The following is a 57671-nucleotide window of genomic DNA, read 5'->3' on the forward strand; positions in this document are numbered from 1 at the left end:
GATGCCCCAACCCTGAATGCGGATAGTTTCAGCTTGAACGAAGACTTGAGCTTAACTAAGTTGGTGACTGACAGCGACCAATTACTGGCGAATGACAGTGATGTCGATGGTGATACTTTAACGGTCAATACAACGCCGTTAACTAATGTCAGTCATGGTAGCTTAGCGCTCAATAGTGATGGCTCGTTCAGTTATACCCCCAATAGTAACTTCAATGGCGTTGACAGCTTCACCTATCAAGTCAGTGATGGCAATGGCGCAACAGCACAAGCTAATGTGGCATTAACCATTAATGCAACCAATGATGCGCCTATTGCAGCACCCGATAGCTATAGCATTATGGGCAACTTAATGTTCAGCAAAATGATTACTGATAATGATCATTTACTTAGCAATGATAGCGATCTCGATGGTGATACTTTAACGGTAAATACAACGCCGCTAACTAATGTCAGTCATGGTAGCTTAGTTCTTAATAGTGATGGCTCGTTCAGTTATACCCCGAATAATAACTTCAATGGCGTTGACAGCTTTACCTATCAAGTCAGTGATGGTAACGGTGCTACAGCACAAGCCGTTGTTACACTGACTATCAATTCGACGAACAACGCACCTGTTGCAGTCAATGATAGCTATAGTTTTGCCGAAGATTTCACGTGGATAAGACGTGTTACTGACGGCGATCAATTATTAAGTAATGATAGCGATGCTGATGGTGACACGTTGACGGTTAATACAACGCCGATAACTAATGTCAGCAATGGTAGCTTAACCCTTAATAGTGACGGAGCTTTTACCTATATCCCTAACAGTAACTATTTTGGCAATGACAGTTTTACTTATCAAATAAGTGATGGCAATGGTGGCACAGCACAAGCAACGGTAACTTTAATTGTTCATGCAATGAATGACCTTCCTGTTGCTGTTGCTGATAGCTATACCTTTGATGAAGATATTACCTTAACGAAGCTTCTTAGTGACGGAGATAGTTTACTCAGTAATGATAATGATGTCGATGGCGATACCTTGAGCGTCAACACTTCCCCCATAGCTGGTGTCAGTAATGGTAATTTAACGTTAAATGCTGATGGCTCGTTCACTTATATCCCTAACAGTGATTTTAACGGCACAGACAGTTTCAGCTATCAAGTTAGTGATGGTCAGGGGGGCTCAGCACAAGCGACGGTATCACTAACTATTCAGGCTGTGAATGATGCACCAGTTGCCAGCGATCAAATATTTAGTGTTGATGAGAACAAAACTCATGGTGATGTTATTGGCACTATAGTCGCTAGTGATAAAGAAGCTAATGCACTGCAATATTCACTGACTTCGGGTGATACTGGCTTATTTGATATCAATTTAGCGACAGGGGTTTTGACCATAAGAGGTAATAACCCGCTAGATTATGAAACAGATACCCAACATATTGTTACAGTAACTATTACTGATGATGGCTCGCCAAACACAGCATCAACAGATATTAATGTAACCATTAATATTAATGATATCTCAGAGTCAGGTACTGTAAATGAGCTAGCAAGTTTTGGCCGTCCAATAATTGGCTCATTAGAACTAACCGGTATTAAAACTCAAGCGCAATTAACTGACTCTGCCACTCATGGTGGCAAAGTTTACTTTATTGGTAGTGTCGATAATATTGATAAAGATGTTTATATGGTGGCATACAACAGAGATGGTACGTTAGATACCACCTTTGGTAATGGCGGTAGCAAAAGTTATGATTTTGGTGATAACGAATATGGTAAGGCCATTATTAATAAGGCCGGTAACTACTATCTTGCTTTTACTCGTGATGATGGCACCAATACTGAGATTTGTTTTATAAAAGTAGATAGTGATGCTGACTTAGTCAGTAGCTTCGGACGTGACGGTTTGGCTTGTACCAATGAAAAGTCACATTTATCAGTCAATGCTATGGTAAATAACGGTAATGATATTATCGCTGTCGGCAAAGTTCATGGTACTGACGATGACTTATTAGTGCTGCAAATAGATAGCAACGGTGACTTTATTGATCATACGCCTGGCGATGTTACGGACTCTCCTCATCTTATTCATGATATCAGTGGCTCAGGCTTAGATGATGAAGGAATTGCATTATACAAATCAAATAATGATGATTTCCTGATCGCCGGAAATGTTGTTACTGTTAATGGCGATAAAGATATTTTTGCTTGGCTAATCGATGAACATGGTGCAGGGGTTGTAACATTTAACACAGGTAATGCACAATTTTATGATGTTAATGGCACTGATGATCTTATTTATGCAGTTGCGGGTAAAGAAGATGTAGGATTTACTGCGCACTTGGCTGGCTCTACGGTATTAGCCAGTGGAGCTAAAGAAGCATTGATCATCGCTATTGATGACACCGGTATGCTTGCAAACCATTTCGGTGTTAATGGAATTGCCACTTATGATGTTGATGGTGACTCAGGAGGCGGTGACGGGTTTGCTGAGTTTAGTAGTATTGCGCTTGCTGGTGCTGAACTTTACTTGAGCGGCACTGTGTATGAAGGGGAAAGTAAACCATTTACTACACGTGTTATAGCGGCCGATGGCACAGTTGATAGCTCAAGCTACGGTGATATTAACGGTTATCAAAAAATAAATTATGCTGGAGATAATGCCTTTGCAGGCTCTATGACGTTAGATGATGATAACGTTATTTGGTTACCTGGTTATGTAGAATCAGGTAGTGATAGCAAGATGATGATTAATGCCGTCGATGATGCGGGGCGTTTATGTAATCTTGGTTGTATAAACGACTTTTCCAACAGTAAAGTCGTGTTGACTCACTCGAGTGTTGCCTCTGATGATACGGTTGCCGAGGTGATAAAAATACAACAAGGGCTTCAAAAAGATAAGTTTTTAGTGGTTTCAACTGCTGATAATGGCAGTGAGCAACATATAGTGATTACGAGGCTAACTGAAGCGGGTTTGCTTGATAGCAGTTTTGATAATGACGGACATAAACAACTCAAAATAGGTACTAGCGCTGAAGTTAAAGGCATTTTTGAACTACTTGATGGTAAGTTTATTGTTTATGGTAGTGTAACCGAAAGCACAGGTGACAATGGTTTTATTGCTCGTATTGATCATAATGGTTTATTTGACACCAGTTTCGCGAGCGATGGCATTTATACAACATCTGCCATTAACGCAATAGATATTCATTTTAATCAAGTTAAAGTTGATAGTTTAAATAGGCTAGTGGCGGTTGGGAATCTCGAAAACGGTAGTACAAATGCTTTTGTTATGCGTTTAAACTCGGCAGGCGTTTTAGATAGCAGCTTTAATAACTCAACGACGCCTGGCTACATTCTTGGCGCTAATACCGATGATTATTTAGCGGTACTCATTGATGGTAGCGATAACATTTATGCTGGTGGAAATAGAGATATTGGCGATAAAGACATGTTATTAGTGAAATATTTAGCTACAGGCGGCTTAGATTTAACCCTGAAAGGAACAGGTGAGTTGACGGTAGATGTTAATTCAGGTGTCGATGATAGTATAGAGTTTGTTGGCTTTGATAGTAATAATGCTCTCTATTTAGTTGGCAATAACTTAGCTGCAACAGAAAAAGTTGTTGTGATTAAAACATCCACCACAGGGGTATTAGATACTAGCTTCTCCACTGATGGTATTGCTGACTTCTTCTTATCACCGTTAACAGATGACTCGCAAATGTTCAATGCAGCAATTGATAGTCATGACAATATTATCGTGGCTGGGTTCGGTGAAGTCCTCGGTACTAGAAAACACATGGTTGGACGGGTAAAGTCTGATGGAACTTTAGATAACTCTTTCGATAGTAACGGTTATTTCATGCCATTAACTTGTCTTGGTGCTAGTCAGTTAAGTACGATTTTATTACTAAACAACAGCTCTTACATTGTTGCTGGTCAATGCTATATCAATGGTACGTTTGGTCGTAATGTGGACATAAGCCACTTTCAGTTAAACTAACCTTTCAATAAAAAGTGACTTTATGAAAGTAGAATTTTACGGTGTCAGGGGATCTACGCCTACACCGGGTAGAAATACCGTACTATTTGGTGGTAATACCTCATGTGTGTATATCTGGTTAGATAGCGGTCATGACGTTATTTTGGATGCAGGTACAGGTATTATCGCTTTAGGTGAGCGTTTAGTAAGAAAAACAAGTGATATCAATATATTATTAACTCACAACCACTGGGATCATATTCAAGGCTTCCCATATTTTAAGCCTGTTTTTCAAGCGAAAAGAAATATAACAATTGTGCCTGGTGCGATTGAATATGCAGATAAAGACGCTATCCTCACACAAATGTCAGGCTCTAAACATCCAGTAAAGTACGAGCACTTACCTGCGGATATTCGCCTTGAAACAAATATCGAAGTAATGAAAACCTTTAAAATACCTGGGTTTACGGTGCAAACACAAAAGTTAAACCACCCAGATGGTGGTAGCGCTTACTGCTTGACAGCAGAAGGAAAAAAAATCGCATATGTTACTGATAACGAATTAAATCCCCCCAATAAAGCGACAACAACTTGGCAGCAATGGCTAGACTTTATTGCTGATGCCGATATGTTGATTCATGATGCACAGTATATTGATGCAGATTTACCACTCAAGCTAGGTTGGGGGCATAGTACCTTTTTAGAGGTAGCAAAATTGGCCAACGAAGCTAACGTAAAAAACTTATATATTATTAGTCATGACCCTGCTCGTACAGATAAAGAGTTACTCCGTGAAGAAGCAAAACTTCAGGCTAAATATGGCGATATTTTCAATGTCTACTGTGCTAGAGAAGGCACTGTTGTCGATTTAGCAAAGCCAATGAAAGCCATAAAATAGATGACAACAACGCTACGTTCGAAAAGTTTTTTTATTGGTTTAGTAATCACGATATTAGTGATCGGCTTGAATTTTATCAACTTAGAGCATGTACAAAAATTATTGCAACGGGTTGAAGGGATTTTATACGACACGCGTTTACTGGCTACGCTACCTAATAATGCACGACAATTTGATGAACAAATTATTATTGTTGATATTGATGAAAAAAGTATGCGTGAGCAAGGTAGATACCCTTGGAGTCGCAGTAAAGTCAGTGATTTAGTAAAAAAACTGATGGATGCAGGTGTTGTTGTCATTGCATTTGATGTTTTCTTTTCTGAGCCAGAAAGCAACCCAGCTATGGTTATTTTAAATAATAATCAACATCTTCATACTCAAGCACGACAGCAAATAGCTGCACTCGAAGATTCGGTAAATTTCGATCAACAATTCGCCGACACGCTCACCCAGGCAGAGGTGGTGCTAGGCTTTTTATTTGATGATAGCGCTCAAACATCAGGGCAGTTACCTAATAATGTTATTAATTGGCAAAGTTCAACTGAGTATCTATCTGACATTCCAAGCTTTGATAATGTGCTTGGCAATATTGAAACTTTACAATCAGCGGCTAGTGGCGCTGGGTTTATTAATTCTGTACCCGAAAGCGATGGCTTCATAAGGAAAGCCTCTCTGGTGCTTAACTATCAAGGGCAATTATACCCGTCTCTCGCTTTGGAGGCGGCACGTGTATACACTTTAGCGGATCGTATCTTGACTAAAAGTAAAGTCACGGCTAATACTTCGTGGTTACAAGGTTTGAGTTTCTCCAAGCACTTTATTCCCACCGATGAAAAAGGCCAAATACTGATCCCATACAAAGGTAGGAAAAAAAGTTTTCCCTATGTTTCTGCAACCGATGTTCTAAATGATCGAACTCCTCATGACGAGCTTGATGGTGCAGTGGTATTTATTGGTACATCGGCTTTAGGCTTAGCTGACTTAAGAACTACATCGGTAGGCGTACAATATCCCGGGGTTGAAATCCATGCGAATGTTTTTGAAGCACTTATTCATCCTGAAATATTACCAATTGAACTCGATATTACCGTAGCGATACTCTTTACTTTATTGCTGTTAACTGGATTTTTATTAGCTATGTTAATGGCAAAGCAAGGGCCAATGAGAATTTTAGTTATTAGCCTAGTGAGTTTTATGGTGCATATTGGTGTTAACTGGTATTGTTGGACTGTACTGAAAATTAGTTTACCTTTGTTTCAAATTTTATTACTGATAACGTTACTGACAACATATTATGGCGCCATTGGTTTTATTTCGGAAAACGCGACCCGAAAGAAAATAAAAAGTATGTTCGATCAATATGTACCTCCGGCATATATTGAAAGATTAATTCGGTCAGCAAAAGGTGTTGAGTTAACACCCGAACGCCGAAAAATGTCAGTATTATTTGCCGATATTCGAAACTTTACCACCTTATCAGAACAATTTTCCCCTGAACAATTGAGTGACTTTCTAAAAGCGTATTTAACCGAAGCAACGGCTATTATATTCGACAATAAAGGGACAATAGATAAATATGTTGGCGACATGATAATGGCACTATGGAATGCGCCCTTAGATGATGAAAACCATGCGGAGCATGCCGTGGTCAGCGCCATGAAACTTATTGCATTAACGCATGATCTCAGTAAACGCTTTGCTTTAAAAGGCTGGCCTGCAATACGGGTCGGTATAGGTATTAGTTCTGGTGATATGGTGGTTGGCGATATGGGGTCTTCTTATCGTAAAGCTTATACTGTGCTTGGCGATGCCGTTAACTTAGGCGCAAGAATAGAGTCGTTAACCAAATATTATGGCGTCGATATCTTAGTTTCTCATCATACTTACCAAGATATTTTAAAAGTTGCTATTGTTGCGCGCAAAATAGATCGAATCAAAGTTAAGGGTAAGTTAAATGCGGTTGAAATATATCAGCCGATAGGTTTCTCTCGTGATATCAACGAGCAAACTATGATTGATATACAGCTACATGAAAAAGCAATGGAAAAGTACCTCTCAGGTAGTTGGCACGATGCTCGTAATTTGTTCCAGCAGTTAAAACAGTCTACCAATTTGTCAACAACCGTTTATAGTATATATCTAGAGCGTATAAATACTCTTATCGATAAAGTCGAATTAAAACATTGGGATGGTGTTTATAGCCATGAAACAAAGTAAGTAATTATGAAAAATAATCCTTCACAGCAAGCTGCTTTTGAACATTTATTACATATCACTATTCAGTTAAGTACAGAAAAAAACACTGATTTACTGATGGAAAAAATACTGCTCGCTGCCATCGAAGTTTCATATGCTGATGCGGGCTCTATTTATTTGGTTAACACTGAACAGGAAGTGGAGTTTCGTACGGTATACAACAAGAGTCTCAATTTACATCTTGGAGGGAGTTCGGGGGCTGAAATTCCTTTTTCAAGTATCCCGTTATTTATCGATAACCAGCCAAACCAGTCCGCTATCGTCGCTTATGCTGCAAATAACGGCGAAATCATTAATATTGATGATGTATACGAGCGACCTCCGTTTGACTTTAATGCAGCGAAAACTATGGATGCGAAAACAGGCTATCGCACTAAGTCTATGCTGACATTCCCTTTAAAAAATCATACCGATGATATTATTGGCGTTATTCAGTTGATTAATGCCATGGAAGAAGGGGAAGTTGTTAGCTTTTCTAAACAGGTTGAAGAGCAAATATTACCTTTTGCGTCATTAGGTGCTATTGCCCTGACAAATAAAGCCTTGATTCTAAATATGGAGCAATTGTTTGAGTCATTTGCCAAAACAATTGCCAAGGCAATAGATGCTAAATCTTCTCATACTGGCGGTCATTGTAAACGGGTTCCTGAACTCACATTAATGATTGCTGATGCTGTAAGTGATTATAATGACGGGCCGCTTGCTTTGTTCAAGCTTTCTCCAGAAGAACGATATCAACTTAGCATTGCGGGTTGGTTACATGACTGTGGTAAAATCGCAACGCCTGATCATGTCATGGAAAAATCAAGAAAATTAGAAACAATTTTTGATAGAATTCACTACATCACTGCCAAGTTAGAAATTGCCAGTCGGGATATTGATCTGAAGTTTCAAGAACAAATCATTCAGGCATTGAAAAGTAATAAAACTATCAGAATAGAGCAGCTGGAGCGTGAAAGAACTGTTGCACATCAGCAACTGAATTTAGATAAAGCTTTTTTGCAAAAAATTAACTATGGTGGTGAGTTCTTAACCGACGAACAAGAAAGTAATATTCGAGCGATTGCTGAACGATATCAAGTGTCTATTGAGAATCAGCAACAGTCATTATTAACGGATGACGAGATCACAAACTTAAGTATCAAACGTGGTACTTTGAATAATGAAGAAAGAAAAATTATCCAAAAACATATGGATGTCACGTTAAATATCCTTGAGGCATTACCTTTTCCAAAACACTTAGCTAATGTTGCTGAATACGCTTTAGGCCATCACGAAACGATGGATGGTAAAGGCTACCCTAGAGGCCTGGTAAAAGAGCAAATGTCAGTGCCTGCTAGGCTGATGGCATTGGCTGATATTTTTGAAGCCTTATCAGCAGCTGACCGACCCTATAAAAGTGCTAAACCGGTCAGTGAGTGCTTAAGTATTATGCGTAACATGGCAAAAAATAATCATATTGACGCCGATATTTTTACTATTTTTGTCCGCTCTAAGGTTTATGAGCAGTATATTCACCGTTTTGCTGACCCTAAACAACTTGATGATTTTGATATAGAGGCGATATTAGCCTAAACAGAGTGTAGTTTGCTACTAATGCGCGTTAACAGAAAGCCACTGTCAGGTGGCTTTTTGATTTATACCCAAGCCACTTGAAAATGCAGTTTCAAGTGGTTTGGCTATATATTTTTCAGTTTAGTTTCAATAAATAAAATTCCGCACTATTTGCGTTTTTAAAATTTACGTAACTTGTTATGATAATTAACTGTTATTTTTTCATCATTACGCTATGACAATAACTTTCTTTTATTAATCATTTAGTTATTAAGCATTCTAAGGTTTTTCTTTGTTAAACAATCATTCTCATTTTGCCTTACTCGAACTTTACCTAAGCCAAGCGGATAACTTTTCTTGGGTTATTGCCACTATAGTTAATAAAGAAGGTTCAAGTTATCGCTCTCCTGGTGCGATAATGCTGATTAACAGTTTAGGTCAAACACATGGCTTGGTGAGCGGAGGTTGTTTAGAGGCTAATATCGTTTTACATGCTAAAAAGGTCTTTGATAATCAACAAGCACATTATGTTGAATATGATATGCGTGAAGACGATGGTTATGCCGCAGAGCTTGGTGTGGGTTGTAAAGGTAAAATAGGTGTCCTGCTACAATTTATCACAGCAGAGCATCAAACACTGTTAACAAGCCTTTATCAGCGCATGAAAAATGCTCAAGTGAGTTATTTGCAGCAATCATTTTCATCAGCAGAGCAGGAGTCGCTCAATCAACTCAGCTTATTTGGCCGTGATGGTGCGTTGTTATTGACGACGGATAAAAAAAATAGCCAAGATAACAGCACAGCACGAGAATACATAATAAAACAGGGTGATGACCATGTTAACTTTGTGGTGTCGACAACCGAATATTCACTGACAAAAATAGCCGCACCGATAAATTTATGGGTTTTTGGTGGCGGTTCAGATGCCGCCCCTTTAGTTACTATGGCGGCACAAATGGGCTGGCGAGTTACCGTTGTCGATCATCGTTCTAGTTACGCTCGCCAAAGTGTATTTAAGCATGCTAGTCATATTATCCGTGTTCATCCTGATGACTTTGCACAACAAGCGTTATTTCAGCAAATGGATGCAGCCGTTTTAATGACCCATAATTTGACCTTAGATGCTGCATGGCTAACTTTATTGTATAAAGCAAATGTGGCGAAATATATTGGTTTACTTGGGCCGCTTGAGCGACGGGGTAATGTTGAGGCGTTAAGTCATATCAACGATAGTGCTTGGTTATTGCGCCAGGTTAATGGCCCCGTTGGTTTAGATATTGGCGGGGAACTGCCTGAATCAATCGCCTTGTCTATTTTGGCGCAATGCCATAGTGTTCTTCATCATCGCAGTGCTTTAGCATTATCAGGAAAGTACATTAATGCTTGAGTAATTATCTCGGGCTTAATATTTTTCGACTTAGTCCTTTAGTCTAATTTAGCTTTATTATCATTGCAGTTTTCTATGATATGGTTACCTTGTTAAGGTTAACCAGTGAGCAAAAATCATTGGCACCAATTAAAAGATCATTAATCTAAATATTAGGTTAGAAAATAAAATGACATCAAATACTAAGCTCATCATCGCTGATGACCATCCACTTTTTAGGCAAGCCCTCGCGCTAATGCTTAAATCCAGTTTTGTTTGCTCTTCTTTACTTGAAGCGGAAACGATACCTGAATTAGAAGAACAGTTAGCAACTACTACTGATATTGACTTGATCTTACTTGATCTTGATATTCCTGGAGCTCAAGGTTTTAACACCTTAGGTCGAATTCGTCAGCTTTATCCAGAAATTGGTGTGGTTATTATTTCAGGTTTTGAAGAGCTTGATACTATTCGCAAAGCCATGAGTTTAGGCGCAGCCGGTTTTATTCCAAAATCGACCCCTGTGCCGGAAATGATTAAAGCGATTAATGATGTTATTCAAGGTAAATTATGGACCCCTCATGGTGACTATAATCCTGATGAACATGTATCAGAGCAGACTGACAAGCTTGCTTCATTAACCCCACAACAGCATAAAATTCTGTTAATGTTTGCTGAAGGCCTACTTAATAAGCAAATTGCTTATGAACTGGGGTTATCAGAATCAACCATAAAAAGTCATGCCAGTACTATCTTTTTAAAGCTTGGGGTTAAAAGTCGCACACAAGCAGTGATTTTATTAAATGAACGTCAGCAAGCGAACGCCTCGTTCACTTAATAGCAAATGAAGGTGGTCACCCTTAATGTATGACCTTATCTGGTCGCTATTTTAGTTTGCGATAAAAAGCTGTGCTAGGCAGCATAGCTTTTATTGCATTTGCCTGCGGTGATCATTTTGTCGCCTCGTTTACCTGTTACCTGTTACCTGTTACCTGTTACCTGCTAGCTCATAGCAGCTAACTTCCTTGAAACCAGCGTTGGGTGTGATTAATAATATAAACTAAAGACAACATCACCGGCACTTCAACCAATACACCAACAACGGTTGCGAGCGCAGCCCCTGAGTGCAAACCAAAAAGCGATATAGCCACGGCCACGGCAAGTTCAAAGAAATTAGAAGTACCGATCAAACATGCAGGTGCAGCAATGTTATGTGGCAATTTCATCCACTTAGCTGCAAAATAGGCAATAATAAAGATAGCATATGTTTGGATCATCAGAGGGATGGCAATCAAGCCAATGGTTTCAGGCTCAGATATAATAGTATTTGCTTGAAAGCCAAATAATAGTACTACGGTTGCTAACAAGCCTATAACCGACCAAGGTTTTAAGCGTGATAATAAATGCTGCAGTGATAGCTCACCGTGGCGATTATTCAGTATTTTTCGGGTTAATACACCTGCAATTAGTGGCAGTAAAACGTAGAGCAATACCGATATTAGTAGGGTTTGCCATGGAACTTGTATATCACTAACACCAAGTAAAAATGCCGAAATAGGCGCAAAGGCAAAAATCATGATCACGTCATTTACCGATACTTGCACTAAGGTATAGTTAGGATCGCCTTTCGTTAACTGTGACCAAACAAATACCATTGCTGTACAAGGTGCTACGCCCAGTAAAATCATGCCTGCAATATATTCTTGTGCTGATGAAGGATCAACTAAATCAGCAAAAATAAAATTAAAAAATAACCAGCCTAAACCGGCCATAGTAAAAGGTTTAATCAACCAATTGATCACTATGGTTAGCAACAGTCCTTGCGGGTTTTTGCCGATATTTTTTATGGCTGAGAAGTCAATTTGTACCATCATTGGATAAATCATTACCCAGATAAATACCGCGACAACAATATTGACGTGGGCAACTTCAAAACTGGCTATTGCTTGAAATGCTTCAGGTTGCCATAAACCTAATACCACACCAAACACTATGCTCAAGCCAACCCAAACTGATAAATAACGCTCGAAAATACCCATAAATAATTCCTAATATTCAATGTAAACTACCGGCGAAAACTCGCCAAATCAGGTTTTCATCTTGGTCAAAGGTAAAGCCTGAACACCGATCAGCGCAGTATATTTCTACTTCCCTGATAGTATATAATAAATATTGTATATATGTTATTTCGTATGTATAGTGTAAGTATTAAAGATCATAAGATTAAAAAGCATAGTCGTTTTTTGAAACGAGCGAAGACGTTAGAGGCTCCGCTGTACTATATGCAGCCAGTACTCAGTATATTGTTATCGCTTAAAGTTATCTGGAATGTAGTTTCTTTCGAGTTCTTTGGTGAGTAAAGAGCTCATCAGTGCTCGTAAAGATATCGGCTTAACTATTTTTCTTAGATAACCAATGTCGGCTTGTTGCGCTTGAACTAAAACGCTTTCGTCGGTTGTTGCTGTAATTAAAATAGCGGGTAAAGGGTAGTGACTTTTTGCCCGAAGATACTTGATTAACTCAATACCATTGAAGTTCGAAATATCATTATGCTCACGTTTATCTTGCAAAGGTTTGTAAGCAAGTTTGGTGGACAGTGCCTTAGTGCTAGTTTCCGTGGCTAATTGATAATCAACCAGCACAATATCAATCTCTTCTTCGTGTTTTTGATAAATCTCAATAGCTTGTTCAGCACTGATGGCACTATAAACTTTACATTTCCATGCTGACAATAAATCACTCATTCCAGACAACACCGCCGCTTCATTATCGATGCATAAAACACTAACCCCTTGTAAGGTATTGCTGGCACGTAAGGGTTTCGTTTGCTGTAACTTTGGTGCTGCAACAATCGGTACACTGACACTGAATAAGCAGCCATGGCCTGCTTTGGATTTTAAGCCCAGCTCATGGTGCAAAATTTCCGCTAAGCTCTGTGCGATATTTAAGCCTAAACCTAAGCCTTTGGGGCCAACTAATTTTGTTGATAATTGGGTGAACTGCTCAAACACTTGCTGTTGTTTGTCTTCAGGTATGCCCGGTCCGTTATCTAAAACCTGTAAACAAAGATAGTTTCCTTGACGTCGGCATCCGAGCAGTACCTTACCGTTGTTAGCATAACGAAAGGCATTACTGAGAAAGTTTTGAATAATACGTGATAGCAGTGTGAAATCACTTCTGATATATAAATTGCTAGCACAGCAATGAAAATCGATATGATAATCTTTGGTCAGTGCCGAGAACTCTGAATGGAGCATAGAAAATAGTCTTTCAACCGTAAAGGTCGACAAATCAGGGCTGATATTGCCACTTTCAATACGTGCTATTTCATTTAAATCTAATAATAAATTATTGGCAATTTCCAGCGAGTTATCAATTTGTTTGATTTGCTCTCGTTCCTGCTTTGACACTTTTGAACTTAAACTGACAGCAGAAGAAAATAAACGTGCGGCAGACAATGGCTGTAATAAATCATGACTACAAGCACGTAAATATTGGCTTTTTTTCAAATGTGCTTGTTCAGCTTTTAGTTGTGCATTGGCTAAGTCTTGGTTTGCTTTTTCAAGTTCAACGTTTGCTTGTTCTAGTTCTTTTGTTCGTGTTAACACTCGGCTTTCAAGGTCGGTGTTTTCTTCTTTCAGGTATTTTTCAGCTCGACGGTATTCAGTAATGTCGGAAAAAATCATGACAAAGCCGCCACCAGGAATTGGATTACCTTCAATATTAATAATTTTGCCGTTTGAAAGCTTTCGTTCTGATTTATGCTTGCTGCCTGCTCGAATGTATTGCAGGCGTTTTTGTACCTGTGATTCGATGTCGTGTATATAACGCTTTTGATTACTCAGGTTATATCGAATGAGTTGGCTAATCGGGCAGCCGATATAAATAAAGTCTTGTGGATAATTAAAAATATCGAGGTATTGTTTATTCCAAGCCACCAAATTTAAATTGCCATCGATAACCGAAATACCCTCGCTGGTATTTTCAATCGCGCCTTGAAGAACAGAGCGACTAAACTCAAGTTGTTGGGTTGAGTTATCTTCCACAATTTTAACGACTTGATCAAAGGCGATATCACGACCACCAATGGCAAACGAAATGACTAATTTTGCTGAGGCAGAGCCCATTACACTGGCAAGTGTGTGCTCTGCATGAAATATCAATGCTTCGTTATAGCTTTTTTGTTTTTTGTTTTTGTGTAACGCATTAAAGCTTTCAAAACACTCGGCCGCTTTATCTTGACCAATAAAGCGTGCTACTAAATATTCTAATTCTCGTATATCAATTCTTGGTTGTTTCGGTAAATGAGATTGTTGGTGATTTTCTTGTTTGTAGAAAAACTTACTTTGCATTTCTTCACGTATGCTCTGTCGGGTTAGCAAAGAAACGATCACTAATACAACGATGTTAATAAATAGCCCAAATAGCGTAATAATTGTCGTGGCGGCAAATGCTGAGTTGGCTAATGGATGATCATAAAAGCCTAATTGTGGTAATAAGTTAAATAAAATCCAAATTGAAAAGCCACTGCCGATCCCCCAAAGCACACCTTTTTGCGTAGCTCGACGCCAGTAAAAAGCGGCAATTAACGCGGGACCAATTTGGGCTATTGCTCCAAAAGCCACTTCACCTAAAGAAGACAAGGTATCTGGCGGCGACAATAACAACATGCCGTAACTTAATGTGATTACCGTGATAACTAAGGCTTTACGAATACGCAACAAGCGAGATTGAAAGTGTAAAAAGTCATGTTGCTTTTGTGGAGACAGTTTAAACATTAACGGAAATACAATTTCGTTACTTAGCATAGTACTCAGGGCAATTGTTGAGACAATAACCATAGAACTTGCTGCTGAAACGGCACCAAGAAAAGCAAATAACGATAGCCATACCTGCCCGTTGTAGGCCGGTAAAAATAAAACATAGGCGTCTGCCTCTAAAGACTGGCCATAATTTAAAGTACCAGCAAGCCCTATCGGACCCGCGAAAAAAGCGAATACCAGAATATAGGCAGGTAGCCACCAGCGCGCTAAATTACTATTTTTTTGCTCTTTAATCTCAACAAACATCACTTGAAATTGGCGTGGTAAGCATAGGCAAGCTGACATCACAATAATCAGCAAACCTAGCATGTTAATAAGGTTGCTACTTTCAAATTGTTGACTAAACGAAACATGACTTTGTGATAATCGCCAAATTTCAGCCGGTGAATCGTAGATAAAAAACGAGACAAAAATGCCCACCATTAAAAACGCAATAAGTTTCACGGCTGACTCGAACGCGATGGCGATCATCACACCCGGGTGTCGCTCAGTGACATCAATGGTTCTAATGCCAAATATAATGGTAAAACCCGCGAGAATAGTGCTGACAATTAGGCCCAATTGCCAAACCGGAAAATCTTGATTTTGTTGTAATATTTTGTAGGAGTAAACAATGGCTTTAAGCTGTAATGCGATATAAGGCAAGGTGCCAATGAGTGCGACAACCGTAACAATGAAGGCTAAACTTTGTGATTTACCAAAGCGCGAAGAAAGCAAATCTGCAATAGAGGTAATTTTTAGTTTTAAGCAGGTTTTTATAATGCGTTGAATAAAGGGCCAAGCGAAAACAAAGAGTAATATGGGGGCTAAATACACCGAAATATAGGTAAAAGAGCTGTTAGCCGCTTGTGCTGATGTGCCTAAAAAACCCCAAGATGTACAGTAAACGCCTAACGAAAGCGCATAGATAATGGCATGTTGTTTCTCAACTAATTTATGGCGGTATTTCCCGCCCAAATAGGCAATAAGAAAGAGTAAACTTATGTAGCCAATACTGACACTTACCAGCAACCAATTAGAAAACATATTACCCTTGCTACAACGCTAATTTTATTCACTTTAACCTGAATTAATCTAGGTTAAAACCGCTATTTTTCTTCATCTTAGCGTTTGCTATTTTTACTCACAAGCCAAACCTCGTAGCACTAGACTAAAGGACTAAGTGTAAGGTGCTAAGCCTTATTTCCGATTGTTGATTTTTTCGACGTGTTTAGTATGGATCGAACAAAAAATACAAGGGGATTAGCTAGATGTTTCACTCAAATTATAAAAAATTATTACTCGCATCTTCGTTTATGGCCGCAACAAGTTCCGCATTTGCTGGTTATGAAATTGACTTAACAGACAATGATAAATTAACTTTTGGTGGTTACATCAAAATTGATGCTCGCTATGTTGATGGTGATGTTGCCTATAAAGATTTTTGGATAGGTGATGGTGCTGCACTGAGTCAAGATGCATCACAGTTTAAAATTTTTGCCAATGAAACCCGCTTTAATACCAAGTACGTGCATGGTGATGTTATGGGCTTTATTGAAATGGATTTTTGGGGCGGTGGCGGAAATGAAATCGTCTCAAACTCAGCCCATCCACGTATTCGTCATGCTTTTGTGAAATACAAAGATTTAACGGTTGGTCAAACCTGGTCAACGTTTATGAACACCAGCGCTATTCCTGAGTCAGCCGATTTTGCTGGCGCAACAACCGGCTTAGTTTTTATTCGCCAAGGCCAAGTACGTTATAACGTTGGCGACTTTCAAGTATCGTTAGAAAACCCAGAAAGCTGGGGTGGTGATACCGCAAGCGATAGCGTACCAGACGTTGTTGCCCGTTATAACTTTAAAGGCGACTGGGGCAGCGTATCAGTTTCAGGTTTAGCTCGACAATTAAATACAACCTTAGGTAACAGTGAGTCAGCATTTGGTGCCTCAGTGGCTGGCCGTATTAAAACGGGTGGTAAAGATGATATACGCTTTCAATTCCACAAAGGTGAATTAGGTCGTTATGTAGGTGTTGCCGCTGTTAAAGATCTTTACGGTGAAGAAGTCGAGGATGTAACTTCAGTACTTGTTGCATATCGTCATTTTTGGACCGAAACCTTACGTTCAACGGTATTGTACGGCAAAGTTGAAGGCGATGTTTCTGATCGAGAACGCTCGCAATGGGGGGTTAACTTATTTCAAGACTTAACCAAAGACCTCGCTGTTGGTATCGAAGTGGGTAACTTCTCTATTGATGAGTTAGATAAAGACTCTAACTATGTACAAGCCACTATGCGATACATGCTGTAACTTTTTTATCCCGTTCTACTGTTTGAAGCTCACGTAACTTTCCCAATCGTTGTTACGTTTTGGGAGGGGGCTTGCCCCCTCTCTTTTTTAAAACGTGAGTCGCAATAGAATTTTATTCCCCACTTGAATTTAGGAGGTTGAGTATGACTTCGTCGATACTCAATATAGAGCAAATATCTCTCGCATTTGGCGGTGTTAAAGCCTTAACCGATGTTAGCTTTTCAGTAAAAAAAGGCTCAGTTTTTTCCATTATCGGGCCAAATGGTGCGGGCAAAACGTCAATGCTAAATTGCATTTCAGGCCGTTATCAACCGAATAGTGGCAGCATCACCTTTGATGGTAAAAATGTTACCAACTTACGACCAAATGACCGTGCCGATCTTGGTATGGGTCGTACTTTTCAAAACTTAGCTTTGTTTGGTCATATGTCGGTACTCGATAATATTATGGTTGGACGTCATCACTTATTAAAAAATAACTGGCTTACCGGGCCATTATATTGGGCGTCGGGTGCACAAAAAGAAGAACTAGAGCACCGCCGTAAAGTTGAAGAAGTTATCGACTTTTTAGAAATTTCTCATATTCGAAAATCCATTGCCGGTACCTTATCTTATGGTCTGCGTAAGCGTGTTGAGCTTGCTCGTGCCATGGCGTTAAATCCCAAGTTGATTCTTCTTGATGAGCCTATGGCCGGCATGAACTTAGAAGAGAAAGAGGACATGGCGAGATATATTCTCGATTTGAACGAAGAGTTTGGTATTACCGTGGTCATGATTGAGCATGATATGGGCGTGGTTATGGATATTTCTCATGAAGTGATGGTGCTTGATTTTGGTAAAAAGCTGATTTGTGGTTTACCTGAAGAAGTGATGGCCGACCCTTATGTGAAACGTGCTTATTTGGGGCTTGAAGAAAGTGAAGAAGTGTCAGCAGAGCAACAGACCACATTAGAGGAGGTAAGCTAATGGTTGCGCTAACTCAAACGAATAAAGATTTTGAAATGGGCGAGTTGAATACTTTCCCGAAAATTTTACAACATAACGCCGACAATTGGCCAAATGCTATTGCGATGCGCGAAAAAGAGTTTGGCATTTGGAACGAGTTCACTTGGGCTGATTATAACGACCGAGTAAAATGGTTGTCGTTAGGCTTGTTAGATATGGGCGTTAGCCAAGGCGATGCTATTGCCTTACTTGGCGATAATCGCCCAGAATGGATTTGGGGGGAAGTAGCTGCCCATGCCATGCGTTGTTATTCTATTGGTATCTATCAAGACTCGATGCACGAAGAAGTGGTGTATTTACTTGAAAGCAGCGGTGCAACCGTTGTTGTGGCAGAAAATGAGGAGCAATGTGATAAGTTACTTGAGCTTGCAGATGATATCCCACAGGTTAAATTTATTGTTTATTGTGACCCAAGAGGTATGCGCAAATATTCAGATCCTAGATTGGTTGATATTAATGCGGTTTATCAATTAGGCCAAAAGATAGAAAAAGCAAGTCCACAAGCTTATAAGCAATTAACGCAAGCAACAACCCCCGAAGATATCTCAATTTATTGTACAACTTCAGGTACCACCTCTAAGCCAAAAATTGCTTTACTCAATGGCGGTGATTTCGTTAAACACTGTAGTTCATATCTCAGAGCTGACCCACGTGCGCCAGGTGATAACTATGTATCAGTATTACCATTACCTTGGATAATGGAGCAGGTTTATGCGTTAGGCCAAGCCTTAATTGCGCGTCAAATTGTCAATTTTGTTGAAGAACAAGAAACCTTAATGTCGGATCTTCGTGAAATAGGCCCTAGCTTTGTGCTATTAGCGCCACGCGTATGGGAAGGTATTTTAGCTGACGTACAAGCGCGAATGATGGACTCAACGCCACTGAAACGTAAACTCTTTAATTATGCTATGAAGCTGGCGGAAAAAAGCCAAGCAGAAGGCAAAAAGTCATGGCTTGCTGAAGTGTTATTAATGAAAGCATTACGAGATCGCCTTGGTTTTTCATTTTTAAAGTCAGCGGCTACCGGCGGCGCGGCAATGGGCCCAGATACCTTTAAATTTTTCCAAACTATCGGTGTGCCTTTACGTCAACTTTATGGCCAAACAGAAATGTGTGGCGCGTACACCATTCATCATGAAGATGATGTTGACTACGACAGTGTTGGTGTGGCTTTTGACAGCGCTGAAATTAAAGTTATTAACACTGATGAAGCGGGCGTAGGTGAGATTATTTCTCGCACCGTTGGCATGTTTACCGGCTACTTAAATAACCAAAAAGCTTATGACGAAGATGTTATTGATGGCTGGATGCAAACCGGTGATGCCGGTTACTTTAAACCTTCAGGGCATCTAGTGGTGATTGATCGTATTAAGGATCTTGCTTGTACCAGTAATGGTGCGCAGTACTCACCGCAATACATTGAAAATAAACTTAAATTTTCATCTTTTATAGGTGAGGCGGTTATTTTAGGTAAAGACAAGCCTTACTTATCAGCGATTATATGTATCCGCTTTAGTATTGTTGCTAAGTGGGCTGAACAAAATGGTTATGCTTTTACCAACTATACCAACTTATCAACGTTGCCAGAGGTTTATGCCAAGCTTGCCGAAGAAATTTCACGGGTGAACGAGTCATTACCTGAGTCGCAAAAAATTCATAAATTCTTATTGCTTTATAAAGAGTTAGACGCCGACGATGGCGAACTAACGCGAACACGTAAAGTACGTCGTGGTGTTATTGCTGATAAGTATGGCGACATTATTTCAGCTATTTATGACAACCAAGATGTGGTTGATATTGATACCACGGTTGTTTTCCAAGATGGCACCAAAACCCGTATTCAAACCCAGCTTAAAGTAACGTCACTTATTGCTAATGAACAATCAAGTAAAGCGGCTATTGAGCAAGCAAATATAGAACGGAGAGCATCATGAATTTTGAGCTATTAACGCAACTGATCGTCAATGGGCTTATTGTTGGCTTATTGTACGGTGTAGTGGGCATGTGTTTTGTCTTAGTTTATAAATCGACTCAAATTGTAAACTTTGCCCAAGGTGAGTTTCTCTTGATTGGTGCCTGGGTGTGTTGGGCATTACTTATCTACTTAGAGTTACCCTTTATTGTTGGGTTTTTACTGACCATGGCCTTTATGGCGGTATTCGGCATTATGCTGCAAATGATCGTGTTACGTCCCATGATCGGCGAGCCTATTATTTCGGTGATTATGGTGACTATCGGTTTATCGATATTTTTCCAAGCCTTAATGAAGTGGATATTCGGTGTGTCAGCACAAAGCTTTCCGAAAGTATTTGAGACTGAAAGTATTCAAATTTTAGGGCTGCAGATTGAAACGGCCTACTTGATGAGTACGGTGATTGCCTTGATTATTATGGTCGCTTTCTACTTGTTCTTTAAGCATTCAAAATATGGTTTAGCGATGCGTGCTACCGCTTTTGATCAGCAAATAGCACAAAGTTTGGGTATTTCTGTTAAGCAAGTATTTGCCATGAGCTGGGGTATCGCTGCTACAGTTTCGGCAACGGCCGGTGTGGTTATTGCCATGGTTAGCGGGGTATCAAACTCATTATCTATTATTGGTATTAAAGTGTTCCCAGCGGTTATTCTCGGCGGTTTAGATTCCATTATCGGCGCTATTGTTGGTGGCTTAATTATTGGGGTATTAGAAAATGTCGCTGAATTTTTCGACAGTCAATACCTGCATATCGGCAACATGTATGACATAGCCCCGTTTTACGTATTACTTATTATTCTTTGGTTCAAGCCTTATGGTTTATTTGGCACTAAAGATATTGAACGAATTTAACATTTCGCCATTGTAATGAAAATATTGTCGTCAAAATTGAGCGCGCTACTGATAAAGCGGTAGCGCCAATTTACAGCGAATAACATCGAGTTTTTAGGAGTTAATTATGTCGAGTTTAACGATGCGACCGTGCGGTGATTTCCGTACTAGCTATAAACAAGATAACACCATTTTTGAAACCAGAACCATCAGAAACTTTGCGATTATTGCGATCGCCTTATTATGTGCAGCACCATATTTGGTTGATGCCTACTATTTAACGCTATTTATTCAAATATCGTATTTAGGTATTGCAGCCTTAGGTTTAAATATTTTAGTGGGCTACACCGGACAAATATCATTGGGACACGGGGCATTTTTTGGCTTTGGTGCGTTTGCCTCCGCCTGGATGAACGTCTCATTTGGTATCCCAGTGGTGTTTTGTATTCCACTGGCCGGCTTTTTAACTATGGGTGTTGGTATGGTTTTTGGTTTACCTGCATCACGTATTAAAGGCTTGTATTTGGCAATAGCCACACTAGCAGCGCAATTTATTTTAGAAGACTTTTTTGCCCGTGCTGATTGGTTCTCTGGTGGCTCAGCGGGTTCATCTGCTGATCCTATTAGCTTGTTTGGCTTTGCTTTTGATACCGATGAAAGCTTCTTTTATGTTGCGCTGTTTGCCTTAGTATTTATGTATATCTGGGGTTGTAACTTAATGCGTAGTCGTGAAGGTAGAGCATTTATCGCTGTGCGAGATCATTACCTTTCTGCTGAAATTATGGGCATTAAATTAAACAAATACCGTTTATTGTCATTTGGTGTTTCGTCTTTTTATGCCGGTATTGGTGGTGCTTTATATGCGCACTATTTAGGTTATGTTTCTGCTGAAGGTTTCACACTTTTCATGTCGATTCAATTTTTAGCGATGATCATTATTGGTGGCTTAGGATCAGTCAAAGGTACCTTGATGGGCGTAGTGTTTATGGTGTTTTTACCTGAAGTGCTTGAAAGTGGTGTTGGCTTAATGAAAATGACCGAATGGGGCAATATTCCTATGGTGGTTGACGGCTTAGCTTACATCAAAGAAATGGCGATAGGTTTAGTGATTATTTTATTCTTGATATTTGAGCCAGAAGGTATGGCACATCGTTGGGCACAAATTAAAAACTATTGGAAATTCTATCCGTTTTCATACTAATCTACTGAAAATTAACAATATAAAAATATAAATAACAATTATTACAACAAGTCATTGGCAATATAGCCATTAAAAGAAGAAGGAAATAGTCATGCAACATAAAGCAAAATTAAGTTCTCTATTCGTATGCTGTGCTTTGGGGATGAGCACTCAGGTATTAGCAAAAGATACTGTCTTTGTCGGGCACTTAGCTGACATGTCGGGACCAACAGCCTTTGTTGGTAAAAACTATGCTGATGGTGTGCGCGATTCACTCGCTTACATTAATGCCAACGGTGGTATTAAAGGTACTACTTTAGAATATGAAACAATCGACTATGCCTACAAAGTGCCGCAAGCCATAGCATCTTATAAAAAATGGCATTCTCGTAAAAAAATGGTTGCGATGCAAGGTTGGGGAACGGCAGATACAGAAGCGCTTATTTCATTCGTTGCTAAAGACAAAGTGCCGGTTTTCTCAGCTTCATACTCAGGACACTTAACGGATCCAACGGGTAAGAACCCGCATACCAAAAAGCCAGCGCCTTATAATTTTTTCTACGGTGCATCTTACTCAGATGCTTGTCGTGGTCTAGTACAATGGGCAGCGCAAGATTGGAAAGATAAAGGTGAGAAAGGTAAACCGAAATTTACCCATATTGGTGCTAACCATCCATTTCCAAATGCGCCAAAACAAGCCTGTGCTGAATATGCGACTGAGTTAGGTTTTGACGTACAGCCTGCAGTGGTTGTTTCAATGAAGCCAGGTGACTTTAAAGCGCAATGTTTAAGCTTAAAAAGTTCAGGGTCAAATTATGGCTATATCGGTAATTTAGGTGGTTCCGTTTTATCCTTAGTTAAATCATGTAATACCGTTGGCACAGATATTCAATTTATGTCGAATATCTGGGGCGGCGATAAGAAAATATTTAGCGCAGCGGGTGAGGGGATAAAAGATTATGTTTTCCCAACCATGACACCGTTTTGGACTGATGATGTACCGGGTATGAAGCTCGTGCGCGAAATTTCTAAGCAATCAGATGAGTCTGGAAAAGAAGTGCGTGTACATCATTATATTCGTGGTGTTTGTTCTACATTCTTCATGAAAGAAGCAATGGAGTGGGCAAAAGATAACGGTGGTATTACTGGCGAAAATATCAAAAAAGGTATGTATGCACGCAAAAACTGGGTGCCAAAAGGGCTTGAAGGTGCTTGCTTAGCGGCCAATTGGACTAATGAAGATCACCGTGGCATTAACCAAGTTAATATCTACAAAGGTAACTACAACGGTGGCGATATTGCCGTTGAGAAAGTATCACAAGTTACCTTGAAACGTCGTGATGACTGGTTAGGTTATTAATACTTAGCGCGTAAATGACAAGTTACTGGGCGAAGAAAACACTTTGCTCAGTAACCTTTTAGTGATTAATAAATCGAGTAGTAAAGCATAATTTATACGGAGTATGTATGTCACAAGCAGCGACAAAATTACAAACTGCATCACCAATATTAACAGTAAACAATATTGAAGTCGTTTATGACGAAGTCATACAAGTACTTCGTGGCGTAAGTTTAGATGTACCAGAAGGTGAAGTTGTTACCCTATTAGGGCCTAATGGGGCAGGTAAATCGACGACACTAAAAGCGATTTCAGGTTTGTTGAAAACTGAAAATGGTGAAGTTACTAAAGGCGACATTACTTTTTTGGGTGAACGTATCGATAGTAAAAACGCTGAAGACGTTGTGCGTAGTGGCCTGTTTCAGGTGATGGAAGGTCGTCGAATTATCGAAGATATGACGTCATTAGAAAACTTAAAGTTGGGTGCTTATACCCGTAAAGACTCGCAAATAAACCAAGATATAGAAATGGTTTACCACTATTTTCCTCGTTTAAAAGAACGTACGGGTTTAGCGGGATATTTATCAGGCGGAGAGCAGCAAATGCTCGCCATTGGTCGAGCATTGATGGCACGACCCAAAATGATTTGTTTAGATGAGCCGTCAATGGGTCTATCACCATTGTTGGTTAAAGAAGTTTTTGGCATTATTAAAAAAATTAATCAAGATCAGGGTATTACCATGTTGTTGGTTGAGCAAAATGCTAACTATGCCTTAAGAGCTGCAAATTATGGCTACATTATGGAGTCAGGTAAGGTGGTACTTGATGGTACACAGGAGCAGTTATTAAATAACGAAGATGTGAAAGAGTTTTATCTTGGTGGCGGTAATGAAGAGCGTAAAAGCTTTAAAGGTTTGAAGTCTTATAAGCGCCGTAAGCGCTGGTTGTAATTGCAGTAGCGCATGTGTTCAGCACGACTATTTTTAACGTTTTTCTGCCGACAAGATATTATCAGGCAGGCATTAAATGCCATATTAATAGCCCTTACTAGGGCTATTTACTGATTTTATTCATGATGGATAGAATCAATTATCTTCAATCACCAGTAATTTTCAACATAACTTTGAGCTATTATGACGACATATTATCACCCCGATGAACATCAAGCTTGCCAAGCTAGAGAGCAGTCATTGTTTTCTCGATTACCGACATTTATTGCTAATGCGCAGCGCCATAGTCCTTATTATCAAACGCTGCTAACGGATGTTAATGCTGATAGTATTAATTCAAGAGCCGCGCTTGCACAGTTACCTATCACGCGAAAATCAGACCTCATTACCCTGCAAAAACGTCAGCTACCCTTAGCAGGTATGAACACCAGTAATGGTCAAATTAGCCGAATATTTCAATCTCCCGGACCGATTTATGATCCTGAACGTTGCCAAGATGATTGGTGGCGAATGGGACAAGCTTTCCATGCCGCGGGCTTTGTTGCTGGTGACTTAGTGCAAAATTGCTTGTCGTATCATTTAACCCCAGGTGGCTTTATTCTCGATTCAGGCGCACGTGCTTGTGGTTGCATTGTTATTCCTGCAGGGCCAGGACAAACTGAGCAGCAACTCGATATAATTGAAGACTTAAAACCTCAGGGCTATTGTGGTACGCCATCGTTTTTAAATATTTTAATCAATAAAGCAAAGGCGCAAAATCGCGATATTAGCAGCCTTAAAAAGGCCTTAGTAACAGGCGAAGCGTTACCCAAAGCTTTGCGCGATGAATTCACTCAGGCTGGAATTAATGTTTTACAAGCCTATGCCAGTGCCGATGTTGGTTTAATTGGTTATGAAAGCGTCGCAGATGACGGATTAATTATTTCAGAAAACCTTATTGTTGAAATTGTTCGACCGGGCAGTTTAGAACCCGTAGCAGATGGCGAAATAGGTGAAGTAGTGGTAACAAGTTTTAATGCTGACTACCCTTTAATTCGTTTTGCAACAGGTGATTTATCGGCTATTAAACCAGGAGGAAGCGCTTGTGGTCGCAGCAATATGCGTATCAAGGGCTGGTTAGGACGAGCAGATCAAACGACAAAAGTAAAAGGCATGTTTGTGCATCCGGAGCAAATTGAACGGGTGCGTTTAACCACAACATATTGTCCGAAAGTACGTTTAACCGTTACTCAGCAAGATCATCAAGATAAAATGCACTTACAGTGTGAGTTTGATAATACACATAATGCGGATATCGATACCCAGCTATTAGTCAATCAACTTAGCGATAGCTTAAAGCAATTAACCAAACTCAATGGGAGTGTTGAACTTGTTGCTTTAGGGGGCTTACCTGATGATGGTAAAGTTATTGATGATCAAAGAGTTATTGCCTAGTTATAGCCTAGCCATAGCATAATAACCAACAACAATATAAAAAGGAGTTACCCTTGAGCAACATGGCTTTTCAAGACTGTTACCCAGAAGAACTTAGCCACTGTTATGGTTGTGGTAAAAATAACCATGATGGTCATCAACTAAAAAGTTATTGGCATACTGAACAAGGCAATGTGAGTGAACAAGCGGCTGAAGAAACCGTTGCCCATTTTATGCCTGAACAACGTCATACTGCTATTCCTGGTTTTGTTTATGGCGGTTTAATTGCTTCACTGATTGATTGTCATGGCACGGGTAGCGCTGCTGCCATGGCATATCGCCAAGCAGAGCGTGCAATGGGGACTTTACCTGCACTGCGCTTTGTAACGGCAGCATTAAATGTTAGCTATTTAGCACCCACGCCGATGGGCGTTGAACTGGAACTTATCGGCCGCTTTATTGAAGTTAAAGCTAAAAAAGTGGTGGTAGAGATAACAGTATCGGCAAACAAGGTTGTTTGCGCTAAAGGTACGGTTGTAGCGGTAAAAATGCCTGATTCTATGAGCCCCGCTTAATTTTCAGTCTAAATCAGCATTAGTCAGTATTAGTAGATGTGTTACGGTTTTACTAATGCTGATTTTTTACGCTTTAATTTTTTAAATCTTCGCTTTAGTGTTTAACTCACGCTAAATACTTGAGCTTAGTAGACAGATTAAGCTTGTTAAATTTATGACGATAATTTAGGAAGGGTGTCCTGTTAATTTCTGTTAATTTTATCTGACAATTCGATAAATATACGAATTTTATCTAAATCATATAAAAAGTATGGTGAAACCTGATCAGACTTTTTCAAAACAACTCCAAGTTATAAATAGCTGATGGCTAACTTCCTTCCAACTAACAAGGGTAAAGCTGAGCTAATACGCACCATGATTCAATAACAATCACACGAATACATACAAACACATACAAAACCGTACAATAATACCTTACAGCATTTTCTCTAGAAAACCTTACAATAGCGCGTTCTATAAGGCACTTAAAACTCGAGAAAAATTTATGAACACAATGACGCTAACGCTATTAATTTCAACAGCATTTTTATTGACAGCGTGTGGAGGAGGTGGCTCAGAAAAATCTGTGCCTACAACTACACCTGTAACAAAAGTTACTACGCCAAAAGCGCAACTAACGGAAAGTAACTTAGCTGTAGGAGTTTTAAATATGAGTGATAAAGTTCTTGATTTTAATGTTGATTTTTCTAAAGATCAGGATAACGTCACAAAAATAGGGAAAACAGTATTCGGCGTACCAGCATATACTTCTGAAAATGATGTATTTGTATCGAGAGTTAATGAAGCTTTAAGTTTCACAATATCTACGCCTGGCCATAACCAATTAGAAATAACTAGTCTAGATTCTAATACTAAAGAAAGTGTCTCTGAGAAGATAGAAATAACATTCCAATCCACTATTGAAGCTTCCACCCAATACGTTGTGGTAGCATATCCATCTTTTGATTCAGCTCTAAATGAGCCCGCGGTTCATACCAGTCTTATCAAGCTCAATAATACGTTGGAAGATACAAAGTCTATTGAAATAGACATCTTTAATTTTACAGGGCTAGAGCAACTGAGCTACCGCGTAAATTGTTCTAGCGGCACTGCTATGGACGTGATAGATAATAAAGAAACCCCACATGAAACGATTTCATGCCCCAGTGGTCAGGATTTAGTGTCTGTTAGCATCATAAATAAAGGTGTAATAACTGCGCTTGAATATAGCTTTGTTTCAGGATCGAAATATTCTTTAGTTGCAGGGAAAAACAATAATAGTGAAATAATTAGTCAACTAATTAACAAACAATCTTTCTAACCCTCACTACAGTAATACTGAAGTGGTCAAGTAATATTGGCCACAGTTTTGCTGCTTAACTCATACCTTCTTTCTGATTCATTTGGACTTATTCCTGCGTTGTACCTATGTGGTCTCGTCTGATTGTAATCAGACATGATATTATTAATGATTGCTTACTTGGCGCCAGTGTCCGCTTAATTAGTACTTAAATTGTTCGTGATCCAATATAAAATGTGATTGAATAAGGATATCGGCATTAGAGCTAATTTAGAATGAGTGCCAGTTTAATTGTTTAATTTTGGATTAATTACAGCAAGCTATTAATAAGATGGTTAACAAACTGCCCCTCTTAAGTTTTGCGCTATTATCCTTTATGAGTTATGGAGATAAAAATATAATGTTAGAAAGTATTAATAACATTAAGTTAACCCCAAAAAAATCAAAACTAAAAGTTGTATTACTTACCATTACTACCTTGGCTTTGGTCTCTGGTGTAAGTGCTGCGGGCAATAACGAATGGATGAATGGTCAGAAAAAAGTTGAGTTTAGTACAAAAATAAACACGAGCATAGAGCCCATTTTACGTATAGAACCTAAATATCCCATTCGCGCTGCGCGTGATGAAATTGAAGGTGCTGTGCTATTAAAGTTTGATATTGATCTAGATGGAAGTCCGAAAAATATTAGTGTATTAACCGCCATACCTGAAAATGTATTTAATAGGGTATCTATTAGAGCGTTAAAACAGTGGAAATATGCCCCAGATCCTAAAAAAGTGTTAAAAGATAATGTGGTCCAGTTAGACTTTAGAATGAATGCGAATTCTACGTTTGAGTCAGTTAATTTAATCGAAAAAATAAGCATTAATAATCAAAAGAATTAAGCCAGAACTAAGCTAGAATTAAGCAATTAAATCGTGATTAAGCCGACACTCAACCATTCAAATTGATGAAATATAACTTATGCACTTCACTCAACTTACCAAGCGAGTTAGTTCAAGTGCATGATGGCCATGCCAAGCAAGCAAAAAATCAGTTTGACTAAGTTAGAGAGCGTGTTCGCTTCATTTGTGACAAGGTCTGTTGATTTTCTGCCATGCGCGTTTCATCTCTACATTCCCGTTAACTGGCTTGATGATAAAATTTAAATTGCACGCCCTAGATCAAAGTTATAGAACACCTATGCTGTAAAATCAGCGATAGAACTATCATTCAATGAGTAAAGTAGGTGTTATGTGGTACTTATATCTAGGCTATATTCTGGCACAGTCATATGCTGTAGTTGAAAAGTTAATTGTTTCAAATATTACCCCTCTAGCGATGTTTTTCTCTGTACTGGTGTTTTTTATTTGGTCAACATTTCCGGTTGCTGGGTATTTGTTGGCAAAGATATGTCGCGCGCCAGCAAATTTAAATAGCAAAATGTTGCTAGCCTGTGGCTTTGGTTTAGGTTTTGTGGAAAATATTCTATTTCACTTTAACGTCTTAACTTATGGTCAGGAAACCTTAGGAACGTTTATTGTTTTTTGTTTATCTTTTCTGTTGGCTTATATCTCATACTACAAACCGCTTCAGCCAGTATAGTTGAATGCTCTCAATGCCAGCCTCAACAAATACTCTGACAGAGCACTGAACACATAACGATGAATATTTGAATTTTTAGCTGCCCGTGATGTACTGGCAGCTTTTTATTTGGCAGTTAGCGGCATTTATCTGTTTTATATTGCTAGGTGGTTATTTGATATTGTCGCGTCTCTTTTGCGTAATTATTGCTGAGCGTGTTTCATTTCATATTGAGTTTGCTGAACAAGCTCGGCCAGCATGTTAATAATTTTATGAACACTACTTGGTAGCTGGTCAAGGTCAATAGCATCAATTAAGTTCTTTACTTCTAAACCGAGCTCAGTATCACCTTCAATTTGTAATCGTCGTTGGAAAAATAAGGTATCTGGGTCTTGTTTACGGCCGGCAATAAGTAATAAATCGTCACCAGCAGCTTTAAAACTAACATCTTCTTGTATGGCTTGGCTTGGTGCAGCCATAACAAGGTTATTGTTTTGAAAGCTTAACCACCAATGTAGATCAATATCAGTAATCGATATTTTTAACCATTTATCAGTTAAAAATTCAAAATCACCATCGTCAATTGCTTCTTTAAATACTGAGTGCAGTGCTGCTATCAGCAGTGATTTTTGGGCAAAAAAGGGCACAAAACGCAAGCTGGGCTTTAATATTTTAGGTACAAATGACAAGGCATGCTGACGCACACTTAACGGAATATTGTTTAAGTTTAATTGCTTGTTTAGTCGCTTACTGAGTTGACTGTTCACTGTTTGGTCCATTTTTCTCTCGCTATAGCTGGCGGGTGCCAGACGACATATATAGAACAGTAGCACAGGCTCAGTAATGCTTTTATGAAGTAGATCAAAGTTGACTCGAGGCTTTGTTAATTTTGCATTACCGAGCTGAAATAAAAACCTTATCAACGCTAAGTTAGTTATTTTATATCAAATAATGTTTTATCCAAGCTAGGTAAACTGCCCCGCATAGTTAATTTAGGTTGGGATGTTATGGAACTTTTGTGTCCTGCGGGTAATTTGCCCGCACTTAAAACAGCGATTGATAACGGTGCTGACGCTGTTTACATCGGAATGAAAGATGATACCAATGCTCGGCACTTTGCCGGTCTTAATTTTAATGATGGCAAATTGGCAAAAGCGGCTGACTATGTTCACCAACATGGTAAAAAGTTGCATGTAGCCATTAACACCTTTGCGCATCCCGGTGGCGAAGCACGTTGGCGAACAGCGGTAGATAATGCTGTCGCTATTGGCTGTGATGCTTTGATCATTGCCGATTTAGGTATTTTAGATTACGCCGCAACAAAGTACCCAGATGTTGAGCGTCATGTATCAGTGCAAGCATCAACCACTAATTTAGAAGCGATTAAGTTTTTTAAAAATAACTTTGCTGTTGAGCGTGTGGTATTACCACGCGTTTTATCGGTACAACAAGTGCGTCAATTAGCGAAAACTAGCCCTGTTAAGCTGGAAGTTTTCGCTTTTGGTAGCTTATGTATTATGTCAGAAGGGCGCTGTTATCTATCATCTTACATGACAGGTGAGTCGCCCAATACCGCAGGTGCTTGCTCTCCAGCTAAATATGTACGCTGGCAAGAAACCGATCAAGGTTTAGAGAGCCGATTAAATAATGTCCTGATTGACCGTTATCAACCTGACGAAAATGCCGGTTATCCCACGCTATGTAAAGGCCGTTTTGAAGTTGATGACAATGTGTATCACGCTTTAGAAGAGCCAACGAGCTTAAATACCCTAGAGCTGATCCCTGAGTTAGTCAAAATGGGCATAGCCTCAGTAAAAATTGAAGGCCGCCAGCGTAGCCCTGCTTATGTTGAGCAAGTGGCGAAAACTTGGCGTATGGCGCTTGACCGTTTTGCCCAAAGTCCCGAGCAATATCAAGTAGAAACAGCGTGGATGAATACCTTAGCTAACTTGTCTGAAGGTAGCCAAACCACCTTAGGTGCTTATCATCGTAAGTGGCAATAACTGCTGTGAAGCGAACTAGGTTAGTCCGCCATTATGTTACTAACAACAAAAGCCATGACAAAAATTTACCGAGAAAAGTGAGTGCGCAAACGTTTAGCGTGATATTTCGACGGCTTAGCCGGTATTTGGCAAATAATAATTGGAAGTGTTTATGAAATTTTCTCTTGGTCCGAGTTTGTTTTTTTGGCCAAAAAACGATGTTGAAGCGTATTACCAGCAAGCATTAACCAGTAAAGCCGATATTATCTATTTAGGTGAAACTGTCTGCTCAAAGCGCCGTGAATTACGTGCGAAAGACTGGATAAACCTTGCGAAGGAACTTGCGAGTAACAGTAACAAGCAAATCGTTCTTTCAACCATGACCTTGTTGGAATCACCGGCAGAAATCCAAACTTTACGCCGGCTGTGCGCCAACGGAGAGTTATTAATTGAAGCTAATGATTTAAGTGCCGTACAAATGATGCATGAGCAGCAACTGCCCTTTGTTGCCGGGCCTGCCATCAATTGCTACAACATAGCAACGTTAAAAGTATTAATTAAACAAGGTATGAGTCGTTGGGTGATGCCGGTTGAGCTTTCAGGAGATTGGTTAAAAACCTTATTGCAGCAAGCCGAGCAAGAAAATATTCGCAAGCAATTTGAATGTGAAGTATTCGCTTGGGGATATATGCCATTAGCGTACTCTGCTCGATGCTTTACTGCTCGTTCAGAGGATCGACCCAAAGATGATTGCCAGTATTGTTGTATTAATTACCCGCAAGGGCGAAAAATGAATAGCCGTGAAGGCGAGCGAGTATTTATTTTAAATGGCATCCAAACCATGTCTGGTTATCAATATAACTTAGTTAATGAAGTACCTGAAATGGCTAGTATTGGCGTTGATATTGCGCGTATTAGCGCTGATAGTGAACAAGCATTTACTATGCTTGATCGATTTGGCAAACAGTTAGTACAAGCAGAGAAATACCCGTTAGACGGGGTCGAAGAGTGTAATGGTTATTGGCATAAAATTGCCGGTATGTCAGTTGCTTAAGGCTCTGCGCATAACCCGTTTATGGCTAGGTCATAACTAAGCTAAAGTAAGCTGAAATAGCCGTAAGTTACGTGCAGCAGTATTACGATTTTACGTACAGCTATTATCTTGTGCTTTTACTCACTGTTATTAACATCAAACATAGCATTGCTAAAAGGTTATTCCATGTATCAACTGAACGCTGAAGCGTTTAATTCACAAGAGTTTTTAACCAAGTACTGGCAAAAAAAGCCGTTACTTATTCGTCAAGGGTTTAAAAACTTTCAAGACCCGATCAGTGCCGATGAAATAGCAGGTTTGGCATGTGAAGAAGAGGTAGAGTCGCGATTAGTTTATAAAACAGCTGCACAATGGCAAGCACAGTTTGGCCCGTTCGACTCCTATCAACATTTAGGTGACAAAGACTGGTCGTTAGTCGTGCAAGCGCTTGATCATTGGTCGGAAGAGGCGGCACAAATGATCGAGCCGTTTCGCTTTATTCCTCAATGGCGCTTAGATGACTTAATGGTGAGTTTTGCCACCCCAGGTGGTGGCGTTGGTCCACATATTGATTGGTATGATGTTTTTATTTGCCAAGGCTCTGGCAAGCGTCATTGGCGTGTGGGTGATAAAGGCCTGCACCGAGAATATGCTGCTCACCCTGCTTTATTACATGTTGAACCTTTTGAAGCAATGATTGATGTTGAGTTAGCACCTGGCGATATTTTATATATTCCACCAGGATTTCCCCATGAAGGTATAACTTTAGCAACCAGTTTGAGTTTCTCGGTTGGTTTTCGTGCCCAGTCTGCGGTGAGCTTATTGAGCGGCCTTGCTGATCATTTAATTGATCATGAGCAAGGTGGGGAGTTAATTTCTGATCCAGAACGACAAGTAACTCAACATAGTGGCGCAATCAATCATGCAGACTTTGCTAAGATAAAACAACAAATAACATCACTCACTCAAGATGACGATTCGCTGCGTGATTTTATTGGCAGTTTTTATACTCAAGCCAAGCATGAGCTTGATTTGCAAGCCCATAATGAACTGATTGAATCTGAACATGTTACCTGTGCGATGACCGAGCACAATTTAATGCGCCTAGGTGGATTGAGAGCGTTTTATTTTCCAGAAACGTTATCACAAGGACTTTGCTATATTGATGGTAAAGCGGTGAGCTTCCCAGCAAAAATTTCGCCAATCGTACAGTTGATGTGTGATCAAGTTGTTGTAAACACTGAGCAGCTAGAGCCTTGGTTGAACAATAATGATTTTATCGACTTTATTACCCAACAACTTACTGCAGGGTATTGGTATTTTTCTGATGCTTGAGCGTTATAGCCTTGCTAAAACTGTTTAAATGGCGATAATAGCGTCGCCTTTTTTCTATTAGCTATTAACCACAGAACTGACTATGCGCCTCGATAAATTTATTTGTAAAAGCACCGAACTTACCCGCAGTGAAGCGAAAAAACTACTTAAAATCGGCAAAGTCACGGTAAATGACCTCATAGTGAAAGATCCTGCAACTCAAGTACATGAAAATAATACTATTTGCATTGAAAGCGAAACGCTAACTGCACGCAGTTCTCGCTATATTATTTTGCATAAACCAGTAGATACCATTTGTTCGAATGTTGATGAAATTTATCCGTCATTATTGCACCTAGTTGATGTTGATCGAGCTTTTGATATGCACATTGCTGGGCGTTTAGATGCTGATACTACCGGATTAGTGTTAATAACAGATGATGGTCGTTGGTCACATAATATTATTTCACCGAAAAAACAGTGTGAAAAAGTTTATCGTGTCTGGTTACGTGATCCATTAAAAACCGATACCGAAGAAAAGTTTGTTCAGGGTGTGCAGCTGCAAGGTGAAGATGATTTAACTCGCCCTGCAAAATTACAGCAAGTGGATGAACGTGAAGTACTCTTGACTATTACCGAAGGTAAATACCATCAAGTTAAACGTATGTTTGCCGCCGTGGGTAACAAAGTTGTTGGTTTACATCGCGAGCAAATAGGTCCGATAAAGTTAGCCAATTTATCGCTAGGTGAATGGCGTTACTTAACTCAAGCCGAGGTTGATGCTTTCTTATAAATATTAAGTGTGAATACTGACAAATAGTAAGCATTATTGTAGTAGCTGTTCTTGGCGGCAAATAAAGCTTAGAGGAGAAAATAATTGTCGTTAATTTTATAAAATTCCTCATCAAGGTAGAGCTCAAATAGGCTTTTCTTAAGGATTATTAATACTAAAAGAAATATATTTTCCTGTAATGACACCAGCTTTAATTTCATTTTGATAATTTTTGCGATTCATAATAAAATAGCTTTGCTTTGGACTCTGTTGGCTGTCCGAGTTTTATATTGAGTTTACTCTAGTTTTTGCCCCCCAATATTTTAGCCAACTAAATTTTCCCTAACCCTTACCGGTTATAGCCAAATAAGTTGAATTATGCGTATATTTATTTCCTCAATGCTACTGGTTTTTATTTCAGCGTGTAGCCAGCCGATTTTACAAAAAGAAGTAAGTTACTTAACCGTACTTCATACTAACGATAATCATGGTCGATTTTGGCACAATAAACATGGTGAATATGGCATGGCAGCCCGTAAAACATTGATTGACCAATTACGTGGGGAAGCAAAAGCAAAAGGTCATTCATTATTATTACTTTCGGGTGGCGATATAAATACGGGCGTACCGGAGTCTGATTTACAATTCGCAGAGCCTGATTTTAAAGGAATGTCTGAAATAGGTTATGATGCCATGGCTATTGGTAATCACGAATTTGATAACTCGCTTGAAATACTTGATACACAGCAATCATGGGCAAACTTTCCTTTTTTATCTGCTAATATTTTTGACAAATTAACCAATAAGCCTCGTTATCAGCCATATACAATAATAAAGAAAAATAACTTAACCATTGCCGTTATTGGTTTTACAACAACTGATACCGCAAAAATTGCTAACCCAAAACATGTTGGGAGTTTAGCATTCAAAAAGCCTGAAGCTATTGCAGCCTCTTTGCTGTCAGAAATACAACAAAAACATCAACCAGATATTACCATTGCGGTAACACATATGGGGCATTACGTTGATGCTAACCATGGTGTAAACGCTGCAGGTGATATTACGCTTGCTCGTTCATTACCTAAAGGAGCACTCGATATTGTTGTCGGAGGGCATAGCCAAGAACCTGTTTGTATGGCTGAAAAAAACACAGTAGATGTAACATTTTCTCCTGGTAAACCTTGCCGCCCAGATCATCAAAATGGCACTTGGATCATGCAAGCACATGAATGGGGAAAATATGTAGGTAAAGCTGAATTCAAGCTAGAAGATGGGCAACTGACTTTACTTAACTATGCACTGTTACCTGTTAATTTATATAAATTGGGAAGTGATGGTGAGCGTTTGAAGCAGTTGGCTAATGAATATATTGAGCCTAACCAAGCATTAAAAGCGTTGTTATTACCTTATCAACAACGAGGTGAAAAACAAGTTTTAGGTAACGTGGGCTATACAAATGGTAAGCTTGAAGGCGATCGAAACAAAGTACGTTTGCAGCAAGTCAACCTTGCTAGCTTAATTATTAGCGCACAAATGACTGCCGTAGAGGCTGATTTTGGCATTATTAGTGGCGGAGGAATTCGCGATAGTATTCAAGCCGGTGATATTAGTTATAAAGATGTTTTAAAAGTACATCCATTTAATAATCTCATTAGTTATATTGACTTAAGTGGTCAGCAAATAGTGGATTATTTTTCCGTTATCGCTAAATTTCCACCAGATTCTGGTGCCTATTTACAATATAAAAATATTAGCTTTAATTGGCAAGATGGCGAAATAGCGCATGTTAAAATCAAGGGGCAACCTATTGAGTTAAATAAAACCTATCGCATGAGTATTAATGCTTATAATGCCTCTGGCGGAGACGGATATCCAACGTTGACTGATCATCAAGCTTATGTCGCTACCAATAAAACTGATGCTGAAGTACTTAAACACTACATTGAAGTTAATACACCCATTAATATAGCGGATTACGCCGTTGATAACCTAGAGACTAATGCGAATTAGTTGCCGTTTGTAGTTTATGAAGGGGAGTGTTGTTTTAATTTCTCAGTATCTGCTTCATACGCATAGACTCCTAAGTACCAGCGCCCAGGTAATGAGCAAAAAATTGTTGGCTAAAATGTTGAAAAACGAAACAGCCAACTTTTTTATTGTTATTAATTAGCTTGTTATACCTAACCTGAACTCTGGATAATGAGTGCTTGATGTTCAAGTGAATCAAAAGCTTAGGTGGCAAAGTAAATGCTAAAAGGTAATTTTTTTATCGAGAAAGTTTAATTAAGCGGCAAAGTAAACAGCACCATTACGTGCTAGCCGCATTAACAATTTCAAGAATCGCCGGATGCTTTAATCTTCGCTCCGGAGAAATAATATAATAAGGTTCTTTGAATTCGTCAGTTCGACCTAAAATTTTAACGCCATATTTTTCTGCCACGTATTCTTCGATAATCGTTGGACTACTAAACGCCCCAAAACCTGTTTGGCCGAAAGACTTCATTAATGCGCTATCATCAAATTCAGCGACAACATTTGGCGTAAAATTGTTTTTTTCTAACCATGATGATAAACGAGCTCTCATCGCCGATTTTTTGCTTTGCATAAGCCAAGGAAAGTTTGCTAAACATTGTGGAAACTCTTCGTGGCAATTTTTCAGTAAAGTTTGAGCTGCAAAAAAAGTAAACCCACTTTCAGTGAGTAAATGATTGTATGCTTTTACATGACTACCTAACTCAAGTGGTTGGTCGGTTAAAATGCAATCAATTTTATTGACCGATAAATCTGTTAATAAATGGTCCTGATCTCCTTCAACGCAAATTAAGCGAACAGGCTCACTCATTTTCAGTACTGGTGCTAGTAACTCGTGTGCCAATACTTTCGGTATAACGTCGGTTATGCCAACAGTGAATGTATGCCATATTTCTGGTTGTTTTCTTTTTAAAATATTTTTTACTTCATCTCCCAGCTGAAAAATTTCTTCGGCGTAGCTATAAATAAGCACTCCCATTTCAGACAAAGATAATTTCTTACCTTTTCGTTCAAATAAGTTGATACCGATTTGCGCTTCAAAGCCAGTTATTTGGCCACTTATCGTTTGCGAGGTTAGGTTTAATCTTGTACTTGCTTTGGTAATGCTACCTTCAGTAGCGACGACATAGAAATAATACAGGTGATTATAATTTAAAGGGCTCATGGTTTTTTATCAGTTTTATTCGATGATAATGTAAACAATATTCGAATTTACCACCAACAACAAGTGCGCTATAACAATATGGTATTCGTAACTTATTTGATTGGAAAATTATGAAACATCGTAAAAATCGCTCTATACTTTTGATTGTTACTCAGTCTGCTTTTATTACAAGTAGAGCAAAAGTTCGTTGTTTTGCTATTGTATTGTTAACATCACTTTTGTCTTTTTCTTCGCTAGCGACTGAAGTAAATGGGATTAATACTGATAAATACTTACTTAGCTCATGTAATGCTTTTCAAACAACACACGATAACGCTAAAACGTTGCCGTGTGTCATGTACATTAAAGGTTTTTTTAATGGTCTATTAAATGCTGGTAATGCCAGTGTTTCAAACATTGAAGAAAACAATAAAGAAACCTCTACATTAGTAGAAAGAGCTTATGCTAATAGAGTTGGACGGCTAGCACAGCGCAAACCGTTAAGTCATTCATGTATAACAGTAGATGAGTTAAAAATGCTTATTATTGAAAGCCTCTCTAATGATTTAGCTAGTACATTTCTTTCAGTAAAGCAGCTTAATTCTTTTCTGATAAATACATTAACAACCGCATGTTCGTCTGGACAAAGTAATTAAGCAATGAAAATAGACATTCAAAATTGTTTGAGTGAGGTTGACCAGTCAATGGAAGAAGATATTCAACGTAAACTTAGGCTTGCACTATCAAAAATGGCGGCATATATCTCGTCTATTACTTTCATTGTATCTGAGAATATTGGCCCAAACGGCAAAACCGAAAAACATTGCACGCTTACACTGTCACTTTATCGCATGCCAAATATAGTCACTGAAGAAACGCAAGCTGATCTGTACTTCGTTATTGATCGTGTTATCCAAAAAGCGGCACGGAGTCTTTCACGAAAGCTTTCATTGTAAAGGGTGATTAATCATCTTTTCTCTTAACAAAACAATGTTATTAAAATGGTTATTATTGAGGGTTTATGAAACATACAGTCAGCTTGTTTATTACATTGTCAGCATTTTGGCTGCTTAATTCAGGTCATTATTCGCTGTTAATTTTATTTCTTGGCTTCGTGTCTATCACGTTGGTTTTAGTCATAGCGAATAAAATGGATGTTGTTGATCAGGAATCCCAACCGATACATTTAAAGCGCAATATATTTGGTTATTTTGGCTGGCTTATCAAAGAAATTGTCCAAGCTAATATTACTGTGGTTAAACATATTTGGTTAAGCGGCGAGAGTATTTCGCCCACGCTAAAGAAAATTAAAATCACTCAACAAACTGATATGGGAAAAGTGATATACGCCAATTCTATTACGTTAACGCCTGGTACTGTGGCAATAGATCTGGTTGACGACGAAATTATCGTGCATGCTTTGCTGTTGAAGGATGTTGAATCATTAGAAACAGGTGAAATGGATCGCCGTGTAACTATGTTGGAACGCTAATGTTATTTGCTGCAACGCTCGCTATTTTTATCACCATGCTCTTAGCAATCATTCGAGGTATTGTTGGACCAACCTTGTACGACCGTATTTTGGCGGTCAACATGTTTGGAACAAAAACGGTGCTCTTGATCGCTTTATTAGGTTTTGTTATGGGGCGACCTGAATTTTTGGACATCGCTATTGTATATGCATTGATTAACTTTATCAGTGTTATTGGCGTATTACGGTATTCCGACACTCACCAATTTAAACATTCACCGACGTTAGAAGATCCGGTCGAGAAGGAGGACTAAATGGATATAATCATAACAATTAGCAGTGGCTTTTTTTTACTGGTTGGTAGTTTCTTATGTTTTTCTGGCGGTATTGGCCTTTTACGTTTTCCTGACTTTTATACCCGTATGCATGCCGCTGGTGTTACCGATACGTTGGGCGCTGGTATGATTCTAATAGGGCTAATGATAATTAGTACTGATCTTTTAGTGTTCTCTAAGTTAGTTCTGGTGCTGCTTTTAACCTTATTGATTGGCCCTACAACCAGTCATGTCTTAGCTAAAGCCGCTTATCATAATGGTTTAATGCCCAAAACTTTAAACAATCATGAAAAAAATAATGCTAAGGAGACGTCGTCATCGAACCCTTAATTAATATTATTTTACTTACCTTATTGGTTATTGTTGCCTTTGCGATAATTCGCATGAAAGACCTGTTTGCAGTGGTTATGCTTTTAGGTATTTATGGACTTATATCTGCAAGCTTCTTTATTGTTATGGATGCGGTTGATGTTGCATTTACTGAAGCTGCTGTTGGCGCAGGTATTTCAACTTTATTGATGTTGGTTGTTATTGCGATGACTGGCCGAAAAGAGAAAGCTAATCGACATAAACCATTTTCGGCGTTATTTATTGTATTGGTTACAGGCGGTTTACTGATTTACGGTACTTTAGATATGCCACATATTGGTGCTGTAGATGCGCCAATTCACAAGCATGTAGCACCTCGATATATCAATGATTCAATGGCAGAGATTGGTGTACCTAATATTGTAACCTCGGTGCTTGCGAGTTATAGAGCATTCGACACTTTTGGTGAGGTAGTGGTTATATTCACTGCGGGTATAGGGGTACTAACATTGCTATCGGTTGCTCGTCGTAAAGAAAGCGAAGAAGAAATTTCATCAATCAATGACTCTATGCATGAGCAGCATCTGGTTATTCGTATTGTGGCCAAAATGCTGATCCCTTTTATTTTCTTATTTGCGCTTTATGTGCAATTTCATGGTGACTTTGGCCCTGGAGGCGGGTTCCAAGCGGGCGTGATTTTCGCTGCCGCGACTATTTTATATGCGATGCTATTTGGTTTAAGTACCGCCCGCAAGGTAATCAACCAAACATTTATTCAACTTATTGCCGCTATTGGTGTGTTGCTTTATGGCAGTGTTGGTATTGTCTCTTTAATGAGCGGTGGAAATTTCTTTGATTACAATGTACTAGCTAGTGATCCTATTGCGGGTCAACATTTAGGTATTTTGTTAATTGAATGGGGCGTTGGTTGTACGGTTGCTTCAGTGATGATTATTATCTTTTTCAACTTTGCAGGGCGTCAAGAATTACATCAACAAAAAGAACGCGTGCAAAATCAGGAGCCATCGTAATGTTAATGGATCTTTTTAATCACTGGGTTGTTATCACCCTGATGATGAGTGGTTTATATATCGTGATTGCTCAAGGCAACTTAATAAAGAAAATTGTTGGGCTCGCCGTTTTTCAAACCTCCGTATTCATTTTTTATATCAGCATGGCTAAAGTTGAAGGAGGAACTGCACCTATTTTAGCTGATGGCATTACGCAATATTCTAATCCTTTACCTCATGTGCTTATTCTTACTGCCATTGTGGTTGGTATTGCTACCACGGCTTTAGGTTTGTCATTAGTCGTTCGTATAAAAGAAGCTTACGGCTCAATTGAAGAAGACGAAATTCAGCAACAAGATAATCAAGCCTTGTCAGAAAGTAACTTGGAGAAAGAAGCGTGATAGCACACCTACCTATTTTGCAGGTGATTATTCCACTTATGGCGGCACCTATCTGTTTAATGTTAAAGCGTACTCAACTGGTATGGCTTTTTTCAATTATTGCAAGTGGCTTGGCATTTGCTGTCAGTATTTTGTTATTGCAACAAGTGATGGCATCAGGCGTGATCAGCTACGAGCTGGGTGGTTGGCAAGCCCCATGGGGAATAGAGTATCGAATTGACAAACTCAATGCGTTTTTACTGTTAATTATTTCAGGCATAAGTACTGTTGTTTTATTTGCAGCTCAAACCAGTCTTGAAAAAGAAATACCGAAAGATAAACACATTTTTTTTTACGTTTTGTATCTATTATCGCTAACCGGTATGTTGGGTATTGTTGCGACAGGCGATGCCTTTAATGTTTTTGTTTTTTTAGAAATATCATCGTTATCTGCTTATGCTTTGATCGGTATGGGTAATAAAAGACAAGCGCTTTGGGCTTCATATCAATATTTGATCATGGGAACCATAGGAGCCACGTTTATTTTGATTGGCATTGGCTTGATGTATCAAATGACCGGTACGCTGAATATGCATGATTTGTCACAACGTTTACCTGAAGTTGAACAGTCACGCACTGTACTTGCTGCGTTTGCCTTTGTGATTGTTGGTGTATGTTTAAAGTTAGCGATGTTTCCACTACATTTGTGGTTACCTAATGCATACACCTATGCACCATCAATTGTGACCGCATTTTTTGCCGCAACGGCAACCAAAGTCGCTGTCTATTTACTGATCAGGTTTACCTTTTCAGTTTTTGGCTTCTCATTTTCTTTTACGCATATTCCGTTGCAGACAATATTCATGGCGCTTGGCCTAGTTGGTATTTTTGTCGCTTCAACCTCGGCAATTTACCAAAATAACGTTAAGCAGCTTTTTGCCTATTCAAGTATCGCTCAAATAGGATATATGATTGTTGGGTTTAGTTTGAGTACCGTAACAGGGTTAACGGCAACCTTATTGCACATGTTTAATCACGCGTTAATGAAAGGTGCAATATTTTTAGCCTTAGCGGCGGTTATTTATCGAGTAGGTAACGTTGAACTTAATAATCTTCGCGGTTTAGGTCGTCAAATGCCACTGACCATGGCGGCGATAGTTATTGGTGGATTAAGTTTAATAGGTGTGCCATTAACCGTTGGCTTTGTCAGCAAGTGGTATTTACTGATGGCGTTAATCGAACAAGGTTGGTGGCCTATTGCTGTGCTTATTCTTTTAGGATCGATGTTGGCGGTTATTTATGTTTGGCGTATTGTCGAAGTGGCTTATTTCAAAGAACCGCTTAACAAAAACTCAACCATTAAAGAAGCGCCTATGAGTTTTCTTATCCCCATATGGGTACTTGTCATCGCCAATATTTATTTTGGTATAGATACTCGACTTAGTGTTGGGGTAGCGGAAGCCGCTGCTCAGAGTTTATTTGGAGTAGCATTATGAATATTACCTTAGCGTTAATGCTGCAACTCACGATTGTTATACCTTTGTTGTCGACTTTTGCGATTGTTGTAACAGGAAAATATCCTAACCTTCGAGAAAGTGTAACAATTGCATCTTGTTTAATATTAATATTTTTAGTCGTTAATTTATATCAAGGTGTATTAGCGGGTGAATCTATCAGTGTTTTCTGGTGGGAGCTTTTACCCGGTTTATCTATTAGCTTTGATATTGAACCACTGGGCATGTTGTTCGCGTTAATTGCTAGTTTTCTTTGGTTGGTGACAACGTGTTATGCCATTGGTTATATGCGCAGCCACCATGAAAAGAATCAAACGCGTTTCTATGCCTGTTTTGCCATCGCTATTGGCGCGGTGATGGGGCTGGCTTTTTCAGCGAACCTTTTCACTCTGTTTATTTTCTATGAGGTATTAACGCTTTCTACTTATCCTTTGGTTACTCACGCAGGTACTGAAAAAGCGAAAAAAGGTGGTCGTACTTACCTTGGTATTTTGTTGACTACCTCGATTGTTTTCTTTTTGCTGGCAATTGTCATCACTTGGTTTGTTGCAGGGACATTAGATTTTACACCGGGCGGTATATTTACTGACGACGTAGATAAAGTGCTGACTGGTATGCTATTAGTTTTATTTATTTTTGGTATTGGTAAGGCGGCGATTATGCCTTTTCATCGCTGGTTACCTGCTGCAATGGTTGCACCCACGCCAGTAAGTTCATTATTGCATGCGGTTGCCGTAGTAAAAGCTGGAGTATTCACCGTACTTAAAGTCTGTGTCTTTATCTTCGGTTTAGATTTATTAGCGGTGTTACCAACGACACAATTTCTGCTTTATTTGGCTGGCGCTTCGGTATTACTCGCTTCTATCATTGCCATGCGCCAAGACAACCTCAAAGCACGGCTAGCATACTCAACAATTAGTCAGTTAGGTTACGTAACTATAGGTGCGCTATTAGCAACATCATCAGGGGTTATCGGTAGCTCTATGCATATCGCTATGCATGCTTTTGGCAAAATAACCTTGTTCTTTTGTGCTGGTGCCATTCTAGTGACCTTACATAAATCAAAAATTAGTGACATGCGTGGTATTGGTCTAAAAATGCCAATAACGATGGGCGCATTCTTTATTGCTAGCCTGAGTATTATCGGGGTTCCTCCTACCGGTGGAACATGGAGCAAATGGTATTTAATGATGGGCACCATAGAAACTGAACAGTTTGTACTGATGGTAATTTTAATGTTGAGCTCGTTACTTAATATTGCTTACTTATTACCTATTTCTTTTCATGCATTTTTTCCAAAACTTAGCCGCTTTAATGCCTCTGCTAGTAGTACCAAAAGCTTGGAAAATAGATTGCCGATTTTTGACATAAAGGAAGCACCTTTGCCTTCATTAATAGCGATTGTTGTCACCACGTTAGGTTGTTTAACCTTATTTGTTTACCCCCAACCATTATTTGAGTTGGCTTCAGCAGTATTGACTGGTAGGGAATAGTTCATGAAAGATGAGAGAAAATACCTATTTGATGATCCAAAAAATATAAAGAGATTGCTCAATATATTTTATCTTTGTTGTGTTGTACTGGTCATATTGGACTTCGTTATTCATCGCCATACTATGCATGAATGGGATAGTTTGTGGGCTTTTTACCCAATCTATGGATTTGTTGGCTGTGTGGTTTTGGTGCTTGTTGCAACTTGGATGCGTAAACTGTTGATGCGTTCGGAAGACTACTATGACAGCCGTTCAATCGAATCTGTTAGTCCCGATTCGCTTAACAAAAAGGCGCTGAGTAAAAATGCGATAAACGAAAAAGGAGCTTGTCATGTGGATGATTGATCTTCCGCCTTTTGTTCCTTTTTTTATCGGTGCACTCATGCTGTTATTTACTCGCGGTATGCTGCGTAGTGCAATAATGCTAGCTGTTCCAATATTGAGCGCGCTGCACCTTTGGATGATGCCAGAAGGTGTTCATTTACAATTTGCCTTTTTTGATTACCAACTTATTCCTTACCGTGTCGATAAACTAAGTTTAATGTTTGGCTATGTTTTTCACATTGCAGCGCTAATTGGCATTATTTATTCGTTGCACCTTCGCGATACCTTGCAACAAGTCGCTGCAATGTTATATGCAGGAAGTGCTTTAGGTGCTGTATTTGCAGGGGACTTATTAACTTTATTTATTTTCTGGGAATTACTCGCGTTTACCTCGGTATTTCTGATTTTGGCTCGCAGAACTCAGCGTGCCTATGATGCGGCGATGCGCTATCTCATTATTCAAGTGCTTTCCGGTGTTATATTACTGGCTGGCGCACTTTTTTATGCCGCTGAAAATAATAGCTTAGCATTTGGCTATATTGGCTTAGACAGTATTGCTGGTTGGCTTATTTTTATTGCTTTTGGTATTAAATGTGCGTTTCCTTTTGCGCATAACTGGCTAACGGACGCTTACCCAGAGGCGACCGTAACAGGTACTGTTTTTCTTAGTGCATTTACCACAAAAATTGCAGTTTATGCGCTGGCTAGGGCCTACCCAGGAGCTGAGATTTTAGTCTATATTGGCGCGGCCATGACGTGTTTCCCTATATTTTTTGCCGTAATTGAAAATGACTTACGCCGAGTCTTGGCTTATAGCTTGATAAACCAAGTGGGCTTTATGGTTGTTGGTATTGGCATAGGTACTGCGCTTGCAATCAATGGAGCCGTAGCTCATGCCTTTAATGATGTCATTTTTAAAGGCTTGCTGTTTATGTCTATGGGGGCAGTACTGCACATGACTGGGCGGATAAATGGCTCTGATCTAGGGGGATTATATAAAACTATGCCCAAAACCACGATTCTGTGTATCGTCGGGGCTGCTTCTATTTCCGCTTTTCCTTTATTTAGTGGTTTTGTTAGTAAATCAATGGTGATGACTGCCGCGCTTGAGGAAGGCTTTGACTGGGTATGGCTAATGTTATTGTTTGCTTCGGCGGGTGTTTTTCATCATGCAGGCATTAAGATCCCATACTTTGCCTTCTTTGCTCATGATTCAGGTATCCGAGCAACTGATCCACCCAACAATATGTTGTTGGCGATGGCAATTGCCGCAGCGCTTTGTATTGCCATTGGTATTTACCCGCAAGCATTATATTCGTTGTTACCTTATGACACAGGTTATAACCCATATGACGCAACGCATGTGTTGGCACAAACACAGTTACTGTTTTTCTCTGCATTGGCTTTTGTTTGGCTTAATCTCAAAGGCATGTATCCACCTGAACTACGCTCAACGGTTTTAGATTTTGATTGGTTTTATCGTCGTGCAATTCCAAGTGCTTTACAGAATGCGTTTAGTGTCATCTGGCGAGTAGACCGTGCAATAAGAGATGCGGTTAAATTGAGATTAACGACTTACTTAGGTTATTTTGCTGGAAAAAATGACCGACTGAGTATTTTACTGTCACGAGATTATCCAACGGGTAGTATGGCTATGTGGGTTGCCGTAGTATTAGCTGTATATTTGTTACTTAGTTTTATTGCATAAAAGTTACAGCTTTGGATAAATTGGGTTTAAAAAGACTAAAAATAATGGCCAGGTTAATAAACTATAAAATGTAAACTGTGCTTTTTATAGTTTATTAAAGTTCCATTTTGCGTACAAAGTGATTGATAATATTTCAAATGTAAACGACGGCTATGGTGGAGAAGTTGTCCATTTTTTCAGATAAGTCCACGCTTAAATTAGGTCTGCTTTGTACGCTTAGCTAAAGTATTAAAGTCGCTGCTAAGGTCTGCTTTAAGCTCAAAGCCGACGGTCGCTCAAGCGCATTTTTGGACAAAAGCTAGTAACGAATTCGCACATGCTGTGAGTTCTTGGATAACTAGAGTTATGACAAAGCATTCCGTTCACATAAAACTAGCGACAAGTTTTAATCCACCACTACAGCCTCATTTTGTGCAGCATCACTTGAAATTGGCCACTATATGGTATTCTATGATAAGGAGTTTAAACATTAAAGGACTCACGGTCTAAGCCCACTACATGGGCTGGGTTAACCATTGGTAAATACTTCTAACGCAGCTAGCAAACTTACACAACAAAGAGAATTCAAATGTATAACACCGTTAGTGATGAACAAATCGATAATGAAATTGAATCAAGATATCGACCACATGCAACGAATGCAAGCAGCCGAGATTTGCCACTATGTGAGTTAAGCGATAGAGACTTCGAAATACTTACCTATCAATTAATTAAAGAAGAAATAGCTAATAATGAGCATAGTGAATATGACAACATATCTCTCATGCAAGGTGTCGGAGAAAGAGGTAGAGACTGTGTGATTTACTATAATGATGAAGTTGTTGCTATTGTTCAGTGTAAGAAATACAAATCTAACATAACTAAACCTGCACTTTTGAAAGAGTTAATAAAGTTTCTTTTGCATCTAACTATTGATGAAAGCCTTTTTAGCGGAAATAAGATCAAATATCTTTTTTACGTGTCTAAATCACTTACTGAACCTGCAATCAAACTAACTAATCAGTTTAGTAAAGAGGTATTAAACGATATTAAAGAGGGTAAAATTAAAGGTTACATAAAGGAAGTTGTCAATGAGTATACGTCATTTGAAGGCTACGTGGGCAAAGAACCGTATGAAGCAATTGAATCCTTATTAAAGCTAACAACAGTCGAAGTATATGATCAAGTAGACTTATCTTTTCGTATTCAATGTAAACCAAATATACTCCAGAACTTTTTTGATGTGATACAAGTCATTGACAGAGATGCTTTCAAAGAAGATATGACAAGGATATTAGAGGGGTATGGTTTTGCTGATCAATCCGATATAGATATAAAGCATTTACAAAAAAGAATAAAGTCTATTGGTTCAGAAAAGAGAACTAACTTTGGGACATTTGACTTATACGGCTACGACATAGAATTCCTCAAGTCTTTTAAAAATGATGAGTTTGGTGAATTATTCCAACTTATGTCCAATGTTTCATTGTTTATGAACAAAAAACTATTTAGTTATTTGAGCAGTAAAATAACGGAACTTACTCTCAAGGAAGTCACAAATAAGCTTTTACTCAATAATATAATTCATCCCTTTAGCGTAAACGTTGTTACTATGTATCTTTCTCGACGTTGTAGTCGAGCACTAGTGAGCGAGACGCTTCCAGAAAAATTGCATCAGAAGTATTACCCTGAACATTATGCAACTAAAGAACAGTTGATTGGTGAAGTTTTAAAATATTTACTAGACTCAAGCGAACTTTTTATGCATGGTGATTACTCCTTAATCAAAGGGGCAAAAGAGGAAATAAGCTTCAAAATCAATGTGTTATTTCCTAAAGTGCATGAGGGTTTTGCCACTATTGCGGATATTAGAAGTAGAGTGGAAAGAGACTTAATTATATTGAAGCCTGTAATGGATAAGATTGAAGCTGAAATAATAGAGCTATTAGAATCAGAGAAAACCATAATCATTAAAAGTTCAGAGATGTTTAGCGATAAAGAAATGATCCCAAAAATCAAAGAGACTTTTGAAAGCCTGAAAGACAAGTAATGCTACACATCGGAATTACTATGAGTGAAATGGTATAGTGAAAATGGCTTCCTTTTTGTGAGTTTTTAGCTTGTTCTTAAAGTAAACTAAATCCCTAGCTCTACTAAGAAAAAATCAGCTTACTTTGGTTAATACAAAAAAATTTCAAACTCGTAATCTGGTAGACATATTTTATATATCAAAGGCTTAAGTTATGGCGTGCTTTGAAGCGGCTTTTTAGTATTTAATGAGTGACCGCTTTGGTGGCAAAGCTGACTGTTTAAGATGATTTTACAGGTTAGGGGGCAAAACTTAATAGATAGCCTGAACTCTGGGTAAGCAGCACTTGCTCAATCCTCCCTTTAAGCTATTATCTGCGTTAAAACGTCGTTAAATAGCTCGCTACCCATAAACGTTTTGCCTTGGCAATGGCATAAAATGAAGCATTGATGGTATCTATTAGTGATGTTCGCCTTGCTATAGCATTTACTTTGCCACCTAAGTTATTGATTCGCTGGAATATCAAGCACTCATTATCCAGTGTTCAGGTTAGATAGGTTAAATTTATCATCGATTGATGCGTTTCCCGTTAATTTTGACTATTAACACGAGCTAACATTTTGAAATAGTAATTCGTTAGCCTCTGTTAAATAAATAACTAAACTTTTAATTATTGCTGCCGATTTAATGAACAATCAGTCATTCTTTAAGCATTTGGAAGCGCAAGTTCAATGGACGTTCTAGCAGAGTTATTACCCTCAAGTTACACTGTCAAAGCTGAGCCCTCAGCAAAAGACAGTCGTCGACAGCAACCTCAAGCAAAGCAAGGGCGAGCAAAGAAAACCGATAAAAACTCTCAACCTGAAAGCCTAGAAACACCGCTGAATAATCAAGTAAAAACACTGCCTGAACATGAACGTCGAACGGGTGATGATCGGCGTCAGCATTCGATGAAACGTGGCCGCTGGTTAGAGTCTCGTGATAAAAATGATAGGCGAACAACGGCAACAGGCTTATGCCTTAAAGTTTGATGATGGCGCATCAATAGCGCATTACTCGACTGCGATAGCGTCATCGTGAGCTAATATTCTACGGGTGCTGTTGTATTTACTTAATATCATATCGATTTGCCCTGAAGACTTTAAATCCAAAATAATATTATTAATTTTTTTTACTTGTTTTCTTTTCATACTGGGAGAGAAAGCACAGCGTATTTCATTCTCATTTAAGCTTATAACAGCGTCTGACGGCTCTTTGGCGAGGTATGATGCTTCAATTTCAGGAATAACAAAGCCTGCAATTCTATTCTTACGATACATTTTATAGCTATCACCTGGCGACAAACTGGTTACCGGTAGAATGTTTCCATTTTGGATAAAAGTGACTAACTCGGGGTAGATATAGCCCAGAGACGTGCCAATTTTGAGCTTTTTTTGCTTAGCTAAATCAGATATGTCTGTCATGCCGATATTATTAATCAGAATATCTGGAGTACTGTAAAGTACGCTACTCCAATGCAAGTCACCGCGTTTATACCATTTTTTATTGGCAACACAATGCATATCAACAATGTTCCTGATTAAGGATTGCTCCACTCTTTTACGTGGAATGGGCAGCATTTCAAGTTTAGCGTCGAGTTTGTCGGCGATAGCGTGGGTTATATCAAATAAAATGCCGCTAGTCGGCCGACCGTCTGCATCGAAAAAAAGCTGTGGGGCAATATTTTGCATGTAATATGAAGTGCGTAGCACTTGCTGGGCAGCAACTGAAAAGCTTAACATTAAGCATAGGGTTAGCATAAATAGAAAAACGCAACATCTCATCGGTTTACTTACCTCACTGCTTTATTTTCTTTGTTATACCTCGCTAATCATGTTTGCTGATTATCCGTGGATACCAAATACATGGTTAATAATTACATCGTTAATAATTACAAATACATCATTATATAAGTTGAAGATAATAGCAATGAGCGTAATGAATAACACTCATTGCTATGCGTTTATTTTTTTTGATTAAACTTTTCTAGTTGTTCTGGGGTTGCAGGTAATTGGTATTTTTCTTTCCACTCGCTATAAGGCATGCCATAAACCTGTTCGCGTGCATCGTCAATATCAACCGTTACACCAAGTTTTTCAGCTTCTGCGACGGTCCATTTCGAAAAACAGTTGCGACAAAAGCCGGCAAGATTCATTAACTCAATGTTTTGTACATCTTTTCTATCGTCTAAATGTGCCAGTAAACGGCGAAATACCGCTGCTTGAATTGCAATTTCTTTATCCATAATGTTCTCTAACTATCTCTTGTTGAAAAATAAAAATTGTGACTGAGTTAAGTTGTAATTTTATTCTGACTCTAGATCGGGTTTTTTGTAAGGTCTAATTTGAACGATCATGCCCATGTAGGGATGGTCGAAATAATGTACCTCTCCACTGATCACTCGTCGGTTTTGTTTAAAGCGAATAGCTTTGGCCTGTGTTGAATTTGACTTCTCTGTAGCTGAGTTTGAGCTTGCTAATTGTGCCGTAGCAAGCTCTGATAAATTTTTATCCAAAATGTTAAAATCAGCGGTAATAAACAAATAATGTTTTAAATGAATATTAAAAAAACCATCAATAAACCATGGTTGAACTGGTGGCAACGGTGGTGTTTCTTGTTTAGCTGTTGTGAAATCTTCACCAACTAGCTTTAAAGATAAGTCTTCGTTGGCTAATTGAGTTAGCAATTCATCTGTGTTGTCATTGACTTGTGATACTTGGCTAATAATTTTTTCTAAGCGCGCTTTTTTGGCGGCCTGTAACTGTTCTGCTTGGTCACTTTTAAGTTGCTCAAGGTTAACCGTCATTTTTTCAGTTAACGCTGATATCGTCGGGTTTTCAGCGTTTGTTTGTTCAAGTAATTGTGCTATTTGCTGTGTTTTTGAGTCATTAAAGCGCGTTAATTTTTTTTGGTGATCAGCCGCAAAATTTTCTCCGGCGTAAACTTTGACAGGAATCGATTGCTTTTTAGGTCGAGCCACTTGTCGCCATCCCATATGCAATAATGGGCGGAAGTTTTTGCTGTATCTTAAATCTGTGATGACATCACCAAGTTGTAAAGACTCTTTACTCAGTAAATGGCTTTGGTCGTTAGTGATATTTTCAGGGGCATCAATTAATAGCGGCATTTTATCAACGGTAAAGCCGTAGTAGTCGAAACTCGGATCATTAGCTTGATGTTCAGCAAAATAATGCTGATCTATACGACACAAAACTTTAGTTACTAAGTTTTCGCTAGATTGGAATTTTAGCTGTTGGAATTCAGCGTCAGCGGCTGATACTAAGGTTTGTATTTTTTCATATTCTGCTGTTGATAATTGGCTTGGTAGCGAATTGATTTCAGCCATATTAGCGTTAACTGCACTGTTTGAGCTTGGGCTACTTGCACTGTCGTTATTATCTGTTTGGCTATTAGCTTGTGTCTGCGTAGCATTATTGCTGACATTAGGCGTGTATGTTGCCGCTGTAGTATTAATATTTGATGTATCTTCGAAGCGATTATCACCGACTAAATCAGGGGCAGTGACCGTGTTTTCGTCGCTTGTGTTTGACGTAAGGTTTTCGGTTAATTGCGCTATTTGCGTTAAGGTTTTTTCTTCAAAAAGTGCCGGTAACTGTGCTTGAGTTTTAATCAGTTCTTGAGGATACTCAGGGTTATCACAACTGGGCAGTAGTTGCTTTAAACTACGAATGTCGGGGTTTAAATAACGAGCCAGTAAGTCCTCTGAGCGGCGATACTTAGGTAACTCACTGGTGTCTGGAAAAGTTTCTGTTAACTGACTTTTATCACCTAATTGGCTAAAAAGGATAATTTCTACTTCAAACCATCGGTCGTTATTTTTTGATGTTGCAGCCTGTAATGTTAGGGGTAATGTTAAGGCTGCAGAGCATAAAAATAGTTGGGTTAATTTCATTCAGTTTCCAATTAAGGGTTATTTTACCAAGCCATTCGCTTGTTTATAATAATAGCAAAAGTTGATCAATACATAAATTATCAATCATTTACCTTGGCGCTTGCTGCATTTGGCGAGATGTTATGCCCGTAAATGATTAGCCAACTCGTTTAACATAGTGGTAACTAAAATAAAGCGAGACTTTGCATCTTCAGTTGCTTGCTTAAATTTCAATTTATTAGCGTCGTCCATTTTATAGATTTTTGGTTGTTGCTGTATTAACCCTATAATGAACATAGCATCGACTTTGGTGTCACTGCTAAATTCAATAGCACCGCCCGCTGGACCAACATCAATACGGGCAATACCAATTTTTTCAGCTTTAAGTTTAAGTTTGGCAATATGAATTAAGTTTTTTGCCGGCTGCGGTAATAGCCCAAAACGATCAATCAATTCAACTTGTACATCATCAAGTGCTCGTTTGTTTTTACAACTCGCGATGCGTTTGTATAAGCTTAAACGGATACTAACATCGAAAATATAGTCGTCAGGCAATAAAGCAGGAACACGTAAATCGACTTCAGTTTGAGTTTTCATCACTTGCTCAAGCGATAGTTGTTTACCGTCTTTTAAGGCTGCAACAGCGGCATCAAGCATTTCCATATAAAGACTGAAACCCACTTGGCTCATTGAGCCACTTTGATCTTCACCTAGTAGCTCGCCGGCTCCACGAATTTCTAAATCATGGGTTGCTAAGGTGAAGCCTGCGCCTAAGTCTTCTAATGATGCGATAGCTTCAAGACGCTTTTTCGCATCTTTGGTCATGCGTTTTTCATGTGGTGTTAACAAATAAGCATAGGCTTGATGGTGCGAACGACCAACACGGCCACGCAATTGATGCAATTGTGCTAAGCCTAAATGATCGGCTCGGTCCATGATTATTGTGTTGGCACTCGGTACATCGATACCGGTTTCAATAATCGTAGTACATACCAATACGTTGTAACGTTGATGGTAGAAGTCACTCATAATACGTTCGAGTTCGCGTTCGCGCATTTGACCATGAGCGGTAATTATTTTTGCTTCTGGCAGTAATGCTTGAATATCTGCAGCGGTTTTATCTATGGTGTCAACATTGTTATGTAAAAAGTACACCTGGCCACCGCGTAGTATTTCTCTGAGAATAGACTCGCGTATTAAAGCATCATCACGTTGTCGAACAAATGTTTTTACCGCTAAGCGTTTCGCTGGAGGTGTTGCTATGATAGATAAATCACGCATGCCACCCATGGCCATGTTTAAGGTACGTGGAATGGGGGTTGCCGTCAGGGTTAAAATATCAACATTGGCGCGTAACTGTTTGATTTTTTCTTTTTGCTTAACGCCAAATCTATGTTCCTCATCAACAATCAATAAACCTAAATCTTTATATTTTATGCTGTTTTGTAAAAGCTTATGTGTACCAATTAAGATGTCTATTTGGCCTGACTCAACATCTTTGATAACTGCATTTTGCTCTTTTGCGGTTTTAAAGCGCGACAGTACTTCAATGCTCACTGGCCAATTAGCGAAGCGGTCACGGAAGTTTTCGTAGTGCTGTTGAGCAAGGAGGGTAGTTGGCACTAATATCGCAACTTGTTTTCCGTCGTTTACTGCCACAAAAGCTGCCCGCATAGCCACTTCGGTTTTACCAAAACCGACATCACCACAAACTAATCTATCCATAGCTTGTGGCGATAACATATCGCTGATCACGGCATTAATGGCTTGTTCTTGATCTAAGGTTTCTTCAAAACCAAAGCTGTCAGCAAATGCACGATATTCAGTTTTGTCGCGTTTAAAACTATAACCGTGATTGCTGGCGCGTTTAGCATAAATATCTAGTAGTTCAGCAGCCACATCGCGTACTTTTTCTGCGGCTTTTTGCTTCGCTTTGCTCCAAGTATCGTTGCCAAGTTTATGTAAAGGTGCATGATCTGCATCAGCACCTGAATAGCGACTGATTAAATGCAATGAGGCAACCGGGACATATAACTTGGACTCACCCGCGTAGCTAAGCATCAAAAACTCAGTGGTAATGCCACCATTTTCAATGGTTTGTAAGCCCATATAGCGACCAATGCCGTGTTCAATATGAACTACCGGTTGTCCAATACTCAGTTCGGCTAAGTTTTTAAATATTGCATCGTTTTGGATATCGAGTTGCTTATTACGGCGACGCGTTTGGCGCACTCGGTCGCCGAGTAATTCGGCTTCGGTTATTAAGGCAATGGCATTTTTCTTAGCACTGCCTTTGGCTTGAAAAATAAAGCCAGCACTTAAGGCATTAACCGTGATGCCAAGTAACTCATCGCTATTAACAAAGTCTTCAATACTATCAAAAACATTGGGCTTAATTTTATTGCGGTGCAGTAACTCTAAAACACTTTCTCGGCGTCCTTGGCTTTCGGCAACAAATAGCAGTTTTTTTGGTGTTTCTTTACTGGCAATGAAATTATTTAGTAATTCAAATGGCTGCTTAAGTTTATGATCTATCGTTAGATCTGGCAGTGAATGAACATCAAACTGTATTTGCGAAGTTTTAACTTCGTCGTCATTAGCTTGGGGCTTTAAATTGATACGATCAAACGGCTTTAATGCGCTGTACAACTCTTCACTATTAAGAAATAACTGCTTAGGTGGCAGCAATGGCCGAGTTGGATCGTAGCGTCTGTCTTCATAGCGGTACTCAATATCTGACCAGTAATGTGTTAAGGCTTTATCGATATCACCACTGATAATTACTAGGGTGTTTGCTGAGAGGTAATCACATAAGGTATTGGTTTGTTCGAAAAATAGTGGCAAATAGTATTCGATGCCAGCAGGCATAATGCCATTGCTAACTTGATGATAAATAGATTCTTTATCGATAGTACTAGTGAACTGTTCGCGATATTGGCTGCGAAACAAGTTAGTGCCGTCAGTATCAGTAGGAAACTCATGTGCGGGTAGGAGATCAATACCAGAAATTTTATCACTCGAGCGTTGGTTTTCTGGATCAAATAAGCGTATTTCATCAATTTCGTCATCAAAAAAGTCTAAACGAAATGGTGTTTTACTGCCCATAGGGAAAATATCAAGTATCGCACCACGGGCAGAAAACTCACCGTGTTCCATTACTTGATCAACACAGCGATAGCCGCTTGCTTCTAATTCTTGCCTGAGTTGATGTAAATCTTTTTTATCACCTTTTTTGATGATTAAGCTATTGGCTTCTAAATATTGCTTAGGTGCTAAACGTTGCATTAACGTCGACACGGGGACAATAACAATGCCCTTGTCCATACGTGATAATTGGTACAAGGTAGCCAAGCGCTGAGAAATAATATCTTGATGCGGTGAAAATGTATCGTAAGGTAAGGTTTCCCAATCTGGAAATAAACAAATGGGTAGCTGTGCCTGCTGATTCAAACTCGCTAGCTCTTGCTCTAAACGCAATGCGGAAGGCGTATCGTGAGTGAGTAATAGTATCGGTTGCTTAGATGATAATGCGCCATGAAAAATAGCAACACTTGCACTACTTCCAGGAAGGTTTTGCCAGATTTTTCTATCAGCATTGTTACTTCGACTTTTTGCTAATACTGGATTGAATAGACTAACATTTTTACTCATGACTGCTCTTTTATTTACTGACGATGAAATTTATATAACCAAGCGTTTCGACAATTTACCTGACGATTTCAGCATTATTTGTCGGTATCTTAACATGAGTTTTACCTGAACTTTAACCGCTAAATGTAAAGCCTTGAAGCTTTTGTGTTAAATCGCGTGGTAGCTAAAGATCTCATTATTTAAAGCGTGTATAATGCTCAGTAATTGAATCACCATTGTATTACAAATACTGAATAAAATTAGGTAATGTAAAAACAATACTAACCAGCGATATGCGTTGGTTCTTTGGAGAAGTTTGTGACTAACAACGATGTATTGCGTCGCCTGAGATATACCTTTAATTTTAATGATCAAAAGGTTATTGCTATTTTTGCTGCCGGCGATTTAACTGTGACGCGTGATCAAATCAGTAATTGGTTAAAAAAAGAAGAAGACCCGGCTTATGTTAATTGTCCTGATACGACTTTTGCTGCATTTTTAAATGGTTTTATTAATGAGCGTCGTGGTAAAAAAGAGGGCGAACCTGTCAAAGCTGAGAAACGTTTAAATAACAATCTTATTTTGACAAAACTGAAAATAGCGTTCAATTTAAAAGCTGAAGATATTATTGAAATATTAGCTTTAGCCAATTTTAATTTAAATAAACCAGAGTTAAGTGCTTTTTCTCGCAAGCCCGATCATAAAAATTATCGTGAATGTAAAGATCAAGTACTCCGTAACTTTTTGCAGGGCATTGATAAAAAGTTTCATGTGCAACGTCGTGCTAAAGCACAAGTAAAAAATCCGGCAGTTGAAGACAATAAAGATAAATTAGAACAGGTTTTAGCGGCTAAAAATTATAACTCAGCAAAAGCTAATGCCAGTAAAATTTATGTTAACCCTAATAAAACTAAAGTTGAGCGTAAACCCGGTGAACGAAAAGTGTTAAAGCTAAAACCGAAAGATATTTGGGGAGAATAACTAAAGCTTATGCTCAAATCAGCTTAAGATTAACTTACTAGAGCGTCTTAAGCGCTTAATTTTAGCGTAACTTGGTCTCTTGATGCTGTTTGGATTCATAAACTAAAAAACGGATAACGTTCGTTAAGTCGATAATAATCAGTTTACCGTTACTATAAATAATAAAGGGATCATTATGCCTAATCGTATGGAAGCGCCAGAAATAGTAGCGATACCTCGTTGGTTTAAAGTTGCAGCCACCTTAGCACTGTTGTGGAATTTATTGGGTTTGATGGCGTTTATTAATCAAATGATGATGACGCCAGCAACACTGGCTGAATTACCACAACCTCAACAAGATTTGCTTGCTAGCACACCTTGGTGGGCAACGACTGCTTTTGCGATAGCGGTGTTTACTGGCACATTAGGCAGTTTGGCTTTGTTAATGAAAAAGCCTATTTGCTATAAGCTATTTGTGCTGTCATTTGTTAGTGTTGTTATACAAATGTTCCATGCATTTTTCATTAGTAACTCATATCAAGTTTACGGTCCTGCAGGCACTATAATGCCCATTATGGTGCTATTTATTGCTTTGCTATTAGTGCGCTTTGCAGCGAAAGCTAATAATAATCACTGGTTTAGCAAGTCGACAGCGACAGACTGACTTTCATGCTAATTCTGCGAAGAAAAAACATTTTAGTCTCAGCATATAATCTATAAAAGTGATTAATTTCAGCTGAAATAGCACCAAGAAGTGCTATGCCCATAAAGCCGCTTTTTATCTGTTTTTATTAGAAAAATAACCAAAACATTGATACTGATGATACAATTTATTCTCTCACTTTCGCTAAATAACCTTTCGGTTTAATGAAGAAATGCTCGTCAATTTGAAAGCTACATTACTTGGTGCAATTTTATGTTCATTGGTTGCTGTTCTTGCAACAATCGTCGCTGATCGCTATCAAGCGCCGGTTATGTTGTGCGCACTATTATTAGGCTTGCTATTACATTCATTTTATCAACACCAGAATATTCAACTAGGGGTTAATTA

At 38.9% G+C, this 57671-nt stretch carries 47 protein-coding genes (1 of these 47 running past the window's edge); 39 read left to right on the forward strand and 8 right to left on the reverse strand.

The window, feature by feature from the left end; all coding sequences use genetic code 11:
* From B0169_RS13920 to B0169_RS13945, 6 genes are all read left to right on the forward strand, one after another.
* Positions 1–3996 (forward strand): tandem-95 repeat protein (locus B0169_RS13920; RefSeq protein WP_143323555.1); only part of this gene is annotated, 3996 nt, incomplete at its 5' end.
* Positions 3997–4018: 22 nt separating this feature from the next.
* Positions 4019–4873: an MBL fold metallo-hydrolase gene (locus tag B0169_RS13925; protein WP_077286781.1), complete on the forward strand. Its 855-nt coding sequence runs from the start codon at positions 4019–4021 to the stop codon at positions 4871–4873.
* Positions 4874–7090, forward strand: coding sequence for a CHASE2 domain-containing protein (locus B0169_RS13930; protein ID WP_077286783.1), 2217 nt, complete (start codon positions 4874–4876; stop codon positions 7088–7090).
* 6 nt (positions 7091–7096) lie between these two features.
* On the forward strand, positions 7097–8704 hold the full coding sequence (locus tag B0169_RS13935; protein ID WP_077286785.1) for an HD domain-containing phosphohydrolase: 1608 nt from the start codon (positions 7097–7099) through the stop codon (positions 8702–8704).
* 271 nt (positions 8705–8975) lie between these two features.
* Positions 8976–10070, forward strand: a complete 1095-nt coding sequence (locus tag B0169_RS13940; RefSeq protein ID WP_077286787.1) for an XdhC family protein — start codon at positions 8976–8978, stop codon at positions 10068–10070.
* A gap of 169 nt (positions 10071–10239) precedes the next feature.
* Positions 10240–10887 carry a response regulator transcription factor gene (locus tag B0169_RS13945; protein WP_077286789.1) on the forward strand — a complete coding sequence of 216 codons (648 nt, stop codon included), beginning with the start codon at positions 10240–10242 and terminating at the stop codon, positions 10885–10887.
* A gap of 178 nt (positions 10888–11065) precedes the next feature.
* Here B0169_RS13945 and arsB read toward each other — a convergent pair whose 3' ends face one another.
* Positions 11066–12088 carry an ACR3 family arsenite efflux transporter gene (arsB, locus tag B0169_RS13950; protein ID WP_077286791.1) on the reverse strand — a complete coding sequence of 341 codons (1023 nt, stop codon included), beginning with the start codon at positions 12086–12088 and terminating at the stop codon, positions 11066–11068.
* A 267-nt stretch (positions 12089–12355) separates the two neighbouring features.
* Positions 12356–15898, reverse strand: coding sequence for a hybrid sensor histidine kinase/response regulator (locus B0169_RS13955; protein ID WP_077286793.1), 3543 nt, complete (start codon positions 15896–15898; stop codon positions 12356–12358).
* Between the two features lie 224 nt (positions 15899–16122).
* On the opposite strand from B0169_RS13955, the gene B0169_RS13960 reads away from it, so the two are divergent.
* From B0169_RS13960 to B0169_RS14015, 12 genes are all read left to right on the forward strand, one after another.
* Entirely contained in the window at positions 16123–17163 is a 1041-nt protein-coding gene (locus B0169_RS13960; RefSeq protein WP_077286795.1) for a DcaP family trimeric outer membrane transporter, read from the forward strand.
* 143 nt (positions 17164–17306) lie between these two features.
* A complete protein-coding gene (locus B0169_RS13965; protein ID WP_077286797.1) occupies positions 17307–18128 on the forward strand; it encodes an ABC transporter ATP-binding protein in 822 nt (273 codons plus the stop codon).
* Positions 18128–20101 carry a long-chain fatty acid--CoA ligase gene (locus tag B0169_RS13970; RefSeq protein WP_077286799.1) on the forward strand — a complete coding sequence of 658 codons (1974 nt, stop codon included), beginning with the start codon at positions 18128–18130 and terminating at the stop codon, positions 20099–20101. Before B0169_RS13965 ends, B0169_RS13970 begins: the two co-directional genes overlap by 1 nt.
* Positions 20098–20991 (forward strand): branched-chain amino acid ABC transporter permease, encoded by an 894-nt coding sequence (locus B0169_RS13975; RefSeq protein ID WP_077286801.1) that lies wholly within the window; start codon positions 20098–20100, stop codon positions 20989–20991. Before B0169_RS13970 ends, B0169_RS13975 begins: the two co-directional genes overlap by 4 nt.
* Before the next feature lie 106 nt (positions 20992–21097).
* On the forward strand, positions 21098–22171 hold the full coding sequence (locus B0169_RS13980) for a branched-chain amino acid ABC transporter permease (RefSeq protein WP_077286803.1): 1074 nt from the start codon (positions 21098–21100) through the stop codon (positions 22169–22171).
* A gap of 91 nt (positions 22172–22262) precedes the next feature.
* Entirely contained in the window at positions 22263–23510 is a 1248-nt protein-coding gene (locus B0169_RS13985) for an ABC transporter substrate-binding protein (protein WP_077286805.1), read from the forward strand.
* Positions 23511–23617: 107 nt separating this feature from the next.
* On the forward strand, positions 23618–24439 hold the full coding sequence (locus B0169_RS13990; protein WP_077286807.1) for an ABC transporter ATP-binding protein: 822 nt from the start codon (positions 23618–23620) through the stop codon (positions 24437–24439).
* A gap of 183 nt (positions 24440–24622) precedes the next feature.
* Positions 24623–25873 carry a phenylacetate--CoA ligase family protein gene (locus B0169_RS13995; protein ID WP_077286809.1) on the forward strand — a complete coding sequence of 417 codons (1251 nt, stop codon included), beginning with the start codon at positions 24623–24625 and terminating at the stop codon, positions 25871–25873.
* Between the two features lie 62 nt (positions 25874–25935).
* Entirely contained in the window at positions 25936–26427 is a 492-nt protein-coding gene (locus B0169_RS14000) for a PaaI family thioesterase (protein ID WP_328589027.1), read from the forward strand.
* Positions 26428–26911: 484 nt separating this feature from the next.
* Positions 26912–27727 carry a hypothetical protein gene (locus B0169_RS14005; protein ID WP_143323556.1) on the forward strand — a complete coding sequence of 272 codons (816 nt, stop codon included), beginning with the start codon at positions 26912–26914 and terminating at the stop codon, positions 27725–27727.
* Positions 27728–28106: 379 nt separating this feature from the next.
* Positions 28107–28592, forward strand: a complete 486-nt coding sequence (locus B0169_RS14010; RefSeq protein ID WP_158077097.1) for a TonB family protein — start codon at positions 28107–28109, stop codon at positions 28590–28592.
* Between the two features lie 331 nt (positions 28593–28923).
* Positions 28924–29292 carry a hypothetical protein gene (locus tag B0169_RS14015; RefSeq protein ID WP_077286816.1) on the forward strand — a complete coding sequence of 123 codons (369 nt, stop codon included), beginning with the start codon at positions 28924–28926 and terminating at the stop codon, positions 29290–29292.
* Positions 29293–29474: 182 nt separating this feature from the next.
* Here B0169_RS14015 and ubiT read toward each other — a convergent pair whose 3' ends face one another.
* The gene (gene ubiT / locus B0169_RS14020; RefSeq protein ID WP_077286818.1) at positions 29475–30050 is read right to left on the reverse strand and encodes a ubiquinone anaerobic biosynthesis accessory factor UbiT; all 576 of its coding nucleotides are present in this window, start codon (positions 30048–30050) and stop codon (positions 29475–29477) included.
* 228 nt (positions 30051–30278) lie between these two features.
* On the opposite strand from ubiT, the gene ubiU reads away from it, so the two are divergent.
* The 5 genes from ubiU to ushA all read left to right on the forward strand — a co-directional run bounded on the left by ubiU (position 30279) and on the right by ushA (position 36382).
* Entirely contained in the window at positions 30279–31274 is a 996-nt protein-coding gene (ubiU, locus tag B0169_RS14025; RefSeq protein WP_077286819.1) for a ubiquinone anaerobic biosynthesis protein UbiU, read from the forward strand.
* 151 nt (positions 31275–31425) lie between these two features.
* On the forward strand, positions 31426–32307 hold the full coding sequence (locus B0169_RS14030; protein WP_077286821.1) for a U32 family peptidase: 882 nt from the start codon (positions 31426–31428) through the stop codon (positions 32305–32307).
* Between the two features lie 165 nt (positions 32308–32472).
* On the forward strand, positions 32473–33621 hold the full coding sequence (locus tag B0169_RS14035; protein ID WP_077286823.1) for a cupin domain-containing protein: 1149 nt from the start codon (positions 32473–32475) through the stop codon (positions 33619–33621).
* Positions 33622–33703: 82 nt separating this feature from the next.
* On the forward strand, positions 33704–34393 hold the full coding sequence (locus B0169_RS14040) for a pseudouridine synthase (RefSeq protein ID WP_077286825.1): 690 nt from the start codon (positions 33704–33706) through the stop codon (positions 34391–34393).
* 357 nt (positions 34394–34750) lie between these two features.
* Entirely contained in the window at positions 34751–36382 is a 1632-nt protein-coding gene (gene ushA, locus B0169_RS14045) for a bifunctional UDP-sugar hydrolase/5'-nucleotidase UshA (protein ID WP_077286827.1), read from the forward strand.
* Positions 36383–36680: 298 nt separating this feature from the next.
* Here ushA and nhaR read toward each other — a convergent pair whose 3' ends face one another.
* The gene (nhaR, locus tag B0169_RS14050) at positions 36681–37568 is read right to left on the reverse strand and encodes a transcriptional activator NhaR (protein WP_077286829.1); all 888 of its coding nucleotides are present in this window, start codon (positions 37566–37568) and stop codon (positions 36681–36683) included.
* A 110-nt stretch (positions 37569–37678) separates the two neighbouring features.
* On the opposite strand from nhaR, the gene B0169_RS14055 reads away from it, so the two are divergent.
* The 13 genes from B0169_RS14055 to B0169_RS14115 all read left to right on the forward strand — a co-directional run bounded on the left by B0169_RS14055 (position 37679) and on the right by B0169_RS14115 (position 49130).
* Positions 37679–38203, forward strand: coding sequence for a hypothetical protein (locus B0169_RS14055; RefSeq protein WP_077286831.1), 525 nt, complete (start codon positions 37679–37681; stop codon positions 38201–38203).
* A gap of 3 nt (positions 38204–38206) precedes the next feature.
* Complete coding sequence (locus B0169_RS14060; protein ID WP_077286833.1) at positions 38207–38503, forward strand: HPF/RaiA family ribosome-associated protein; 297 nt, start codon at positions 38207–38209, stop codon at positions 38501–38503.
* 65 nt (positions 38504–38568) lie between these two features.
* On the forward strand, positions 38569–39039 hold the full coding sequence (locus tag B0169_RS14065; RefSeq protein WP_077286835.1) for a Na+/H+ antiporter subunit E: 471 nt from the start codon (positions 38569–38571) through the stop codon (positions 39037–39039).
* A complete protein-coding gene (locus tag B0169_RS14070) occupies positions 39039–39332 on the forward strand; it encodes a monovalent cation/H+ antiporter complex subunit F (RefSeq protein WP_077286837.1) in 294 nt (97 codons plus the stop codon). The genes B0169_RS14065 and B0169_RS14070 overlap by 1 nt, the downstream gene beginning before the upstream one ends.
* Entirely contained in the window at positions 39333–39683 is a 351-nt protein-coding gene (mnhG, locus tag B0169_RS14075) for a monovalent cation/H(+) antiporter subunit G (RefSeq protein WP_077286839.1), read from the forward strand. It begins immediately after the preceding gene.
* A gap of 23 nt (positions 39684–39706) precedes the next feature.
* A complete protein-coding gene (locus tag B0169_RS14080; RefSeq protein WP_268875727.1) occupies positions 39707–40693 on the forward strand; it encodes a Na(+)/H(+) antiporter subunit B in 987 nt (328 codons plus the stop codon).
* The gene (locus B0169_RS14085; protein ID WP_077286843.1) at positions 40693–41073 is read left to right on the forward strand and encodes a cation:proton antiporter subunit C; all 381 of its coding nucleotides are present in this window, start codon (positions 40693–40695) and stop codon (positions 41071–41073) included. The genes B0169_RS14080 and B0169_RS14085 overlap by 1 nt, the downstream gene beginning before the upstream one ends.
* Positions 41070–42548 carry a monovalent cation/H+ antiporter subunit D family protein gene (locus tag B0169_RS14090; protein ID WP_077286845.1) on the forward strand — a complete coding sequence of 493 codons (1479 nt, stop codon included), beginning with the start codon at positions 41070–41072 and terminating at the stop codon, positions 42546–42548. Before B0169_RS14085 ends, B0169_RS14090 begins: the two co-directional genes overlap by 4 nt.
* Positions 42545–44059, forward strand: coding sequence for a monovalent cation/H+ antiporter subunit D family protein (locus B0169_RS14095; RefSeq protein WP_077286847.1), 1515 nt, complete (start codon positions 42545–42547; stop codon positions 44057–44059). The genes B0169_RS14090 and B0169_RS14095 overlap by 4 nt, the downstream gene beginning before the upstream one ends.
* A gap of 3 nt (positions 44060–44062) precedes the next feature.
* Entirely contained in the window at positions 44063–44404 is a 342-nt protein-coding gene (locus B0169_RS14100; protein WP_077286849.1) for a hypothetical protein, read from the forward strand.
* Positions 44391–46091, forward strand: coding sequence for a Na(+)/H(+) antiporter subunit D (locus B0169_RS14105; RefSeq protein WP_077286851.1), 1701 nt, complete (start codon positions 44391–44393; stop codon positions 46089–46091). The genes B0169_RS14100 and B0169_RS14105 overlap by 14 nt, the downstream gene beginning before the upstream one ends.
* A 568-nt stretch (positions 46092–46659) precedes the next feature.
* The gene (locus B0169_RS14110; RefSeq protein WP_077286853.1) at positions 46660–48120 is read left to right on the forward strand and encodes a hypothetical protein; all 1461 of its coding nucleotides are present in this window, start codon (positions 46660–46662) and stop codon (positions 48118–48120) included.
* 710 nt (positions 48121–48830) lie between these two features.
* Positions 48831–49130, forward strand: a complete 300-nt coding sequence (locus B0169_RS14115) for a hypothetical protein (RefSeq protein ID WP_077286855.1) — start codon at positions 48831–48833, stop codon at positions 49128–49130.
* A gap of 21 nt (positions 49131–49151) precedes the next feature.
* Here B0169_RS14115 and B0169_RS14120 read toward each other — a convergent pair whose 3' ends face one another.
* The 4 genes from B0169_RS14120 to mfd all read right to left on the reverse strand — a co-directional run bounded on the left by B0169_RS14120 (position 49152) and on the right by mfd (position 55681).
* Positions 49152–49880: a substrate-binding periplasmic protein gene (locus tag B0169_RS14120; protein ID WP_158077098.1), complete on the reverse strand. Its 729-nt coding sequence runs from the start codon at positions 49878–49880 to the stop codon at positions 49152–49154.
* A gap of 221 nt (positions 49881–50101) precedes the next feature.
* Complete coding sequence (locus tag B0169_RS14125) at positions 50102–50383, reverse strand: DUF1244 domain-containing protein (protein WP_077286858.1); 282 nt, start codon at positions 50381–50383, stop codon at positions 50102–50104.
* Between the two features lie 60 nt (positions 50384–50443).
* Entirely contained in the window at positions 50444–52051 is a 1608-nt protein-coding gene (locus B0169_RS14130; RefSeq protein WP_077286860.1) for a CsiV family protein, read from the reverse strand.
* Between the two features lie 120 nt (positions 52052–52171).
* A complete protein-coding gene (gene mfd / locus B0169_RS14135; protein WP_077286862.1) occupies positions 52172–55681 on the reverse strand; it encodes a transcription-repair coupling factor in 3510 nt (1169 codons plus the stop codon).
* A gap of 297 nt (positions 55682–55978) precedes the next feature.
* On the opposite strand from mfd, the gene B0169_RS14140 reads away from it, so the two are divergent.
* From B0169_RS14140 to B0169_RS14150, 3 genes are all read left to right on the forward strand, one after another.
* On the forward strand, positions 55979–56641 hold the full coding sequence (locus B0169_RS14140; RefSeq protein ID WP_077286864.1) for a YehS family protein: 663 nt from the start codon (positions 55979–55981) through the stop codon (positions 56639–56641).
* A gap of 175 nt (positions 56642–56816) precedes the next feature.
* Complete coding sequence (locus tag B0169_RS14145) at positions 56817–57284, forward strand: hypothetical protein (protein ID WP_235838579.1); 468 nt, start codon at positions 56817–56819, stop codon at positions 57282–57284.
* Between the two features lie 223 nt (positions 57285–57507).
* Positions 57508–57671, forward strand: partial view of a YeiH family protein gene (locus tag B0169_RS14150; protein WP_158077099.1) — the 5' portion only. 811 nt of this gene lie beyond the right edge of the window; only the first 164 of its 975 coding nucleotides appear in the window; the start codon lies at positions 57508–57510; its stop codon lies off the right edge, out of view.

Source organism: Cognaticolwellia aestuarii, assembly GCF_002000025.1.
In the GTDB taxonomy this organism is placed as follows: Bacteria; Pseudomonadota; Gammaproteobacteria; order Enterobacterales; family Alteromonadaceae; genus Cognaticolwellia; species Cognaticolwellia aestuarii.

Coding starts and splice junctions, on each gene's coding strand:
- B0169_RS14065 (WP_077286835.1), top strand. CDS start 38,569: ATGAAACATACAGTCAGCTTGTTTATTACATTGTCAGCATTTTGGCTG.
- B0169_RS13935 (WP_077286785.1), top strand. CDS start 7,097: ATGAAAAATAATCCTTCACAGCAAGCTGCTTTTGAACATTTATTACAT.
- B0169_RS14130 (WP_077286860.1), bottom strand. CDS start 52,051: ATGAAATTAACCCAACTATTTTTATGCTCTGCAGCCTTAACATTACCC.
- ubiU (WP_077286819.1), top strand. CDS start 30,279: ATGGAACTTTTGTGTCCTGCGGGTAATTTGCCCGCACTTAAAACAGCG.
- B0169_RS13930 (WP_077286783.1), top strand. CDS start 4,874: ATGACAACAACGCTACGTTCGAAAAGTTTTTTTATTGGTTTAGTAATC.
- mnhG (WP_077286839.1), top strand. CDS start 39,333: ATGGATATAATCATAACAATTAGCAGTGGCTTTTTTTTACTGGTTGGT.
- B0169_RS14010 (WP_158077097.1), top strand. CDS start 28,107: ATGTTAGAAAGTATTAATAACATTAAGTTAACCCCAAAAAAATCAAAA.
- B0169_RS14070 (WP_077286837.1), top strand. CDS start 39,039: ATGTTATTTGCTGCAACGCTCGCTATTTTTATCACCATGCTCTTAGCA.
- B0169_RS13975 (WP_077286801.1), top strand. CDS start 20,098: ATGAATTTTGAGCTATTAACGCAACTGATCGTCAATGGGCTTATTGTT.
- B0169_RS14110 (WP_077286853.1), top strand. CDS start 46,660: ATGTATAACACCGTTAGTGATGAACAAATCGATAATGAAATTGAATCA.
- B0169_RS14060 (WP_077286833.1), top strand. CDS start 38,207: ATGAAAATAGACATTCAAAATTGTTTGAGTGAGGTTGACCAGTCAATG.
- arsB (WP_077286791.1), bottom strand. CDS start 12,088: ATGGGTATTTTCGAGCGTTATTTATCAGTTTGGGTTGGCTTGAGCATA.
- B0169_RS14125 (WP_077286858.1), bottom strand. CDS start 50,383: ATGGATAAAGAAATTGCAATTCAAGCAGCGGTATTTCGCCGTTTACTG.
- B0169_RS13945 (WP_077286789.1), top strand. CDS start 10,240: ATGACATCAAATACTAAGCTCATCATCGCTGATGACCATCCACTTTTT.
- nhaR (WP_077286829.1), bottom strand. CDS start 37,568: ATGAGCCCTTTAAATTATAATCACCTGTATTATTTCTATGTCGTCGCT.
- B0169_RS13980 (WP_077286803.1), top strand. CDS start 21,098: ATGTCGAGTTTAACGATGCGACCGTGCGGTGATTTCCGTACTAGCTAT.
- B0169_RS13985 (WP_077286805.1), top strand. CDS start 22,263: ATGCAACATAAAGCAAAATTAAGTTCTCTATTCGTATGCTGTGCTTTG.
- B0169_RS14095 (WP_077286847.1), top strand. CDS start 42,545: ATGAATATTACCTTAGCGTTAATGCTGCAACTCACGATTGTTATACCT.
- ubiT (WP_077286818.1), bottom strand. CDS start 30,050: ATGGACCAAACAGTGAACAGTCAACTCAGTAAGCGACTAAACAAGCAA.
- B0169_RS14040 (WP_077286825.1), top strand. CDS start 33,704: ATGCGCCTCGATAAATTTATTTGTAAAAGCACCGAACTTACCCGCAGT.
- B0169_RS14030 (WP_077286821.1), top strand. CDS start 31,426: ATGAAATTTTCTCTTGGTCCGAGTTTGTTTTTTTGGCCAAAAAACGAT.
- B0169_RS13960 (WP_077286795.1), top strand. CDS start 16,123: ATGTTTCACTCAAATTATAAAAAATTATTACTCGCATCTTCGTTTATG.
- B0169_RS14015 (WP_077286816.1), top strand. CDS start 28,924: ATGAGTAAAGTAGGTGTTATGTGGTACTTATATCTAGGCTATATTCTG.
- B0169_RS13970 (WP_077286799.1), top strand. CDS start 18,128: ATGGTTGCGCTAACTCAAACGAATAAAGATTTTGAAATGGGCGAGTTG.
- ushA (WP_077286827.1), top strand. CDS start 34,751: ATGCGTATATTTATTTCCTCAATGCTACTGGTTTTTATTTCAGCGTGT.
- B0169_RS14105 (WP_077286851.1), top strand. CDS start 44,391: ATGTGGATGATTGATCTTCCGCCTTTTGTTCCTTTTTTTATCGGTGCA.
- mfd (WP_077286862.1), bottom strand. CDS start 55,681: ATGAGTAAAAATGTTAGTCTATTCAATCCAGTATTAGCAAAAAGTCGA.
- B0169_RS14145 (WP_235838579.1), top strand. CDS start 56,817: ATGCCTAATCGTATGGAAGCGCCAGAAATAGTAGCGATACCTCGTTGG.
- B0169_RS13925 (WP_077286781.1), top strand. CDS start 4,019: ATGAAAGTAGAATTTTACGGTGTCAGGGGATCTACGCCTACACCGGGT.
- B0169_RS13990 (WP_077286807.1), top strand. CDS start 23,618: ATGTCACAAGCAGCGACAAAATTACAAACTGCATCACCAATATTAACA.
- B0169_RS14005 (WP_143323556.1), top strand. CDS start 26,912: ATGAACACAATGACGCTAACGCTATTAATTTCAACAGCATTTTTATTG.
- B0169_RS14055 (WP_077286831.1), top strand. CDS start 37,679: ATGAAACATCGTAAAAATCGCTCTATACTTTTGATTGTTACTCAGTCT.
- B0169_RS14100 (WP_077286849.1), top strand. CDS start 44,063: ATGAAAGATGAGAGAAAATACCTATTTGATGATCCAAAAAATATAAAG.
- B0169_RS13955 (WP_077286793.1), bottom strand. CDS start 15,898: ATGTTTTCTAATTGGTTGCTGGTAAGTGTCAGTATTGGCTACATAAGT.
- B0169_RS14035 (WP_077286823.1), top strand. CDS start 32,473: ATGTATCAACTGAACGCTGAAGCGTTTAATTCACAAGAGTTTTTAACC.
- B0169_RS14085 (WP_077286843.1), top strand. CDS start 40,693: ATGTTAATGGATCTTTTTAATCACTGGGTTGTTATCACCCTGATGATG.
- B0169_RS14120 (WP_158077098.1), bottom strand. CDS start 49,880: ATGTTAAGCTTTTCAGTTGCTGCCCAGCAAGTGCTACGCACTTCATAT.
- B0169_RS14115 (WP_077286855.1), top strand. CDS start 48,831: ATGGACGTTCTAGCAGAGTTATTACCCTCAAGTTACACTGTCAAAGCT.
- B0169_RS13965 (WP_077286797.1), top strand. CDS start 17,307: ATGACTTCGTCGATACTCAATATAGAGCAAATATCTCTCGCATTTGGC.
- B0169_RS13995 (WP_077286809.1), top strand. CDS start 24,623: ATGACGACATATTATCACCCCGATGAACATCAAGCTTGCCAAGCTAGA.
- B0169_RS14000 (WP_328589027.1), top strand. CDS start 25,936: ATGGCTTTTCAAGACTGTTACCCAGAAGAACTTAGCCACTGTTATGGT.